This is a genomic window from Caballeronia sp. LZ029 (assembly GCF_031451275.1).
GTDB lineage: Bacteria > Pseudomonadota > Gammaproteobacteria > Burkholderiales > Burkholderiaceae > Caballeronia > Caballeronia jiangsuensis.
On sequence record NZ_JARUXO010000098.1, the window covers coordinates 1 to 41,402 of the forward strand.

Annotated in this window: 36 protein-coding genes, 5 pseudogenes and 1 other annotated feature; of the genes and pseudogenes, 14 read left to right on the forward strand and 27 right to left on the reverse strand. The window is 58.4% G+C overall.

Going from position 1 to position 41,402, the window contains the following annotated elements; genetic code table 11:
* Positions 1-100: 100 nt before the first annotated feature.
* From QCE73_RS37380 to QCE73_RS37390, 3 genes and pseudogenes are all read right to left on the reverse strand, one after another.
* Positions 101-601: pseudogene (locus QCE73_RS37380) on the reverse strand (CaiB/BaiF CoA transferase family protein); the annotation flags it as partial.
* Positions 602-972: 371 nt separating this feature from the next.
* Positions 973-1,806: an IS21-like element helper ATPase IstB gene (gene istB, locus QCE73_RS37385; protein ID WP_309885863.1), complete on the reverse strand. Its 834-nt coding sequence runs from the start codon at positions 1,804-1,806 to the stop codon at positions 973-975.
* Positions 1,803-2,045 (reverse strand): hypothetical protein, encoded by a 243-nt coding sequence (locus tag QCE73_RS37390; RefSeq protein WP_309885864.1) that lies wholly within the window; start codon positions 2,043-2,045, stop codon positions 1,803-1,805. The genes istB (QCE73_RS37385) and QCE73_RS37390 overlap by 4 nt, the downstream gene beginning before the upstream one ends.
* Positions 2,046-2,252: 207 nt before the next feature.
* On the opposite strand from QCE73_RS37390, the gene QCE73_RS37395 reads away from it, so the two are divergent.
* Together QCE73_RS37395 and QCE73_RS37400 are read left to right on the forward strand one after the other, a co-directional pair.
* Complete coding sequence (locus QCE73_RS37395; RefSeq protein ID WP_309885865.1) at positions 2,253-2,846, forward strand: LysR family transcriptional regulator; 594 nt, start codon at positions 2,253-2,255, stop codon at positions 2,844-2,846.
* Between the two features lie 344 nt (positions 2,847-3,190).
* Positions 3,191-4,137 (forward strand): annotated as a pseudogene (locus QCE73_RS37400) (IS3 family transposase); the annotation flags it as partial.
* Positions 3,493-3,609: a sequence feature (AL1L pseudoknot), on the forward strand. Its footprint overlaps the pseudogene before it by 117 nt.
* Before the next feature lie 7 nt (positions 4,138-4,144).
* Here the strand turns inward: QCE73_RS37400 and QCE73_RS37405 are convergent.
* On the reverse strand, positions 4,145-5,542 hold the full coding sequence (locus QCE73_RS37405; protein ID WP_309885866.1) for an IS30 family transposase: 1,398 nt from the start codon (positions 5,540-5,542) through the stop codon (positions 4,145-4,147).
* Between the two features lie 45 nt (positions 5,543-5,587).
* On the opposite strand from QCE73_RS37405, the pseudogene QCE73_RS37410 reads away from it, so the two are divergent.
* A pseudogene (locus QCE73_RS37410) lies at positions 5,588-5,887 on the forward strand (integrase core domain-containing protein); the annotation flags it as partial.
* Positions 5,888-5,982: 95 nt separating this feature from the next.
* Here QCE73_RS37410 and QCE73_RS37415 read toward each other — a convergent pair.
* Entirely contained in the window at positions 5,983-6,438 is a 456-nt protein-coding gene (locus tag QCE73_RS37415; protein ID WP_309885867.1) for an Lrp/AsnC family transcriptional regulator, read from the reverse strand.
* A 121-nt stretch (positions 6,439-6,559) separates the two neighbouring features.
* Between QCE73_RS37415 and QCE73_RS37420 the strand changes: the two genes are divergently transcribed.
* The gene (locus tag QCE73_RS37420) at positions 6,560-7,105 is read left to right on the forward strand and encodes an alpha/beta hydrolase (RefSeq protein WP_404989871.1); all 546 of its coding nucleotides are present in this window, start codon (positions 6,560-6,562) and stop codon (positions 7,103-7,105) included.
* Here QCE73_RS37420 and QCE73_RS37425 read toward each other — a convergent pair.
* The 5 genes from QCE73_RS37425 to QCE73_RS37445 form a co-directional block, all read right to left on the reverse strand.
* Complete coding sequence (locus QCE73_RS37425) at positions 7,102-7,317, reverse strand: transposase domain-containing protein (RefSeq protein WP_404989872.1); 216 nt, start codon at positions 7,315-7,317, stop codon at positions 7,102-7,104. The genes QCE73_RS37420 and QCE73_RS37425 overlap by 4 nt on opposite strands.
* 391 nt (positions 7,318-7,708) lie before the next feature.
* On the reverse strand, positions 7,709-8,914 hold the full coding sequence (locus QCE73_RS37430; RefSeq protein WP_309885868.1) for an IS91 family transposase: 1,206 nt from the start codon (positions 8,912-8,914) through the stop codon (positions 7,709-7,711).
* Positions 8,915-8,922: 8 nt separating this feature from the next.
* Positions 8,923-9,801 carry a site-specific integrase gene (locus QCE73_RS37435; protein WP_309885869.1) on the reverse strand — a complete coding sequence of 293 codons (879 nt, stop codon included), beginning with the start codon at positions 9,799-9,801 and terminating at the stop codon, positions 8,923-8,925.
* A 268-nt stretch (positions 9,802-10,069) separates the two neighbouring features.
* Positions 10,070-10,546: a tyrosine-type recombinase/integrase gene (locus QCE73_RS37440; protein WP_309885894.1), complete on the reverse strand. Its 477-nt coding sequence runs from the start codon at positions 10,544-10,546 to the stop codon at positions 10,070-10,072.
* Entirely contained in the window at positions 10,546-10,701 is a 156-nt protein-coding gene (locus QCE73_RS37445; protein WP_309885896.1) for a hypothetical protein, read from the reverse strand. The genes QCE73_RS37440 and QCE73_RS37445 overlap by 1 nt, the downstream gene beginning before the upstream one ends.
* On the opposite strand from QCE73_RS37445, the pseudogene QCE73_RS37450 reads away from it, so the two are divergent.
* A pseudogene (locus QCE73_RS37450) lies at positions 10,643-10,840 on the forward strand (transposase domain-containing protein); the annotation flags it as partial. The gene QCE73_RS37445 and the pseudogene QCE73_RS37450 sit on opposite strands and share 59 nt — an antisense overlap.
* A 21-nt stretch (positions 10,841-10,861) precedes the next feature.
* On the opposite strand, the pseudogene QCE73_RS37455 reads toward QCE73_RS37450, so the two are convergent.
* Positions 10,862-11,293: pseudogene (locus QCE73_RS37455) on the reverse strand (integrase); the annotation flags it as partial.
* Positions 11,294-11,515: 222 nt separating this feature from the next.
* Between QCE73_RS37455 and QCE73_RS37460 the strand changes: the two are divergent.
* Positions 11,516-12,280 carry an N-acyl homoserine lactonase family protein gene (locus tag QCE73_RS37460; protein ID WP_309885870.1) on the forward strand — a complete coding sequence of 255 codons (765 nt, stop codon included), beginning with the start codon at positions 11,516-11,518 and terminating at the stop codon, positions 12,278-12,280.
* Positions 12,281-12,334: 54 nt separating this feature from the next.
* On the opposite strand, the gene QCE73_RS37465 is transcribed toward QCE73_RS37460, so the two are convergent.
* Positions 12,335-13,138, reverse strand: coding sequence for an SDR family NAD(P)-dependent oxidoreductase (locus QCE73_RS37465; protein ID WP_309885871.1), 804 nt, complete (start codon positions 13,136-13,138; stop codon positions 12,335-12,337).
* A gap of 409 nt (positions 13,139-13,547) precedes the next feature.
* A complete protein-coding gene (locus QCE73_RS37470) occupies positions 13,548-14,777 on the reverse strand; it encodes an MFS transporter (protein WP_309885872.1) in 1,230 nt (409 codons plus the stop codon).
* An 879-nt stretch (positions 14,778-15,656) separates the two neighbouring features.
* Between QCE73_RS37470 and QCE73_RS37475 the strand changes: the two genes are divergently transcribed.
* The gene (locus QCE73_RS37475; protein WP_309885873.1) at positions 15,657-16,739 is read left to right on the forward strand and encodes a LysR family transcriptional regulator; all 1,083 of its coding nucleotides are present in this window, start codon (positions 15,657-15,659) and stop codon (positions 16,737-16,739) included.
* Positions 16,740-16,835: 96 nt separating this feature from the next.
* Here QCE73_RS37475 and QCE73_RS37480 read toward each other — a convergent pair whose 3' ends face one another.
* The 4 genes from QCE73_RS37480 to QCE73_RS37495 all read right to left on the reverse strand — a co-directional run bounded on the left by QCE73_RS37480 (position 16,836) and on the right by QCE73_RS37495 (position 22,461).
* Positions 16,836-18,290: an aldehyde dehydrogenase gene (locus QCE73_RS37480; RefSeq protein ID WP_309885895.1), complete on the reverse strand. Its 1,455-nt coding sequence runs from the start codon at positions 18,288-18,290 to the stop codon at positions 16,836-16,838.
* Positions 18,291-18,333: 43 nt separating this feature from the next.
* Positions 18,334-19,164 carry an SDR family NAD(P)-dependent oxidoreductase gene (locus QCE73_RS37485; protein WP_309885874.1) on the reverse strand — a complete coding sequence of 277 codons (831 nt, stop codon included), beginning with the start codon at positions 19,162-19,164 and terminating at the stop codon, positions 18,334-18,336.
* A 6-nt stretch (positions 19,165-19,170) separates the two neighbouring features.
* Positions 19,171-20,631 (reverse strand): MFS transporter, encoded by a 1,461-nt coding sequence (locus QCE73_RS37490; RefSeq protein WP_309885875.1) that lies wholly within the window; start codon positions 20,629-20,631, stop codon positions 19,171-19,173.
* 339 nt (positions 20,632-20,970) lie between these two features.
* Positions 20,971-22,461, reverse strand: coding sequence for a carotenoid oxygenase family protein (locus QCE73_RS37495; protein ID WP_309885876.1), 1,491 nt, complete (start codon positions 22,459-22,461; stop codon positions 20,971-20,973).
* 148 nt (positions 22,462-22,609) lie between these two features.
* Here QCE73_RS37495 and QCE73_RS37500 point away from each other — a divergent pair, with 148 nt between their 5' ends.
* The 5 genes from QCE73_RS37500 (at position 22,610) to QCE73_RS37520 (ending at position 29,328) form a co-directional block, all read left to right on the forward strand.
* On the forward strand, positions 22,610-23,491 hold the full coding sequence (locus tag QCE73_RS37500; protein ID WP_217092486.1) for a LysR family transcriptional regulator: 882 nt from the start codon (positions 22,610-22,612) through the stop codon (positions 23,489-23,491).
* A 118-nt stretch (positions 23,492-23,609) separates the two neighbouring features.
* The gene (locus tag QCE73_RS37505) at positions 23,610-25,388 is read left to right on the forward strand and encodes an acyclic terpene utilization AtuA family protein (protein ID WP_309885877.1); all 1,779 of its coding nucleotides are present in this window, start codon (positions 23,610-23,612) and stop codon (positions 25,386-25,388) included.
* A gap of 286 nt (positions 25,389-25,674) precedes the next feature.
* A complete protein-coding gene (gene istA, locus QCE73_RS37510) occupies positions 25,675-27,168 on the forward strand; it encodes an IS21 family transposase (protein ID WP_309885878.1) in 1,494 nt (497 codons plus the stop codon).
* Positions 27,165-27,983 carry an IS21-like element helper ATPase IstB gene (istB, locus tag QCE73_RS37515; protein ID WP_309885879.1) on the forward strand — a complete coding sequence of 273 codons (819 nt, stop codon included), beginning with the start codon at positions 27,165-27,167 and terminating at the stop codon, positions 27,981-27,983. Before istA (QCE73_RS37510) ends, istB (QCE73_RS37515) begins: the two co-directional genes overlap by 4 nt.
* Before the next feature lie 253 nt (positions 27,984-28,236).
* Complete coding sequence (locus QCE73_RS37520; RefSeq protein WP_309885880.1) at positions 28,237-29,328, forward strand: porin; 1,092 nt, start codon at positions 28,237-28,239, stop codon at positions 29,326-29,328.
* Positions 29,329-30,370: 1,042 nt separating this feature from the next.
* Here QCE73_RS37520 and QCE73_RS37525 read toward each other — a convergent pair.
* The 3 genes from QCE73_RS37525 to istA (QCE73_RS37535) are packed head-to-tail and all read right to left on the reverse strand — an operon-like array spanning position 30,371 to position 32,863.
* Positions 30,371-30,589, reverse strand: coding sequence for a hypothetical protein (locus tag QCE73_RS37525; protein ID WP_309885881.1), 219 nt, complete (start codon positions 30,587-30,589; stop codon positions 30,371-30,373).
* A complete protein-coding gene (gene istB, locus QCE73_RS37530; protein ID WP_309885882.1) occupies positions 30,589-31,374 on the reverse strand; it encodes an IS21-like element helper ATPase IstB in 786 nt (261 codons plus the stop codon). Before istB (QCE73_RS37530) ends, QCE73_RS37525 begins: the two co-directional genes overlap by 1 nt.
* Positions 31,355-32,863 carry an IS21 family transposase gene (gene istA / locus QCE73_RS37535; protein ID WP_309885883.1) on the reverse strand — a complete coding sequence of 503 codons (1,509 nt, stop codon included), beginning with the start codon at positions 32,861-32,863 and terminating at the stop codon, positions 31,355-31,357. The genes istB (QCE73_RS37530) and istA (QCE73_RS37535) overlap by 20 nt, the downstream gene beginning before the upstream one ends.
* A 229-nt stretch (positions 32,864-33,092) precedes the next feature.
* Between istA (QCE73_RS37535) and QCE73_RS37540 the strand changes: the two genes are divergently transcribed.
* The gene (locus QCE73_RS37540) at positions 33,093-33,311 is read left to right on the forward strand and encodes a hypothetical protein (protein ID WP_035970957.1); all 219 of its coding nucleotides are present in this window, start codon (positions 33,093-33,095) and stop codon (positions 33,309-33,311) included.
* 924 nt (positions 33,312-34,235) lie between these two features.
* On the opposite strand, the gene hpaI is transcribed toward QCE73_RS37540, so the two are convergent.
* Genes hpaI through QCE73_RS37580 form a run of 7 tightly spaced genes read right to left on the reverse strand, consistent with a single transcriptional unit; the run spans position 34,236 to position 40,184 of the window.
* Complete coding sequence (gene hpaI / locus QCE73_RS37550) at positions 34,236-35,039, reverse strand: 4-hydroxy-2-oxoheptanedioate aldolase (RefSeq protein WP_309885885.1); 804 nt, start codon at positions 35,037-35,039, stop codon at positions 34,236-34,238.
* Between the two features lie 6 nt (positions 35,040-35,045).
* Positions 35,046-35,849 carry a 2-oxo-hept-4-ene-1,7-dioate hydratase gene (hpaH, locus tag QCE73_RS37555; RefSeq protein ID WP_309885886.1) on the reverse strand — a complete coding sequence of 268 codons (804 nt, stop codon included), beginning with the start codon at positions 35,847-35,849 and terminating at the stop codon, positions 35,046-35,048.
* Between the two features lie 12 nt (positions 35,850-35,861).
* Complete coding sequence (locus QCE73_RS37560) at positions 35,862-36,269, reverse strand: 5-carboxymethyl-2-hydroxymuconate Delta-isomerase (protein ID WP_309885887.1); 408 nt, start codon at positions 36,267-36,269, stop codon at positions 35,862-35,864.
* A gap of 16 nt (positions 36,270-36,285) precedes the next feature.
* A complete protein-coding gene (hpaD, locus tag QCE73_RS37565; RefSeq protein ID WP_309885888.1) occupies positions 36,286-37,149 on the reverse strand; it encodes a 3,4-dihydroxyphenylacetate 2,3-dioxygenase in 864 nt (287 codons plus the stop codon).
* Positions 37,150-37,184: 35 nt separating this feature from the next.
* Positions 37,185-38,642, reverse strand: coding sequence for a 5-carboxymethyl-2-hydroxymuconate semialdehyde dehydrogenase (hpaE, locus tag QCE73_RS37570; RefSeq protein WP_309885889.1), 1,458 nt, complete (start codon positions 38,640-38,642; stop codon positions 37,185-37,187).
* 16 nt (positions 38,643-38,658) lie between these two features.
* A complete protein-coding gene (locus QCE73_RS37575; protein WP_309885890.1) occupies positions 38,659-39,417 on the reverse strand; it encodes a fumarylacetoacetate hydrolase family protein in 759 nt (252 codons plus the stop codon).
* Complete coding sequence (locus QCE73_RS37580; protein WP_309885891.1) at positions 39,414-40,184, reverse strand: fumarylacetoacetate hydrolase family protein; 771 nt, start codon at positions 40,182-40,184, stop codon at positions 39,414-39,416. The genes QCE73_RS37575 and QCE73_RS37580 overlap by 4 nt, the downstream gene beginning before the upstream one ends.
* 175 nt (positions 40,185-40,359) lie before the next feature.
* On the opposite strand from QCE73_RS37580, the gene hpaR reads away from it, so the two are divergent.
* Positions 40,360-40,779, forward strand: coding sequence for a homoprotocatechuate degradation operon regulator HpaR (gene hpaR, locus QCE73_RS37585; protein ID WP_309885892.1), 420 nt, complete (start codon positions 40,360-40,362; stop codon positions 40,777-40,779).
* Positions 40,780-41,402: the final 623 nt, after the last annotated feature.

Genomic DNA, 41,402 nt, shown 5'->3' on the forward strand with positions numbered 1-41,402 from the left:
TACCTGACACCCAACGAATTCAAGAAGCAGCACTGTTCAACTGAAGCAACCGAGGCCGTTCTTCAAGATTGAAACGGTCCGGAGAAATCAGGCAGGTCACTGGCTTATCATCAAGAACACCCGTAACGCTCATCAGTCCGCCCATTGCCTGAATTGCGAAGTCGTACCCAGCGCGATAGGCGTAAGGGCCAGACTGTCCGAATCCGGTGATGGAGCAGTAAATCAGACGGGGATTACGCTCATGCAAGCTTTCATAGTCGAGCCCATACTGCGAAAGTCCGCCAGTCTTGAAGTTTTCCACGAACACGTCACAACGTTCGCTCAGACTTTTGATGACCTCTTGTCCAGCGGCTGTAGCTATATCGATTGCGAGCGAACGGTTGTTGCGATTTGCCGCAAGGAAATATGCCGACTCAGAGGTGGAGTCCCCTTCTTGGTTCTTTAGGTAAGGCGGTCCCCAACAGCGCGTGTCGTCTCCAACGCCGGGACGCTCCACCTTAATGACATCGGCACCAAGGTCTCCGAGTATTTGCGTCGCAGATGGACCTGCCAGCACCTTGGAAGGGTCTAGCACCCGAATGTCAGATAATGCAGTGGGCATAGGATCACCGATATAGACGGGAATGGACGCGACCGCAGGGCCACGCCATCATAGGCAAGCTTGGAGTAAGCTCGAGTCGTCCGGCCGCTGTTCGTTCCAGTGAGAAGCCGCGTCGCCTCAGCACCTATCGTCAGCTCTAGCAGAATGCCTTCAACGATGTCGATGCCTTCGTCTGTGGCGCGACAATCTGGATGAGAGACGCGCGACAAACAAGATGAGAATGTCGCGGTGAGGTTGATGATGCCGATGTTGATTGACGCTGGCAAGGGTTTGTTGATTGACGCTGGAATGTGTCGCATGCCGCGCGTCAATCAAGATGAGAAAGCGCGTCAGTCGGTGAGGTTGACAACGACTTGCAGTCGAGTTGCTTGTCATTGCGGGTCCTCCGGGCGCGGTGGCACGCTGACGTTCTTTGGTGTCGCCATAGTTGCGGGTCGTCCCTTTCCCTGCTGCTTGCGCTCAAGGGCGGTACGTCGGCGGTAGCTTTCGACGTTGAGTTCAAGGATCGTCGAGTGATGGACCAGCCGGTCGACGGCGGCCAGCGTCATTGCCGGATCGGGGAAGACCTTATTCCAGTCGCCAAATGGCTGATTTGCCGTTATCAGAAGAGAACGGTTCTCATACCTGGCGCTGATGAGCTCGAACAGCACTGACGTCTCGGCCTGATCCTTACTGACGTACGCGAAGTCGTCTAAGATAAGTAGATCGAAGCGATGAAGCCTATTGATGGCGGACTCCAGAGCCAACTCGCGGCGCGCGACCTGCAACCGCTGTACGAGGTCGGTAGTTCGGGCGAAGAGGACCTTCCAGCCTGTCTCCAGTAGGCTCAGTCCGATGGCTGAGGATAAGTGCGACTTACCGCCCCCAGGCGGCCCGAGCAAAATCAAATTGGCGCCGTTGCGCAACCAGCCGTCGCCAGCGCATAACGCCGAGACGTGCGCCCTAGACACCATCGGCACCGCGTCGAAATCGAAATTCTCCAGCGTCTTGCCCGGCAGCAGCCTAGCCTCCCTGAGGTGGCGTTCGACGCGGCGTCGATCACGCTCGGCGATCTCGTGTTCGGCCAGCGTCATCAGCAGGCGCGCCGCTGGCCAGCCTTCAGTATCGGAGCGCTCGGCAAAGCTTGACCAGATCTGCTTAATGGCGGCCAGCCGCAAATCATTGAGCAGCAGCGACAGGCGGGTAGCGTCGAAATCGTGACTCATGCTGCCACCTCCGTTTCCAGGTCGAGCAGAGCTTCGTAGTCGCGCAGCGAAGCCAGTTGGACGTTTGCCTGCGGCATGCTCGCGGACTTCGCTTCGAAACGCGAACGCAGTGCGTCCAGATCAGGCAGTTGCCCGTCGGCCAGGCATTGCTCGAGCGCCTGCGCCAGCTGCGCCTCGCAGTTTCGCTCGTCTCCATCTATCCGTACCCCACATCTTCTTAGGTTGGTTAATCGCTGCACAGCTTCAAGGCGGCACAGTCGCGGCGGATCTTAGAATCGGTCGCGGGCATCCGTGCTGTGCAGCGGCTTGCTGCGATTCGGCGACCGCCTGTAATCTCTTACCGACCAACGTGATGTCCCATGGTATGGACGCATTCCACAACGACAAATAGATATCAAAAAAACATAGTTTAGAATTTTATGAACTAACCTGTCGTGGGATTCCGCATGTCATACGGTCCGTCGGAGATCAAGCTTATAAGGGTTTTTGCCGGGGTCGTGCAAAACCGAGGATTCGCTGCGGCACAGGAAAAATTGAACCTGTCTGTTTCTGCGATTAGCACGTATATGAGCCAACTCGAGGAACTTGTAGGCGTGACGCTTTGCCACCGTGGGAGAGGTGGGTTCCGTTTGACGGAAAAAGGGCGACTATTCTACGCTGAGGTCGAAGCGTTACTGGATCGGCTTGATTCATTCGAGACCTACACCCTGTCGCTAAGGAGCGATCTTGGCGGATCACTCGACGTCGGTTTGACCGACAGCATCGCAAGTGACCCTACGCTGCCGCTGGCAAGAGTCATCCGCGAATTCGTCAGCCTGCACCCAAAGGTACGCCTGTCACTTTACGTTGCGAACCCGTATGAGTTGCAGAACGCCGTGATCGAGCGGCGTATCGATCTCGCGATAGGTACCCTCGGCGATGAACCTTGCGAGGCTGCTTTTGATTTTGTCGGGCAGCTTCATCGGGTACCTGCCCGAGCACTTCGCAGGACTATGGCAATGTCGCTCACAGCTGCGCGCGCTTGCCCCCGATTGTTTTAGCTATCAGGCGGAGTTTTCGCTCTGCTCAAGGCGCGATCGTCAGCGCGACCGACACGTTGCTGCTTTGTGCGACGTTCTGTTGGCACAGTTCAAGGGCAACATAGCCTTAGGTCGAGGATAGATCTGCACCACCACTTAGTTTCATCTACCCAGCGACATAGGCGACACAGTTTCGCGCGACGCACCGGATCGAGCAAAAGGTGGATGTTCGCGTGATTCAGGAGCTGCTTGGTCACCAAAAAGCAGAGATTTTTTTTTTGGCGATCGCGGCTCCGGACGCGTAACTGAACCGCCCCGGAAATGTAGGAGACTTCGGATCTTGGCTGTAACGGGAGATTTGAAGCATGGAAAGCGAAGGCAAGGCAAGGAAGCCCACCGGGACGCGATATTCAGACGAGGTCCGTGAGCGAGCGATCCGGATGGTGTTTGAGCACCAACACGAGTATCAAACGCAGGGGGCGGCGATCCGCTCGATCGCCTCGAAGATGGGGATGTCGCGCGAGACGCTTCGCAACTGGATCGTTCAGGCTGAGCGTGACGGTGGCCAACGAGCGGGCGCGACAACTTCGGAGCTGGCGCGTTTGAAGGAACTGGAGCGCGAAAATCGTGAACTACGCACGGCCAACGAGATCCTGCGTAAGGCCTCCGCATATTTCGCGCAGGCGGAGCTCGACCGCCGATCGAAGCCATGATCGCGTTCATCGACGAGCATCGCGACGTCTACGGTATCGAGCCGATCTGCCGCCTGCTGCCGATCGCGCCGTCGACGTATTACCGGCACGCTGGGCGGCGCAGCGATCCGGAGCAATGGCCAGCACGAGCGCGTCGCGATATTGAACTGAAGGCCCTCATCCGGGCGGTCTGGGAGGAGAACTTCGGCGTGTATGGAGTGCGCAAGGTCTGGCGCCAGTTGTTGCGCGATGGCGTGAAGGTCGCGCGCTGCACGGTTGCGCGCCTGATGAAGGTGATGGGCCTCGAAGGTGTGCGGCGTGGGCGCCGGATCAAGACGACGCAGCGCGACGATGCGGTGCCGTGCCCGCTGGACCGGGTCAAACGTCAATTCCGGGCCGAACGGCCTAACGCGCTGTGGGTCGCAGATTTTACCTATTGCTGGACATGGTCGGGCTTTGTCTACGTGGCCTTCATGACCGATGTGTTTGCGCGCCGTATCGTCGGTTGGCGCGTGTCGGCATCGATGCGAACGGACTTCGTGCTGGATGCACTGAACCAGGCGTTACACGATCGCCAGCCACCGCCCGGGCTCATTCACCATAGCGACCACGGGTCGCAAGGCGGATTCAACCGGTCGTCGCAACACTGGATTGTTGAACAGATTTCAGGTACTCGTCTAGGGCTTCCGCAGGCGTCTTCCATCCGAGAGTCTTCCGCGGCCTTGAGTTCAACGTATTAGCAACGGCTTGAATCTCTCGAGCACTCCACCGGGACAGGTCTGTACCTTTTGGGAAATACTGTCGTAGAAGGCCATTCGTGTTTTCGTTCGTACCGCGCTGCCATGGGCTTTGCGGGTCCGCGAAGAATACCTTCACGCCGGACTCAATAGTGAAACGGGCGTGATCGGACAGTTCCTTTCCCCGATCCCAGGTCAATGATCGCCACAGCTCAGCAGGCAAGTCAGTTACAGTCTTTTTGAGTGCGTTGGCCATCGTGACAGCCCCGTAGCCGGCTAGCGCGGGCCCGTTTTTCGTGCGCGGAATTGACCCATAGCCTTTCTCGCGGGGCAAATGCACGAGCATTGTGAAACGGCTTGATCTTTCCACCAGCGTACCGATGGCAGATCGGTTCAGGCCAATGAGCAGGTCGCCTTCCCAATGGCCCGGCACGGCACGATCTTCCGCCTCTGCAGGCCGACTGGAAATCATCACCTCCTCGCTGACGTGCGCCCACGCCTTGGCACGCGCTCTCGCTCGCGGAACGCGCAAGGCTCGCCCGGTGCGCAGGCAGCCCACCAACTCACGCTTGAGCGCGCCGCGCCCCTGAATATAAAGCGCTTGATAGATCGCTTCGTGAGAGATGCGCATGGATTCATCATCCGGGAAATCTACCTGCAACCGATTAGCAATTTGTTCAGGTGACCAACCATTGACCCACTTTCGGTCCCCGCGATGTGGTTTATTTCGCCCCTTGAACGGCGTCTGCTTGGGCCCGTCAATTTTACGACCGTCAGCGTCATGTACCTTGCCCTCCAAGCGCTCCTGTACATATTGACGCAGTTCTACATTAGTCGCCAGTTTCGCGGGCTTGGGTCGTTTAGCGAACCGTTCTGCCTTCCACTGCGCAACCGAAGCACGATACTCGAGACACCCACCTCGAGTCGCAGCATTGCGCGTAAGTTCTCGTGACACAGTTGATGGACTGCGTGCGATACGCCGAGCGATCTCGCGCACTCCGAGACCCTGTGCAGAAAGCAATGCAATCTCCTCTCGCTCAGCGAACGACAAGTATCGACCAGCAATAGGTTTGGACATGAATAGTGGCATGCCGCCACGATAGCGGAACCAGCGCGAGCCTACCGCTTGTGATGCGCCTACCGCCTGCGCCGCTTTCTCGCTTGTAATGCCGGTCGCGATCTGTTGCCAAAACCGACGCTCAATCTCATGTCCAAGTGATGGGGCGCCCGGCGAGTACATCGCTGCTCGACCCGTCAACCGATACACCTGCTTTGCACTTCGCACCATGCAACCCCTCCTCGATTAAAGGTGTTGCGACGACCGGTTGAATCCGCCCAATATCTCAGCATTCGGTACACCGAACGTTTGGTGGACGCTGGCGTTGAGCCATCAGTCCGAACCGTCGGCGACTCGTACGACAATGCACTGGCCGAAACGATCAACGGCTTGTATAAGGCTGAAGTCGTGCATCGGCGTTCATGGCGTACGCTCCAAGACGTCGAGCTCGCCACGCTCGAATGGGTTCACTGGTATAACCACCATCGGTTGCTCGGCCCGCTCGGGTACGTATCGCCTGCGGAAGCAGAGGAAGTCTACAATCGGAATCTGGTGCGCTCCGCTCGTGCGGCGTAGCGCCAAACTCGGCGGTCTCCGACAAAGTCGGGGCGGTTCAGGAATGTGGGGTCGTGAGATCGCGCGAACACTGTAAGCGGTCCGTTATCCACGCCTCACTTAATTTCACCAATCGCCTTTGGTGGATAGCTCGCGAGGACGATCGAGGTGGTCACCGGTCCGAATCTGGCCAGCGCGTCAATGGTTTTCTCTAGCTGGCTCATTTTTTGAACCACCACACGGACGACGAAGCAGTCATCGCCCGTGATGCGATGTGCTTCGATGATCTCCGGCATCGTTGCGAAGGCTTTCAGGCATTTTGTAATCTGCGCGTGAGTCGTCTGTATCCGGATGAGTGCGGATATATCACGGCCTACGAGTCCGGCATTGACCCTCGCCGAGTAACCCTCGATCACACCGCGCTCTTCCAGCCGCTTGATGCGGGCGGTGACCGCTGGCTGCGAGAGTCCAATCTGCTTACCTAGCTCGGTGTTGGTTACACGCGCATTAACTTGCAACGTCTCAATAATGCGCCAATCGAGTCGATCCAGTTCCACCTGCTTAGGTTTCATTCGTACATGCCTCTAAATTCCACCAGTTTCAATCCGTATCACGACGATTTCATCGGTTTGGCTATTCTGGCAGAAGCCGTTGGCTCCTACACTGAGTATTCATATCTGGAGGAACCTACACATGAGTCGACGCGTGCTGATCGTGCCTGGTCACGGCAATTCTGGGGCAACCCACTGGCAAAGTATCTGGGAAACTTCGAAGCCAGGATGCTGGCGCCGCGTGAAGATCGAGGATTGGGATCACGCCGTCTGCGACGAGTGGGTGGCAGCAATTGCTCGCGATGTGGAAGCACTCGGCCCTGATACGATCGTCGTCGCCCACAGTCTCGGCTGCCTCGCGGTTGTACATTGGGCCGCGCGAAACACAGCCGCCATAGGAGGGGTACTTCTCGTGGCCGTTCCAGATCCGTCGGCGCCGGCCTTTCCTCGCGCCGATAGCATCGGATTTTCACCCATACCGTCGGCAAGGCTTCCATTTCCGAGCATCGTGGTCGCAAGTGATGACGATCCCTACGCAGCAATCAGTTATGCACAGTCTTGTGCAAACATCTGGGGCAGCGAATTCGTCGATGTCGGGGCACGGGGACATCTGAACGCCGCTAGTCATCTGGACGACTGGGCAGAGGGATATCGGCTCCTCCAGCGTTTCGACCCGAGCAATCTCTAGCACGCAGGCCAGAAGTATGAACGATCAGCGGAGATCGACTGGCATCTTCCAGGGAGCAACGCGTCGTAGTCTTCGGCGGCCCTCGCCAGTGGGAGTCGCAGGAACAGCCAGGTCAGGCAACGATAGGGGTCGATGCCGTTGGCCTTCGCCGACTCGACGAGCGTATAGAGGTTAGCGCTCGCGTTTGCGCCGTTGACAGTGTCACTGAACAGCCAGCCGCGGCGGTTATCGAAGCATTTCTATAAGGCAGAGGATTTTTTGGTTAGCGATCGCGGCCACAGAGGCATAACGGAGCCGATCGAGATCAGTCCGCGAGCGGTAACTAAAAAACCATTTGTGCTAAGCCGCTCCGCAGGCGGTGACCGCTATGGGCGTTGAATGACCACCGCGGTAATTTCTGATGTCGGGCACGGGCGGGTGCAAACAGATTTCCAGCGATCAGGAGAAGCCTCGCAGGCGAAAGACTCAGGAAAGCAGGCGTCGGCAGGCCAGTGACCCGCAGTTTTGGCATATTCTGACGCGATCGCGGATCGATGGCACGAGTCCGGCTGCGTTAGCCTCGTCGAGAAAGGTGAACGTGTGCGGAAACTGGTGCAGTGGCAACTAGCGCGCATGGGCAGGACCAGGCGGGGCTCGTGGGAGGCTGCCGGGCATATCTTCAATGCGAAGCATGTGGCCCTTGCCGCACACGGGGCAGTCCCGCAGTGATTTGCCGGTCAGGCGTTGGTAGCGTTCACGGTAGTCTTCGCCGGGTTCGGCCGACGCAGCGGCGGGGGGCTCGACGCCGAGCAGTTGCCGGCAGGTGGCCAGGCGCTGCGTCCGGTGGCAGTTGGCGAGCCAGCCGTAGCTGCGGATGCGCTTGAACCCATCGGGCAGCACATGCAGGAGGAAGCGGCGCATGAACTCGTCGGCCGTGAGCGTCATGGTGCTGTGCCGGGCGTCGTGCCGGTAGTCCTTCCAGCGGAACTGCACGGCGTGTCCGTCGAAGCTCAGCAGCCGGTTATTGGAGATGGCGACGCGATGGGTATAGCGGCCCAGGTAATCGAGCACCTGGGCGGCACCGCCAAACGGTGGCTTCGCGTAGACGACCCACTCCGTGTGAGCGGCGGGCGCGAGCCAGGCGGCGAATGCGCGGGCATCACGCAGCGGCTTGAGCTGGCCATGGAAACGCAGCACGCCGTCATCGAATGCGCGGCGCAGTTGCTCGACGAACAGGCGGCGAAACAGGCGCGAGAGCACCCGCACCGGCAGGAAGAAGCCCGGCCGGCAGGCGATCCAGCGTTCGCCGTCCGGGGCGATGCCGCCGCCCGGCACGACGCAGTGCACGTGCGGATGGTGCAGCAGATTCTGCCCCCACGTGTGCAGAACCGAGAGGAATCCGATCTCCGCGCCAAGGTGTTTCGGATCGGCGGCGATCGCGCGCAACGTCGCGGCGCTGGTGCGGAACAGCATGTCGTAGAGCACGCGCTTGTTCTGGTACGCGAGTGCCGCAACGGGTTCGGGCAGCGTGAAGACGACATGGAAGTACTCCACTTCGGGCAGCAGCTCTGCGCGTCGGCGTTCCAGCCACTGCGCGCGGGCAAGCGACTGGCACTTCGGACAGCAGCGATGGCGGCACGAGTCGTAGGCAATGCGCTGATGGCCGCAGGCATTGCAATGCTCGACATGACCGCCGAGCGCGGCGGTGCGGCACAGCTCGATGGCGCTCATCGCGCGGCGCTGGGCACGACTGAGGGCGTCGGCATGGGTCTGCCGGTAGTTAAGGCCGCAGCGGCGGAAGATGTCCGCCACCTCGAGCGCCGGACGCATGGTTGCGCTCAGAAGTACTCGGGCGCAGCAGGCGGAGATGGAATGGGTTCGGGATGCGGGAGCAGGTCGAAGGGACTGGTGGTGGCGCACACGGTGCTGGTCGCGATTCGTAAGTAGCGCGAGGTGGTCGAAAGGGACCTATGGCCCATCAGCAGCTGGATCCTGCGTACATCGGTGCCGGTCTCCAGCAGGTGCGTGGCGAACGCGTGCCTCAAGGAATGCGGCGTTATTGGCTTCTTGATGCCGCTGCGCTCCCGTGCCATGTTGCATGCCAGCCGGATCGCGGAAGGGGTGATCGGGCGTCCGGGAATGTCGCCGGGGAAAAGCCAGTCGCGAGGGTGAGCGTCGTGCCAGTACGCTCGCAGAATCTCGAGCAGGCGTGGGGATAGCATTACATAGCGGTCCTTACGGTTCTTGCCCTGGTTTACGCGGATGACCATGCGCTGACTGTCGATGTCGATGGCCTTCAGGTGCGCAACTTCTGAAATTCGCAGACCGGCGGCATACGCGGTCATCAGCATGGCCCGGTGCTTCAGGCTGGGAATGGCATCGAAGAAGGCTGTAACCTCGTCGAAGCTCAGGATGACGGGCAGCCTCACTGGTTTCTTCGGCAAGGGAAAGTCCTCGTCGCTCCAGTCGCGCTTGAGCGTCACGCGGTAGAGAAATCGCAGAGCGCCGATCGTTGGTCCGAGGCTGCTGGGCGCGAGCCTGCGCTCTTCCCGGAGATAGATGAGCCACGCCCGAACCTCGTCGGGGCTCAGAAGCTCGGGCGAGCGACGGAAGTGCCGGGCGAAGCTGGATACCTGCTGCAGATACGATTTCTGGGTGTTCTCGGCGAGATTACGGATCTGCATGTCGTGCAACATGCGTTGACGCAGTGGTGTCATGGGAAACCTCCTGGAAACAGCGGTGAAGCCCGGTTGGGCATCCACATACTGCTCCCGGAGATGTCTGCGTCTCGTCGCCCGGATCCTGCGTCAGCTCCCCACTGCCGGTGAACGCCAGCCATGGGCTCTCGCTATCCTCCCCCTACCGCGTCAGCGGTTTAGTACAAGGCGTCTAATGCGAACAGCGTTTTTATGTAGATTCGACCTAGACAAGTGCTTTGCCGCGCTCGGACGGGAGCGCGGCGTGTACTCCATATGGTTCACATAATCACAGCGACTTCAGAAATCGCAGAAGCGTCTGGGGCGGCTGGTACCGAGCTCGCTTCACATCTGGCGGATTCAACCGAGCGAGGGCGCGCTCCTTCATCTTAAGGTCCGCCTCGACGTACATGTGCGTCGTCGTCGGGCTCTCGTGACCAAGCCATAACGCAATCTCCGTATGCCATACACCGGACTGAAGCATCGCCATTGCAGTCGAATGCCTGATGCGGTGCGGCGATACCTTGACGTCAGCGAGTTCGGGATGTTGATCCGACGCTGCTCTGGTCGCCAGCTTCAATCGCTGAGAGACGGTGGCCCGGTTCATTTCCTTTCCCTGACGTGTTGGCAGCAGCGGCGATCGCTCGGTTAGTTGTGGGTTACGGCCAAGCCATTCGCGAATGCCTCGGGCTGTGCTCCTCCAAAGTGGCAGCGACCGCTGCTTGCATTCATGGAAATATTTGCATGAGGCAGAGATTTTTTTGATTACCGGTCGCGGATCAGGTCCGACGACATGGCGATGCGCTGGTTGCCGCGACCGCCAACCAAAAAAATCTCTGCCTTATGTCGATCTCGGCATAACAGGGCGAACTGGTTGTTCGCAGGATCCCTGCGTGCCGGAAAACGCGCGGCCGCGATCATGACATTGATCCGCTCTGCACAGCTGAACGGGCACGATCCGCTGGCTTACCTGAAGGACGTGTTGACGCGATTGCCGACACACCGTGCCGCCGACATCGCGCAACTGCTTCCTCATCGCTGGACGCGGACCGCTGCTTGATCGTTTCAGCGATTGCCCCCGTCAAGATGCCTTCCCCGGGTGCTTACCCTCCTTCAGAGTGAAACTCTCGAACTTCGAGCCCACCATCGACATTAGTTCCGACGTTCCGCTGAGGTACCAATAAGTGTCCGAGATGCTGGCATGGCCAAGATAGGTGCATAACCAGAGCACGGCATGATCGACGGTCTGTCCGGTTTCATACCATCGCTGCAATCGAGCCACGGCGAAGCTGTGCCGAAGGTCCTGAATGCGCGGATGCGGGTAGTTCCCGCGTGCCTGCCAATTCAATTGCCGACGCAGTTGCACGAAGACGTCTTGAACCGTCCTCTTCGGCACGCGGCATCCCGACTGCGACACGAAGAATGGCATGTCTTCGCGGGTTTCGATACATCGATCACGAACTTGTCGATAATCATTTAGCACTTGTACGACAGTGCTGTGCAACGGTAGGCACCGCGACTTACCGCTATGCCGCTAGCGGCATAGCGGTAAGTCGCGTCCAGTTCCCTGTCACGCTGACTATACGAACGGATATCGACAGATTCGCATCAAACGCTGAGCGTCAAATCGGACCGAAACCATCCCTTTTTGGTCTTTCTCTATTGCGAAACAGTGTTTGCATTCACGTCAATGCCACTGCAACATAGGAGTTCATATTATAGATATAGAAAGACCATGACACTTAATGTTTATGCCCTGCAAACGGGATCGATCAACATGCCTCTCGATGCATTGCTGGCCGGTGAGGAAGGTCGGATAACGGTCCCGGTTCCTTGCTATCTGATCGAGCATCCCAAGGGAAGTCTACTTTTTGACAGCGGCATGCATGTGGAAATGCAGACCGACCCTCGTTCGCGCATCGGCAAACTGACCGATGAGTTTAACATCGAGTTCAAGCAGGGCGAAGAAGTCGCGGCACAGCTCGCGCTGCTTAATGTCGATGCCGAAAAGATCGACATCCTTGTGAACTCCCATCTGCATTATGATCACGCTGGCGGAAACGAGGCGATTCCTAATGCACGCCTCATTGTACAGAAGCGCGAATGGGATGCTGGCCGCGAACCCGACCTTATTGCGAGCAATGGCTACCAGCAGCATGACTACAACCACGGCCATGACCTGGAGTTAATTGATGGCGAACATGACCTGTTCGGCGACGGCAGCGTGGTTTGCATACCGACCTATGGACATACGCCGGGGCATCAATCACTGAAGCTAACGTTGGGATCGGGACGTATAGTCTGCCTCTGTGGCGATGCGTGCTACCTGCGCCGCAACCTTGATGAAATGCGCTTGCCTAGCGTGGTGCATGACAAGGTGCAAATGCGCGAATCGTTGGAGCGGCTAAGCGGGTTAAGGAAGCTGGGGGCCCAGATCTTCTATGGCCACGACCCTGAGTTCTGGGCAACACTTCCCGCCTGGCCCCGTCGGATCGCCTGATGCATCGCGCGTCCAGTGACGGACGCGCGTCAGTTCCTGTGCGTCCCGGTACGATCAACGCGCCGAAAACCCTCCGTCCACACTGAGTTCGATCCCTGTGATCCAACTTGAAAGGTCAGATGCCAGAAAGGCTGCAGCCTTAGCCACGTCGACCGGAGCCCCGAGACGACCAAGCGGGTGCTCAAGGAGCACATTTTCCTTTGCTTCATCGACGGACGTGGCGAAACCAAGATCGACGAACGTTTCGAGCATTTTATGGCTCATCTCCGTTTCGATAAAACCAGGATGGATCGCATTTACGCGGATGTTGTGTCCAAACGTTCCGCATTCGATCGCTGCCGCCCGGCTCATCGCTCGGATTGCACCCTTGGATGCGCTATAGGCGGCAAGTGCCGGGGTACCGACTAGTCCGGCAACGGACGACAGGTTGATGATACTAGCGCCGCCGACACACGCTCCTGAACCGCGTCGCATCGCTCGCACTGCGTGTTTGATACCCAGCAACGTCCCCTTCACGTTGACATCGAGCAGCGTTTGAACATCCTGTATATTGACGGCATCGACGGGCCCATACAACTCGACAGCCGCGTTATTCACGAGCACGTCAAAACTGCCGAACTTGTCGACTATGTCGTCCACCGCCGCCTCCCAGTCCCCCTCTTGAACGACATCAAGATGTCTATAGAAGGCCTTTCCGCCCGAATTGCGGATACGCACTGCTACTTCATCCCCTGAACCGTCTGAAACGTCCGTAATCAAGACACGTGCACCATGCGCGGCAAAAAACTCGGCGGTCGCGGCACCGATGCCGTTCGCTCCACCAGTAATTAATGCACTTTTCGATGACAAATTAACCATTCTATCGGTTTCCTTAACTTTTTGGTCTGAGCGTAAAACAACGAGGGTATATATGCTTCGCGTAAATCGTTGGTGTGCGCCACCGCAACCCCCTATTGCGTGATTGGCTCCTCCTAAAGAGTGCGATGTGCACATCGGTATTGCAAGTTCATCGACGGAGGCCCGCTCGGCCTTGCATTCAACACTGGTCGGCGCTATACATTGTCGAACATCTAATCCGCGCAGCCTCGCGCAAACAGGCCGTCGACCGCGCATGTCGATATGTGCCCAGCCGGTTATTCCAGAGAGCTAACGCCGAAAGACAAGCATAGCCATGGACAATGCGTGAGTTCTTTGGATGGCCTTTTTTTCCTTTCCTCTCGAAGAATCCCATCGTCCTACTTCTGGAGAACTTGTAATTCTCGCAATATCATTGGCGAGTTGACCGGTCGATATGTTTCTCGTATCCTGCGCGAGAACGACCCGGCACCCCAGCCAACAACACAACGGCGGCAAGAAACAGCAACCCGATCATGCAATAGAACGCTATGTTTAAATTACCGCTTGTGCTGTTGACGACTCCCATGAACCATGGGCTGACGAGACCGCCAAAAGAGCCCATCGTGTTAATGAATGCGAGTCCTGCCGCCAACGCGGCCCCGGAAAGATACTGCGATGGCATGGCCCACAGGATCGGAAAGACCGACATTGTCCCAACCTCAACCAGCGTAACCGCCACTACGGAAAGGGCGAAATTGACATTATGCATCGACAGGATGGCAAGCCCCGCGGCGGCCAATCCCATGATAAAAACGATATGCCAACGACGTTCGCGGTAAGCATCGGAGTGACGCCCGAAAGCCACCATTGCCACCGCAGCGGCCGCGTACGGAATGACGGAATACCAGCCGATATGCAGCAGACTGGAGGCGCCCCCCTTCTTCAGGATTACCGGCATCCAGAATATGACCGCGTAGTTTGCGCACAGCACTGAAAAATTAACGAACAGAAGAACATAGACCCTGAGATCGGAAAACGCTTCCTTGAACGCGCGTGGTCGATCGACATAGTGACTGTCGTCGGCATTTAGCGCATTGACCAGCAACGTCTTTTCGGCCTCGGCTAGCCATCTTGCCTGCGCGGGACGATCGGTCAGATAGAAGTAAGCGACGATACCTAGCACCGACGCCGGTAGTCCCTCCAGCAGAAACATGAACTGCCAACCGCCCAAACCATACAGACCATCCATGTATATCATGATGTTTGTCGAAAGCGGACCGACGAACATCCCCGCGATTGCCGTCGCGCTGAAAAGCATCGCGCTGACGCGAGCGCGCCGGTCAGACGTAAACCAGTATGTGAAATAGAGCATCACCCCCGGAATCAGCCCGGCCTCGCAAGCGCCAAGAAGTGCGCGAAGTGCGATGAACTGTGCCGGCGTTTTAACCAGGAAGGTGGCGGCGGAGGCGAGCCCCCAGAAAAACATGATGCGCGAGATCGTTTTACGTGCTCCCAGCCGGTACAACAACATATTGCTGGGCACTTCAAACAGGCTATAGCCGATGAAAAATGCTCCTGCTCCGAGTCCGAATGCCGCATCACTGAGCTCGATGGCGCCCTGCATCTGCAGGTGTGCGTAGCCCACGTTGATGCGCTCCACATGATACGGCCTAGCACAAAACCAGAAACGGTATGAGACGCCATGTGACCTTACGGAAGAGAGCGTCAGTCTCGGGGCTACTTGCGACGGGTAGCTCATTAAGCGGCCAGGATTTGGCTTGCATGGTAACTGTCTCCATATTATGTTATTGAGTTCTTTACCCGGGTTCGAGCGCGGCTGTAGTGGCGCCGTCGCGCTCCTCCCGATGCTGCATGTCCATTTGCGGAGCAGGTTTGCGTTGACACCGTGCTCTGGTGCCTGGCTCGCAAGTTCAGCCGTGTGGCGCGCTACGCCGGCTTGATACAGATAGCTGGCGACGAAGTAGTCGAGCCGCCCGCGATTAGCCATCTATGGCCATGCAAGAGGCGTGTTGGCAGAACGGCCGGCACCAATTCCATAGTTTGGACATCGCTTCGAAGAATGATGATGTGAGGCCTTGATGCTCTCAATTGACACCTGGACTGGCAAACACCAATTTGGCAGATAGGCAGACCGATATGGCAATCCATGTCGAGCATCAACGATCTTGACCGCAAGCGATACACAAACACGAGATGGCCCCTCGGCGGCCTTGTCATATCCAGGAGTGGGAAGGCGAGAAACTTTAAACCGATGCAGGTGAATCGTCGAGTAGCCGGTACATCGACAGAATGGGGTTTCGGCGCCAATAATTCTCAAAGCCGAACGGCACGAATCCGAGCGCGCATTGGGTCGCAATCCGTCCAGTCAGGGTAAAGCACCATTGCTGGACTACGGACAAAACCGGAAAATTCTGCGCAGTTTCGCACCGTGTCGTAGCCGATTCCGCCTGGAACGCCCAGTGGCCTCGACAGGCGACACGTGGTTCGGGCGGTCGACAACACACCTGTGGACGATAGAATGTCTTTACCTCCGAAATACATCGACCTGCCGTTTGCCGCCGCAGCGATGGAATCAGACTCTGCGGGTTATCCGGAGCGACAATTTTCGGATCCAGACAATCCGAAAATCCGTCCCGAAGATCCACACCAGGAACGCGCAGCGATTTCGCAATTGCGCAATGTTAATCTCAACCTCTTACCTGTGTTGCAGTCGCTGTTGCGTACACGTAGCGTCAGCAAGACGGCGGTCGGACTTGAATTGACGACCCCAGCAGTCAGCCAGGGCCTGAGACAGCTACGCGCGACGCTTGACGATGAAATCCTGGTTCGGGTCGGTCGCGCTGTCCACCTGACCGAGCGCGCGGAGCAACTGATTGGCCCTCTGTCCCGACTGATGGTCGAGCTAGGCGGCTTGCTACAGCCTCCGAAACCATTCGACCCCAGCCGGGAAAAGGCGCAGTTCAAAATCATCACAGTGGACTTTATCTGCCAGCTGCTCGCTCCGAGCCTCGTCCGAATCTGCAGTGAACTGGCTCCGGGCGTTGGTGTGCATTTCGATCAGGCAGAGATCCATGGTGCGGAAGATCTGGCCCACATCGATTTTCTGATCGCACCAAGGGAGAGCTGGATCACAATCGGCAAACAAGCCGCGTCGATGGAACTGTGGAAGGACGACATCGTTTGCATAGTCGGCCAGAAAGGTCCCAAGCTCGGGCAAGAAATCACGCCCGACGAATACCGCGGTCACCGGCACGTGAGCTTCGAGTTGCCGTGGACTTCTGCCCAGGAGCGCCGTCAACTTCAGCCTACCTATCCGCTTGAATCCGCGAGCGTCTGCACCAGTTCGAGCTTTCTTGTGCTCGGTTCCATCGTCGAGCAAACCGACTCGCTTTCGCTCGTGCCGCGCAAGCTTGCAACAGTTCTAGCAACCCGTCATAACATCCGTCTGGTGGAATTTGATCATCCCGAAACCGGGATGATTATCGATGCTTACTGGAACCGGGCCATTGGAGACAAACGTGGGCACCGCTGGTTCCGCGAATTGTTGAAATCCGCTGTAGAGCAACTCGCGCTCGGTAGTGAAATGCCCCCCACGGCGTAGCGATCGCCATACGTGCGTAGCGCGGAATATCTACACCAGAGAATCGACGGAAGGAAGCTTTCTGGGAAGGCCTCCGACCGGACTTTTCATAACTGGTCAGAATGGATAATGTCGACCGCTGGTCTGCACGGTAATCCAACGCAACTCAGTAAATTCGTCGACGCCCGCCTGGCCGCCAAAGCGCCCGTAACCCGAATTCTTCACGCCGCCGAAGGGCATCTGCGCTTCGTCATGAACGGTGGGTCCGTTGATGTGACAGATGCCCGACTCGATGCGTTTCGCCACCCTGATGCCGCGCGCAGCATCCCTTGTGAACACGGCTGAAGACAAGCCAAATTCATTGTCATTGGCCGTAGCGATAGCCGCCTCCTCACCATCGACCCGTACCACGGCAACGATCGGACCGAAACTCTCCTCGCGGTAAATATCCATCGCTGGTGTGACGTAATCCAGGACCGTAGCCGCCATCAGCGTGGTGTCTGCCCTTTCTCCTGCAACGATTTGCGCTCCCTTCGCCACTGCATCGTCAATGAGCGCGTTGCAACGTTCGATCGTCGCCATGTTGACAACCGAGCCGAGCACGGCTGGTCCGGCCTCTCGCGGATCACCCGCACGCAGGCTGCGGGCCTTTCGACTGAACAACGCCATAAAGTCGTCTGCAACCTTATTGTCGACAACGACACGCTCAGTCGACATGCAGATCTGCCCCTGATTCAGAAAGGCACCGAAAGCGGCCGCATCCACAGCCGCCTCAAGATCTGCATCGTCGAGAACCAACAGAGGCGCCTTCCCGCCAAGCTCAAGCACCACCGGCTTAAGGTACTTCGCGCAGGTGGTGGCGATGATCTTCCCAACACGGGTCGATCCCGTGAAATTGACTCTCTTGAGCGCCGGGTGCCCAATCATTGCTTCCACGACTGCACCGGCGTCCTCAGGCGCGTTGGTCACGTAATTGACCACTCCGGGCGGAAGACCGCCCTCTATCAAAGCCTCCACGATCAGGGAATGGGTCCGCGGGCACAGTTCGGAGCCTTTCAGGATCACCGTATTACCACAGGCGAGAGGTGTGGAAAGCGCACGCACACCCAGAATCACCGGGGCGTTCCACGGTGCAATGCCCAGTACCACACCGGCGGCCTGACGCACCGCTAAAGCCAGGTTACCCGGTACGTTCGAAGGTATGACCTCGCCCCGGATTTGTGTGGTCAACACAGCCGCTTCCTTGAGCATATCGGTGCCCAAGGTTACATTAAAGTCTGCCCACGCGCTCGTAGACCCGGTCTCGGCCATCATTGCATCGACAAATGCGGCCTTGCGAGCTTCCAGCGCGTCTGCTGCGCGCAACAGCAGTTCCCGTCGCCGACCGGGGGGCAATTCAGCCCACACGGGAAACGCACGTGCGGCGGCGTCAACCGCCGCACGTGCTTCGGCAACGCCAGCCGCCGACGCACGCGTTGCAATCCGTGTGCTGATCGGATTGCGAGTGTCGAAGGTCTTGCCGTCGGTCGCCCCAACCCTTTCGTTGTTGATAATCAGACTAACATCAAACATGCATTCCCCATCAACAGACGGTACGGTCGAAGTCGCAGCCGAATCAGACGACATAGCCGCCTCCTGTCGAAAGTCCGGCCCATCGCTCAAGCTCGGTCGATTGAGCTCGCAATGCGTCGCGAGCCATGCCCAATGCTTGAGTGCCGACTGGCAGGCGCAGCGGCGGCGTAGCCAAACTTGCCACCTGAACTATGGCATCCACCACTGCCTGCGGGTCGTCGAATATCATGCCGGCATAACTGGCATTTGCACGCTCGGTGAGCTTGACGTAAGCGTCACTGGACGCAATCGGATCCAGCGAACGCGAGGCGAAGTCCGTGGCGTACGGGCCCGGTTCGATCAATGTCACGCGAATACCAAAGTCCGTCAATTCACCAGCCAGCGCCTCGGACAATCCCTCGACCGCGAATTTGGTGGCGCTGTAATAGGCGAGTAATGGCCCGCTCAGTCGCCCGACTATCGACGACAGATTGATGATGTGTCCACTACCCTGAGTTCGCATCCCTGACACTACGGCCCGCGTGAGATCCATCAGGCCAAACACGTTCGTTTCGAAGACGCGCCGGATCTGGGCATCAGTTGCGTCCTCAAAGACGCCTTGCAGCGCGTAGCCGGCGTTGTTGACCAATACGTCGATCCGGCCGAAAGCCTCGATCGCCTGCGCGACCGCACGGCGAACTGACGATGAATCGGTCACATCGAGCTGAATTGCACGTGCTCGCGCGGCGTGCTTGTCAACAAGATCTGATACTGCATCCAGGTTGCGTGCCGTTACCGCAACGCAATCGCCTCGCTCGAGAGCGGCCCGAGCCAAGCCCCGACCGAATCCCGAACTGCATCCACTAATAAACCAGACTCTCTGTTTTTTCATCATAACCTCTCATTTAAGTGGGAAAGCGCGGTGCAACGTTCCTGTTGCCATCTCGCTGGATTGCGGGAAGTCGAGAGCCAGATCCCGTCGGACGGAACGCGTCGCGCGGAGATAGAAAATCATTCCGAGCATCAGAAAGCAGGCGCAGCCCGCCATCGCTTGCTGCAAGCCGACGGCAGAGGCATGCTGGCATGCTTGGGCAAGACCGGATGCCGAACCTGCCGGTGCCAGGCCGCCTGGGCACATTTCGATATAATTGCCGGACGGAAATGCGCGGCGCGCCAACACGTCGCTGAAAAAGCCGATCGACACGGGTCCGATGCCCATACCGACCAGATTCGAAATGAAGAAGAAAAGAAATGCTGCTGTCGCACGCATGCGCGAACCGACCATGTTTTGCAGAACGGCAATCGTCGGACCGAAATGCATGAACACAAACATGCCGCCCAGCGTCAATGCCACGAGCGATACAGTAACGTCGTTCCCAATAAACGCGACCAGATAGAGAGGCGCGGCAAGTGAGAGTCCAATCGCAGGTACCCATCCGTACCATCGCCCATCTCGGCGGCTAATCCAGTCGACACCGAAGCCTCCGAACATCATGCCGAATCCCATTGCCATTCCGCCGATCGTACCGAACATAAGTCCCGCTTCAGCCAGAGGAAGGTGAAGCACTCTAACAAAATATGGGAACATGAACGCGCCTATCCCTTGCGCTCCGATCGAAGTCAATCCCAACGCCAGCATGAAATTGCGACAAGAAGAACGGGACGTCATCACCCGCAACACCTGCATAACCGACGGCGGTTGATCTGTAGTCTCGCGGCTCTGGGGCGAATCGAACTGCCCACGCACCGGCTCCCGCAAAGTCAACCACGTCACAAATGCAAGCACGACACCAGGGCCACCGACGATGAAGAAGGCCATGCGCCAACTAAGCGCCTGAGCCATCCATCCACCGGCTGTAGACCCGATAATCAGACCCAGGGGCATACCCAGAGAGATTACGGTCAGTGCGCCGCCTCGACGACTCGGTGGGTATTGGTCGGCAACCAGCGACATCGCGGCCGGTTGCACACCGGCTTCGCCGATGCTGCCACCAATACGGCACAGCAGTAACTGCACCATGCTGCCTGTCGCTCCGCATAGCGTCGTCATCAACGACCACAACGCTACCGAGGCAGCAATCAGTCGGACCCGACTAGTACGCTCCGCGAGCCGCGCGATCGGAAATCCGACGAACGAGTAGAAGATGGCGAAAGATACTCCTCCGAGGATGCCAAGCTGCAAATCAGTCAGCCCGAGATCCTGTTTGATCGGCTGCCCGAGTGTCAGAAAGACGATGCGATCAATGAAGTTGAAGGTAGTGATCACGAACAACATGAACATGAGCCAACGTCGGCGGACCGCGGAGCCTGCCTGAACGGTCACGTCTTTCGGGCGGTATTCCATACCGTCGCTTGTTTTCATAGGGACGCCGCCACTGTCTTGACGGCTAGCCTGAGCTTTAACTGTTGCCGCTGGAGAGGCTTCATCGAGCGCCACGGACCGCTCGCGGAAACCGGGCCCGCTGCCTCTATGCCCGCAGCGTCACCTTCCACCACGGGCGCAGTAGTCTGGCCGGTGCCGGGGCCTCTGACTGCGCGTGTGGCTCCGCTACGCGCCGCCAACCACGGGTCGCCGACAAGCAGACGGTGTTGGCGGCAAAGAAAGGCAGCAACCTCCGGCCTCAGGGTAGACCGAGGCAGAAACTGATTCATGATGACGTCTCCGGATTAGTATTGATTTATGGTGGTGAATCGAGTGATGTCAGCTCGCTGGGACCCAATTTCCATGGATGGCGGGGCGGATGTGAAACGGGACACGAATACGCGCAACCGGTCCCTTTTCGAGTTCGGTGGCGTCGACGATGATGAATTCAGATCCCGACCCGCTGTCCTTGATCAGATGCATTAAGAGCCAACCATCGCCCTCCGGAGATGTCGGCGAACGCGGGATGAACACAGGTTCAGCCGGAGCCGCCTCGGGACCCACGCATAGCGTGCTCACCGTCCCAGTTTGAAAGTCATATCGGTCGACGCAGTTGTAATCCACGATGACCCATTCGGCCCCAAGCGTTGGACGTGACGGGTCGCGGCTGAGTGCCCACCCGATCCCCGGTTCACGCGTTCCGACGCGATCGTCGACCCGCGGCGCTTCCATGAAGATATCCTTGCGAAGAACCTTCTCGTCGAAAGTAGCCGACTGCCCTGCCGGATCAATGATCCAGTCAGTGAGCCAGGTCAGAGGCGGCGGCGGCCCATTTGCGATGTCCATCCGCTGGCCCCAATGCGCCTCCGAACCAGCGACGAGGTCATCAGTTCCGAGGACCGGGAAAGCAGGCGGCATCGCCGGATCGTTCATGCAGCCGTATATATGAATACGGCCATCCTTCTCATGTGCGTTAAAGAAATGAAAGCCAAAGCGGGGCGGCCCCTTGAACCATCGGATGTCGCTCGCCCTGCCGCGACGGGGCAGCACACCGAGCATGGTGGGGGCCGTTGGATCCCACCAGTAATATGGCAGTCCTGCCTTGACTTTCTCGAGCACAGTCGTGATCGGAAACAAAGGAAAGACCACATAATTTTCGGTAACTGCGAAGTCGTGCATGAACGGCGCCCACGGCGTCTCAAGCCATACTTCATGAACTACCGCCCCTTTCCGGTCAATAACGTAGTACGCGAGATCGCGCGTGCCGATGCCTTTGGCCTGGAAGCCGAAGGTCAGCATTTCCCCATTGACTGGATCGAACTTTGGATGAGCTGACATATGGGGACTCGTGATGATCCCCCCTGCGGTCCACGGACCCCACGTTTCCAGCGTATCGGGATCCACTTCGGTCATGTAGGAGTCTTCCTTTAGCGCGAGAAGCCTGCCACCGTGCATGACCAGATTGGTGTTGGCCGTACCTCGATTTACGCCCTCCGCTTCCGGCAGATCCGTATAGGGATTTCGATAGTCTCCGAACAGGGAACGCCCCGCCCTTTCCTCTGCGAGGAAGCGCGGCGTCCGCGCGTAGCGGCTTTTGTAGCTAGCGCGACCATTGGCAATGCGCAGCATGCCGAGCATACCGTCACCGTGGACGTAGAGATCGTCTCCGCGGTGGGGGGGGAATTTTGGATCGGGACCAGTCCGATAGAAAGTGCCTCGGATCTCAGGGGGAATTTCGCCTTCGACCTCGAGATCGGTTACATCCGCTTCAAGACGGCTTGGACGGCAGACACCGCGAAAGCTCACGGTGTCGGGGAACAGAAAGGACATGTTGTCTCCTGGCACGTTTGGTTTGCTAGATTCTTGATCGCGGTTCTCGTTTGCGTAAGTCCGTTAACGCTTAACCTGCGGTTAAGCACGGCTTATGTACGAAAGCGGCATAGTGTCTTCCTCATCGACTTGTCGAGCCGGACCGGATATGGAACTGCGTCATCTGCGTTATTTTGTTGCCGTCGCTGAAGAACTCAGCTTCACGCGTGCCGCTGAACGGCTGCACATATCCCAGTCGCCGTTGAGCCGGCGAGTGCAGGATCTGGAAGCGGAAATCGGCGCGGCGCTACTCGACCGCAGCGGGCCGCGGCTCGAACTGACTCCCGCAGGACACGAATTCCTGCGGCGAACCGCGTCGATCCTCGAGCAGGTTGATCAGGCAACCGAGGAGGCCCGCACGCTGGCTCAAGGCCTCGCAGGAACCGTGCGGGTGGGCTACATGGCCGCGGCGCTCTATACTGCGGCAGCACTTGAGATGTTCCGCCGCTTCCAGCGCGACTATCCGATGGTGCGCATAAGCTTTGAGCTAATGACACACGCTCAGCAGTTCGAAGCGCTGCAGGACGGCCGCATCGACCTGGGTGTGGTCTATGAGGGCGTCACGCCCCCTGGCCCTCTCGCTCGCGAGCTGCTCGCACGTGAGCCGCTCGAATTCATGTTCCCGAAGGGGCACGCTCTTGTGCAACAGCCCCGGCTGCGCCTCGCCGACATGGCAGCCGAGCCATTCATCATGCCAATCCGCTCACATGTACCGGCTTTGACGGAACGGCTATACGCGGCATGGTCCGAATATGGCTTCTGCCCACACGTTGTGATGGAAAGCGACAGCTTCCCGACCACTGTCATGCTGGTGGCCGCTGGTGCAGGCATCGCTTTCGCCGGACGACAACCAGCACTTCGCTTCGCTGGCGAAGTCGATATCCGTTCAGCCGAGGACTTCGAGTTTGGATGGGGTGCAGAACTGAGCTGGCTACCCGGACGCGAATCACCATTGCTCTCTCGTCTGCTTGAATATCTTCGACAACCGTGACTTGACGTCGACAGTTTCACGTATGTCGTTTTGATCTCGACACATGCTGAAATGGTGTTGGTCCCAAACCTCGGGACTTGAGATTATCGAATCTGTTCTCACAAATTTCGAAGATGCGATGTCCAAACAAATGATTCGAATTGGTGCCGGCTGCTCTGTCGACACGACGCTTGCATGGCCGCAGATGGCCAATCACGGGCAGCTCGACTACTTCGTTGCCGACTACCTGTACGAAGCTGGCGTAGCGGGTTACGCCGCTGAACTCACTAGCAACCCCGAAGCGGGCTATTCCACTGAGTTTGTTGGGCCAGAACTGGAACCCTGGCTGCGCAGTCTGGTAGAACAGGGCGTCAGGATCGTCACGAATGCGGGCGGCCTGAATCCACTCGGCTGTGCCTCGGCATTGCAAGCGGTGACTGATCGCCTGGGTTTGAAGGTGAAGATTGCCGTGGTGCATGGCGACAACGTCCTTGATATCCTGGGCACCGGGCGCAAGGACATGTTTTCCGGGGAACCACTGCCGGCGAACCTCAACAGTGCCAATGCGTACCTCGGGGCGCGACCGGTTGCGCAGGCGCTCGCGATGGGAGCAGATATCGTGATCACTGGTCGGGTGGTTGACTCTGCACTGATCGTCGGACCGCTGATGTACGAATTTGGTTGGTCTTGGGAGGACTACGAACGACTCGGCGCAGCGACCGTGATTGGCCACCTGCTCGAATGCGGCCCGCAGCCGTCGGGCGGCATCTGCACAGACTGGCGCGATGTCGATTTCTCGAATATGAGCTTTCCGATCGCTGAATGTTTCGCGGACGGCAGTGCAATCCTTACGAAGGTTCCCGGTACCGGCGGCCAGGTTTCGATTGGAACGACAGCCGAACAGATTCTCTACGAGACCACCGACCCGCAGCGTTACCTGATGCCCGAAGTGACGTGCGATCTGAGCCAGGTCAAACTAGAACTGCTGGCCCCAGACCGGGTGCGGGTCACCGGCGGTACCGGGGTGGCACCGACCGGTACGTACAAGGTCTGCTGCATGAAGCAGCAAGGGTGGCGTAGCGTCGTCAGCGGCTGTCTGTCGGGTCCCGATGCGCATGAAAAGGCACAGCGCACCGCCGAGGCAATTGTCAAGCGGTTGCAGCGCCTTGCACATGCCGCCGGCCATGGCGATTTCATTGGCACATCGATCGAGCTCATCGGCAGCGGTGCGAGCCAGGGCGCACGCGCGTCGGCTTATGACGCTCGCGAGATGGTCTACCGCATCGTCGTCGACCATGTCGATCGGCGCGCGGTCGAACCGCTGGTGCGCGTCGCCCGTGCGGCCGGTGTATCGATGGCGCCTGGCACCGCGGGTCTGCTGGGCGCCTCCGTCTCTCCGCTGATGCGCATGTATTCCACGCTGCTGGACAAGGCCCGCGTACCGGTCTACGTGACGCTGAACGGCGAGACCGTGCAGGTCGATGTCGCAACCACCGGCGCACAGGAACCGCCGGTCCGTGAGCGACCAGCGCCTCTACCCAAAGCCAAGCCCCGAGCCGATGACGCGGTGTCCGTTCCGCTTGTGCGCCTCGCGTGGACGCGCTCCGGTGACAAGGGCAATCTGTCCAACATCGGCGTGATCGCGCGCAGGCCTGAGTATGTTCCTTACATCAATGCTGCGCTGACCACGGACGCCATTCGTGACTGGTTTGCACACCTGTATGCCAGTCCGGAAAAAGCGCGCGTCGAATGCTACGAATTCCCGGGACTGCATGCTCTGAACTTCCTGCTACACAACGCGCTGGCCGGTGGCGCCGTGTCATCCCGCAACTTCGACACGATGGGCAAGGGCTTAGGGCAGCAATTAATCGAATTCCCCGTGGCTATACCACATTCAATGGCGGAGGTCCTTCAATAATCCGTCTAATGGTGACAAATAGAGTCTTACTGACGCCAGGGTAACGGTCAGCGCGCCCGGCCAGTAGCTGCCAAACCTGATACCGAGCCTGCGCGATGCGCTAGTCCGTACAAAACAGCACAGCTACTTAGACAGCGACAATTATCTTGGCCGGTCGTTGACGATAGTGCTGGCCGGTGGTGAGAAGTCGGAGGCGGCGTAGCCGCCGTAGACGACGATCCACCGGCACGGCCGCGTTGGCGGGGCTTTAGGATGGCTGATCGAAGCTCGTAGAGACGGTTAGCTCATGTCTGGAACCCGTATCACCGACCAACAGGTTCGTCTCTACATGTCCAAGCGCAAACACCACTCCCAGGAAGTCGCTGCCGCCAAGGCCGGTATCAGCGTTCGCACGGCGCGCCGCATTGAGTGCGATGCCAGCTTGCCCTCCCAGAAACCACGGCAGTCATGGCGGACCCGAACTGATCCTTTCGTTGACGTATGGGACAGCGAAGTCGTGCCGCTGTTACGCAATGCACCGCATCTGATGGGCATCACGATTCTGCGCAAACTGCAGGATGATCACCCGGATCGTTATCCCGATAGCATGCGACGCACGCTAGAGCGGCGGATTCGCCAGTGGCGGGCATTGGAGGGACCTACCCGGGAAGTGTTCTTCCCCCAGGAACACCAGCCTGGAGTACGCGCATTGTCGGACTTTACCGATATGAGCAAATTGTGCGTGACGATCGGCGGTGCCCCGTTTGCCCACCGGCTTTATCACTTTGTGCTGGCGTTCTCACGCTGGGAATATGCGAATGTCGTGGAGGGAGGCGAGAGTTTCGAGGCGCTCGCGGCGGGTCTGCAAAACGCGTTATGGCAGGCAGGCGGTTGTCCACTCGAACACCGCTCCGACAGTCTGTCCGCCGCTTTTAAAAACCTGCGGGAACAGGAGGACTTCACGACGCGTTACGCCGCACTGCTTGATCATTACGGCATGCAGGGTACACGCAACAATCGCGGCATGGGTCACGAGAACGGCAGTGTGGAATCGTCGCATCGGTATCTGAAGGAAGCGATCGATCAGGCGTTGATGCTTCGCGGTCACCGCGACTTCGCTGAGCGGGGCGCCTACGATGAATTCATACGGGAAGTAGTGATGCGTCGCAATCGCCGCAATGCCGCGGCCTTCCGTATCGAGCGTGAGCGTCTGCAGGTTCTGCCAGAGCGAAGGACCACTGACTTCGTCGAGGAAGAAGCGCTTGTGACCCGGTGCAGCACGTTCAATGTGCGCGGCATCCTGTACAGCGCACCGTCACGCCTGATTGGGCACCGGCTGAAGGTACGACTCTACGCTGATCGGCTCGACTGCTTTCTGTCCAGCGCTCTGGTACACAGTACCGCACGCGCTTCGCGTGCCGCCGACAATCGCCACGCACTGGATTACCGGCACTTTATTGAATCCCTTAAACGAAAGCCACAAGCGTTCAGAGGGCTCGCGATTCGCGACGCGCTGTTTCCGCGCGATGCCTATCGCCGGACATGGGAGAGCCTGGAAGCACAACTGACGCAGCGTCAGGCATGCAAGATCATCGTGGGGTTGCTCGAACTCGCCGGACATCACGGCGTTGAAGCGGTACTGGCCCAGCGGCTCGATGTATTGCTTGATGCCGGCCAGCTACCTGAGTTGAAGCAGTTGCGTGAGGAATTCGCGCCGCGCGAGACCGTGTGTCCTGAAGTGATTGTCGAGATGCCACCGGTAGCGGTGTACGATGCACTGCTCGGCAAGGTGGCAGCATGAACGCCCCCGCGCACGACAACGGGCGCCTGGCCCTGATGCTCAACGAGCTACGTCTGCCGACCATTGGCAGGTTGTGGCCAGAGTTCGCCGAACGCTCGGACAAAGAAGGCTGGCAGGCTTCGCGACTGCTCGGCGCATTGTTCGAGCATGAACTGGCCGAGCGTGCAAAACGGCGCATCGAGCGACACCGCAACGAGTCACATCTGGATCCCTCTAAGACGCTTGCCACGTTAGAGTTCGGTTTGCTGCCGATGGTCTCCAAAGCGCATGTGATGGCTCTGGCCAGCGGAGAGTCCTGGCTGGAGAAAGGCGCCACCATTCTCATGTTCGGGCCACCCGGGACCGGCAAGAGCCATTTGGGCTCGGCGATCGGTCACGCGCTGATCGATGTCGGCTATCGGGTGTTGTTCACCCGTACCAGCGAACTCGTACAGAAGCTACAGGCTGCGCGCAAGAGCTTGCAGCTTCCCTCTGCACTCGCCAAGCTCGATCGTTTCGACCTCATCATTCTGGACGACCTGTCGTACGCGCGAAAGGACCAGGCTGAAACCAGCGTGCTATTTGAATTAATTGCCGAGAGATACGAGCGCAAAAGCCTTCTGATCACAGCCAATCAGCCATTCTCCGGCTGGAATGACGTGTTCCCTGACCCGGGCATGACAGTGGCCGCCATTGACCGGCTTGTACATCATTCGACGATCTTCGAGCTCAACGTCGAAAGTTATCGTCGTCGTAAAGCCAGCGACAAACAAAGCGCTCGCCAGCGACAATTACCCGAAAAGAATCAGGAAGGAGGCACGACAATTATGAGTTAGCCAGCGACAATTAACCCCCGCTGACCGGCCAAGATAATTGTCGCTGGGCGGCCGTGCTGCTTGACGTTGTCCAGCTACTGGAACCTCGATGTATTCGCAACACCGATATAAGCACCGTACCCATGAGGAAGAGTACGGTGCCAGCGCCGCACGAAAAAATCAGTCGCAAGCATAAACCTTGCGGTACTTACAAACATGCCCGGCCCGCTGTCTTCTGATCATAGTCAGCGATACCTTGGGCAATGGAGACAGCATGAAAAAAGCAATTACACTAATCACGGGCATATTGCTCGCCGGTGCAGCAAATGCCCAGACAAGTGTGACGTTGTATGGTTTGGTCGACGCGGGCTTTCTATTCCAGAACAGAAACGGTGGGTCCGGAGCAATAGCCACTACAACCCATCCTTTGTACCTTTTCAATTCTGGTGGTGACGCCACGAGCGCTATCGGATTACGAGGAATAGAAGATCTCGGCGGTGGCTACAATGTCGGGTTTCAGCTCGAAGGGCAATTTCAGATTGGCTCCGGCGCTTTGACGGTTCCGGGCACGCTGTTTAACGAGTACTCGAACGTTTTTTTAGGTACCCCATACGGACGAATGACCGTCGGAAAACAGATTGACCCGGCGTATATCGCCCTCGCCCAGGTTGATCCGCGCGGCCTTTCCAACGCTTTCAGCGCGGCAGGATGGTGGAACTTCCTGCAAGGCAACAGCGCCAATCCCAGCGGCACGGTGTATGAGCAAAACGCTGTTTCCTATTCGACCAAGGCAGGCGACTTTCTATTCGGTGCGCTTTACGGGTTCGGAAACACGCCAGGAAGCATATCTCAAGGCCAGACGATCTCGACAGGCCTCACCTACGACAATGGCCACGCCATCCTCTCCGCGGCGTATCTCCAAAAGAACAACGCAACTGGAGCACGGGACCTACGCACATGGATGCTAGGGGGCGGTTACCGCGTTGGGTCGCTGACCGTTAAAGGCGGTTATACCGACTATCGACTACCGCTCGGCAACAATGTCGCTCCTATCGGTAATACGCCGCCCTCTCATGTCATCGTCGCTCATGGCGGCTTGAACTGGTCAATCAGTCCCGCCCAGACGATGACCATCGCCTATTACTTCTCGGAAGATCGTTTGAACGCAGAAAACGGCACAAGCACCTATGTCATAAGCGAAGATTATTTTCTGAGCAAGCGAACCAAAATTTATGGATTCGCGGGATTGATGAAAGCAAAGAAAGAAACGAACGGCCTTACGAGTCTGATGACGGCCTCACTGACCACCGGCTATCCGGGGTCTTATACGACGGGTATCGGAATTGGGATCCAGCATCGATTCTAGCCAAGGGTGCCCGCCCGGGTCTCAGAAACGCCCGATGCAGCGCCTCGGACATTTTGGAACGAAGCGCGGCTTGTAGGCACAGTGTACCAACGGGCCGGTCGTCGGCAGCTGGTTGATGTCAGGCGACCGAGACCTCTGCGGCATCGTCATGCATGAACCGGCCCGGTTTTGTGTAATTCGGATTACAGCAGCAGCAGTGATGGCTGTGGTGGTCTTGAGATAGTCCCGATGCGGCATCACGAGCAAGCGCGCCGTGCGCCCAAGTCGAACCAACGGTCCTTGAGGCCCCGCCAGGCCAGTGTCGGCCCCGACCAACGTGCGGTGCCGGACTCGCAGACGGGAAGTCGCACGTCATACACCAGCGAGAGCACCGTTGACTCCTACCGATAACAGGCGCAAAAAACTTGCTCTGCATCAGAACTCCGCAGCACGGGAATTGTTTCCTTCTCAGAAGTTAATGAATGTACTGGCCATGCAGACTCTCCAAGATCTGAAGGTAGTTACACAGCTTATCCCGGGTTTTTCTGTCGTTCTCATTTTGCTGATTGGATTGGGCACGTTTTTTCTGCACGAGCTGAGTGACGAAATCGCTCACGTCGCTGGCGTACGGGACAAATGGTTGCCGAGCGTACGTTGTAGACCAAGTTCGCCAACTATGCCGCATCGTAAACTATGTTCGCGGTGTGCACGCCGAGTGTAGCAGTTCCAGCGGATGACGTCCCAGCGTCAGGCCGACAGCCCGGTTGTCCGCGACGATACTCTCCGCTTCAGACGGTGTGCCGAGCGCCGGTGTGCCATCATGAATCGCGGCCGCCGCCAGCATGTCCCTGTCGGGCACCGCAGCGACGGTCAACGCGAACTGCACAGGAGCTCAGCGAGCATTTGGGTTGGGCTGAGATCCGCCATCCTTTTCATCCGCTCAAGGGCCAACGCTTGTTGACGGCGCTGCAAAACCGCGCTTTTTGGGCGGCGCAAGTCAGAGTGATGTGTTCGAGCACGAGGGGCTTCGCAGGTCCCTTCGTTTCGATGCACTGTATTTACGTCAGAACGGCGGGTCGCGTCGGTGAGTACTCGTGCGCGCCTCGGAAGAGCGCTGCTCACGCAGCAGTTCATTAAGCTGAACGCCATAGAAGTCAGTCACGACGGCGAGCAGATCATCGAGGACTTCGGACACGGCACGTGCCTGCTCAGGCGTCCAGTCGTCGGGAACGGTGAACGGCAATCTGCGACGGCGCCCCGATCGCAACAAGGGGCGGCTCATCACGCGGTCTCCGTCTTAGTGGGAGGCTTGCGGGTTTTGCGCTGCCTAGCCCGGGCTTCGTTGCGCTCGCGCGCTTCCTTGAGTCGATACGATTCGCCCTCGATTGAGATCACTTCGGCGCGATGCACGAGGCGGTCGACCAGCGACACCACGCAGGCCGCGTTCGGGAACACGTCCGACCATTCTTTAAACGGCTTGTTGGTCGTTATGATGGTCGAATGTGCCTCATACCGGCGGCTGACGAGTTCGAACAGCAAGTCGGCATGCCGGTTCGAGTACGAGAGGTAGCCGACCTCATCAATCACCAGGATGTCCGGCGTCGCGTAGTGGTGCAGACGCCGCCGTAACGCCGAATCGCTGTCGAGCGCGGCGAGCTCGCCAAGCATCTCACTAGCTGACTTGAACAGCACCGTGTGGCCCTGGATGAGTGCGTGGTGCGCCATGTTCTGCGCAAGCGTCGACTTACCCACGCCGTTCGGGCCGACGAACACGACGTTGGTTGCGTCGGTGAGGAATGTGAGTGACATCAGGTCTTCCACCGCCGCGCGGTCGATTCTCGCGGGCCAGCTCCAGTCGAAGTCGGCCATCGCCTTGAACTTGCCCAGCTTCGCCGCCCGGATGCGTCGCTGCAACGAGCGATGCGCGCGCTCGTCTTCTTCCCACTGCAGCAGCGGCGCGAGCCATGTGGCGCCGTCGATTTCGCTCCAGTGTTCGACGAGACCGTTCAGGCGCAGCGCCTTGGCGCGTAGACGCAGGACTTCATTGTTAATCGTGGTCGAGGTCATCGTCTTCCTCCCTTGCCAGTTGATCGTAGGTATCGAGCCGGTGCGGCTGCACGGGCGCATCCTTACGGCGCACGTGCTCCGGCAGATTGATGACGACGGGCGGTGGTGCCCCTCGCGCCGCGCGACGACGTTCGAGCGCCGCCCGCACGGTGTTCGTATGCGCCGATCCCGCGCGCAGCGCGTCCTCGACGGCCGCCTGCAATTCGACAGCGCCGTAGCGATCGAGCAGGCGCAGCAGCGAGGTCGTGATCCCGCCGATATTCGCGCCACGCTCAGCCGCGCGCATCAGCAAGAGCTGGCAGGAAGGCACTGCGCGAGTCAGGCTGTTAATGCCGCGGTGTTGACGCGCTTCACGCTTGAACTCGACGAGCGTCTTCAGGTGCTGTGGGTCTTCAATCTGTTCAGCTCGATCGTAGCTGCGCCGATGGCTGGCGATCATCTCGGCGCCGTCGAACACGCGAACCTGGTTGAGGTCAGCACGAACGCTCAGCGTGCGACGCACGTGCGTGTGGGGTACCGTGTAGTCGTTCAGATCGAAGCGCACGTAGGGCGTCTTGCCGACCTTCACGGCCACTTGCTCTTCGACCGGAAACGGATTGGCAGGTAGCGGGAGTAACAACGACTGCTCCTGAACAAATGCCTCACGCACGGTCATCGCGCGATCCTCGGGACACGGACGGTCGGCCGCCTGCGTGCGGCACCATTGCTCGGCCTGCGCGTTCAGGTCGTCAAGGTCATTGAATTTGCGCGCGGCGAAGAAGGCTTCGCGCACATGTCGTATTGCGCGTTCCACGCGTCCCTTCTCATTGCCGCGCGCGACGGCAACGGGGCGCGGTTCATAGCGGTAATGGCCGGCGAACGCGAGCAGCGTTGGATGGAAGCGGATCGCGTCGCCGAGCCGTTCAAGCACCGCCGACTTCAGGTTGTCGTAGAGCAGAACTCTCGGCAGTCCACACCACGTGTTGAACGCACCGATGTGACCGCGCAAAAAGTTCTCCATCCGCGCATCGAGGAAGAAGCGCAGATAGATGTCGCGCGAGTACGAGAGCACCATCACGAAGGCCATCAATGGCCGACGCGCGCGACCGATCTCGACAAATCCGAAGTGACCCCAGTCAACTTGAGCCTGCTCGCCTGGCAAGGTGCGCAACCGTAGGAAGGCCTCGGCGGGCTTGCGTGGGCGATGCAGCGCGAGCATGTGCCGGAAGTGATCTCGCGCCCCCTTGTAGCCGCGCTCGCGCACCATCACGTAGAGACGACTGCCCGTGAGCGTCGGATACTTCGCCAGCGTCTGCCGGATGAAAGGCAGGTACGGCTCAATCATCGAGGGCTTCGGCGTCGGGCCGTATCGCGGTAGTCCGGCGCCGGCGAGCACGCGCAGCACCGTCTCACGGTGCACGTGCAACTGCTTCGCGATGGTGCCGCAGGGCCACTTCTCGACGTGGTAGAGACGCAGGATCTGCGTCTCAAGCTCAACCGGAATCGTCATCGGGGCCTCCGCGATCAGAACGACGGTCGAAGGCAACGCCTTCGGGGCGAACATGATGGAGACCACGACGACGCACAAAGCCGGTTCGTACCAGCGGTGAGAGCAAGGTGCCGCAGAAACGACAGTTCAACTGAGGCGGCGCCGCCGGGCGAACGGCGGCGTTGGCGAGTGCAACGGCGTCGTCGCGGTCCGGTTGCAGTACACCATCGGCGGGGGAGTCAGGTGAACCATGATGCGTCACGAATTGCCGCCGGACCCGATAGCGCCGGGCGCGTGCGGCGTGTGCGAAGCGTCCGCGGCGGGAACGCTGATAGCGTTGCCCGGCTTCGCGCACGCTGTCGCGGCGTGCATGGGCGGCGCAGTCGCGGCAGTATCGATTGCCACGGTCACACTGGCGGCAGACGAAGACCTGCGCCCGACAACGGGCGCACAGATACAGGCGACCTGAAGGCGGCTGCATTGGCGGTTCCCCTGGAACGCCAAAGAGACGGGTTCACTGAAGTCGACGGGCCGCGCGAGCAATGCGATACTGGCAGCTCACACGGCTCCCCGGCCGGCCAGAAGGCCTGCCACATGGAAACCCTGTGGAGGCGCGGTGCCGGACTGGACCTGGCAGTTGAGGCCGGCGTCGCGCCTGTTGTTCTTCCTTGGCAAACGCCTTTCTACCATGTCGCTGCCGCGACGCGATGCGGGCCGCGTCTCCCGTCGCCCTACGGGCTCTCTACGCCGCGGCCCGCATCGTCGTCATATCACTCAAAGCGCAATCACTCCTTCCGCTAGCTGGATTGTCCGCCCCATGCTGCGACGCCGACATACGATGCCGCCCGAAAAGCGCGGAACCTGACCGCCATCGACAGCCTGAGCATGTTTGTCGGTGAAAGTGCCGTGGACCTTGTCGTGGATGAAGAAACGGTTCCTGCAAACGCATGTCTGACCGCTATCATGATATTTGGACGCAATAGACCTCGCGCCGGCTGCACCTAGGTCGTGGAACCCAGGGAGGAGTAACGCAACGCCCATCGATCAACTCGGCCGCAGTTAGGAAGGCACCGGGGCGCGCGCGGCGTAGCGCCAACTCGGCGGTCTCCGACAAAGTCGGGGCGGTTCATAAACTGAGAACATATGAGTATGCAGATTACCGTGCCCAAATCCGCCACAGTTGCGACAATGAAACTGCCAACTCGCGACCTACTAGAGAGAACCTCGATGCCGGCTCCGGGATTGCGCAACAAGGGCTGCGCATGCGAAATAATGTTTCAGTGCGCCGGGCGACTAGCAGGGAGTGTGTGCAAATCTTTTACACTCTTCCTTCGCCGGAAGCGTCATTGCAATCTACTGTCTGGAGTCGCACCAGGGCATCGCTGCGTCCGGTTCAGTAACCGCCGCTCTCGGCGTTCGGAGTTGACGGGGCGTGTTTGAACTTCGACGCGAGTCGTGCTGCGGCGGTGCTTAATAGGCCGGTGTCCGTCCCGACTGCAACAAAGACAGCGCCCGCTTCGACGTACTCGCGAGCAAGATCTGGGGCCGGGGCAAGTACTCCCGCCGCCTTCCCAGCGGCGCGCACTGTCCGAATGCCTTCACGGATCGCTTCACGAACCTCGGGCGCACCCGGTTTGCCAAGAATGCCCATAGACGCGCTGAGGTCTGACGGCCCGAAGAACACGCCGTCAACGCCTTCCACGTCCGCAATTGCCTTCAGATTCGAGAGGCTCGCAACTGTTTCAGCTTGCACCAGCACGCAGATTTCATTCGCCGCTGTCGCAAGGTAATCTGTTACCCGATTCCAGCGCGACGCACGTGCCAAGGCACTGCCGACCCCCCGTACACCTTGCGGAGGATAGCGGGTCGCCGCGACTGCCTCCCGTGCCTGCTCTTCCGTATCGATCATCGGCAGCAGGAGCGTCTGGGCACCGATGTCAAGGTACTGCTTAATCAGTGCGGTGTCGCTCTTGACCGGGCGTACCACCGGATGCGAGGCATATGCTGCTAGCGCCTGCAGTTGCTCCAGTGTGCTGCGCACGTCATTAGGCGCGTGTTCATTGTCGATGAGCAGCCAGTCGAAGCCCGCAGTTGCTAGCAGCTCGGTTATGTAGGAATCTGCAAGGGCCGCCCACATTCCATATTGAGGCGTATCGGCGGCGATAGCTCGCTTGAATCTGTTCTCGATCGAGTTCATCGTTTCCTACACAAAATTGAGAGCAATCCCGCCAAGGGGACCGTAGTCGACGTGGAATGTGTCCCCCGCCGTGGCTGCGATCGGAGCGGTGAATGAGCCACAGAGGATTACGTCGTTGGCGTTGAGCCCTTCGTCGTACGGCGCGATTTTGTTGGCAAGCCACGCAACGCCGGTTGCAGGATGATTCAGAACCGCTGCGGCAAGACCGCTTTCTTCGATCACCCCGTTCTTATACAAGAGGGCACCGACCCAACGCAAATCAACGTCCGTTGGGTGAACGGGCCGACCGCCCATGACAATGCCCGCGTTCGCGGCGAAATCGGAAATAGTGTCAAAGACTTTCCGAGGAACCTTAGTTTCTCTGTCAAACTGCTCGATGCGCGCGTCGATGATCTCGACTGCCGGCGTGACATATGCCGTTGCATCGAGAACATCAAACAGCGTGATCCCCGGGCCCTTCAAAGAGTGCTTTAGCACGAAGGCAAGTTCAACTTCGACCCGCGGCGCAATGAAACGGCTCGCGGGAATGTCAGTCCCGTTTTCGATGAACATGCTGTCGAAAAGCGGCGCATAGTCCGGTTCGTTGATTTGAGACGAGCGCTGCATCGCCCTTGAGGTCAAGCCGATCTTACGCCCTTTGATTACCTGCCCTTCTGCCTGCTTGATCTTCACCCACTCGCGCTGGATGGCGTATCCGTCTTCAATTGTCATCTGCGGATACTGCCCGGAGAAGTGGCGCACCTGAATACGCGACTTTTCGGCCTGGTCGAGTCTCTCCGCGAGCTCGCGGATTGTCTGCTTGTCTAACATGTTGCCTACCTTCTAAAGCGCGGCCTTAAGCCTTGCATGTAAGTTGTTATGCTTCCAGGTCCCAACCTCGCTGAATTCACCTAATTCAAGCGAAAGGGCGAGGCCCCGGACCTGGAAAGCATTCGCGAAGTGCTCTTTTATCAAGCTAAACAACGCGTCACCTGTTGCTTTCTTCGCAGCTTCCGACCTGCCAGCGCCAATCTTCAATGTTCCGTGCAAGAACGCGGCATTTTCGATCTGCCCGTCCGCAATGCAATACTCGTGGCAGCGCAGGGCGCGAACACGAATACCGCCTAGGGGGAAGATGATTGTGCCGTTTTCACACTGATGTTCGAGGCACCGCGCAAGCTTACTGCAGAGCAAGCCGATGCTATCCTCGTCAGCGAGGTTTTCGCTGTACTCGATCGTCATATGAGGCACGTTGCTTTCTCCGGTCTCAGTTCGGAAGCGGTGTAACTGGCAAAATGGCGTTGATCTGTCCCGTGCCAGAGCTACCGAAGTACGGCGTGACGATCTCTGCCTTCCCCTCGTACTTGTTCCAGCCAAGCGCACCGAGAAGCATCGCCGTGTCGTGCATACCGCCCTCACCCCAACACTTCTCGTTGTACAACGGCAGCATCTCGACGAACGTCTTCCAGTCGCCCTTTTCCCAAAGGGCGATAACGGCCCGATCCGTCTGCTCAAGGAACGGGTCCCAAACCTTATGCATGAATCTGTCTGCAGTTCCATTCTCAGCAAAGTGATGGCTGAGAGAACCGCTCGCAAGGATTGCGACAGTCCCGTTGTAGTGTTCTTCGATTGCTTTTCGAACCGCTAGTCCGAAACGAGCACTCGTAGCCAGATCGTGCCACATGCACCAACCCGCAACGGAAACCGTTTTGAAGTGCTGATCTGCGTTCATGTACCGCATCGGAACCAGCGTGCCATATTCGAGGTCGAGTGAAGTCCTGCTATGCGCGCGTGTCTTGATCCCCATGCTATTCGCTACTTCTGCGATCCGATCGCCGAGTTCAGTATTGCCTGGATACGCGTACTCCATATTGTTGATGAAGTGCGGCAACTCGTTACTCGTATAGATTCCCTCGAATTTCGGGGCGCAATTGATGTGGTATTCGCTATTGACCAGCCAGTGCACGTCAAAGACGACGATCGTGTCGACGCCGAGTTCGCGACATCGCCTACCAATTTCGTGATGTCCATCGATCGCGGGTTGACGGCATCCTTTATGCGGCCCGTCGAGTTCAGACAGATACAACGATGGTACGTGCGTCACCTTCGCTGCCAGCGCAAGCTTGCCCATTTCTTCCTCCTGATCTAGTTCGCTCGGGTGGACAATCAGACGCCCCAATGCGGGATGTGGTGCGACCCCAACGATACGGATACATTCTTTGGCTCCAGGAACACCTCGTAACTCCAGGTTCCGCCTTCACGACCGACTCCAGATGCCTTTGTGCCACCAAAAGGCTGACGCAGATCACGGACGTTTTGACTATTCACGAAGCACATGCCCGCTTGAACAGCGGCCGCAACGCGAAGTGCACGGCCGGTGTTCTCCGTCCATACGTAACTGGACAAGCCGTACGGAATGTCGTTCGCCAAGCGGATCGCTTCGGCCTCGTCTTCGAACGATATCAAACATGCGACCGGTCCAAAAATCTCCTCCTGGGCGATCTTCATGCGGTTGTCGACATCGACAAAAACGGTCGGGGCTACGAAGTTTCCTTTCCTCAAATGCTCGGGCAAAGACGGCGCATCGAGGCCGCCGCACGCGAGGGTTGCGCCCTCCTTTGGACCCAGCTCAATGTAGCTCCGAACTTTTGCGAGATGTCCTTGGCTGATCATAGGCCCGATAATCGTGCTTTCCAACATCGGATCGCCGACCGTAATCCGCTTCGCACGCTCGACGAAGCGCTCGGCGAACTTTGCGTAAATTGACTTCTGAACCAAGATTCGCGAACCGGCTGTGCAGCGTTCGCCATTGTTGGAGAAGATCATGAACAGAGCGGCGTCGAGGGCACGGTCGAGGTCAGCATCATCAAACACGATAAAGGGCGACTTTCCACCTAGTTCCATCGAAAACTTCTTCAGTCCTGCCGCTTGGATAATGCGGTTCCCCGTCGCAGTCGAACCCGTGAACGAGATCGCATGAACGTCCGGATGTGCGACCAAAGGCTCTCCGGTTTCTTTGCCGTAACCGTGTACGACGTTAAGGACCCCGGCAGGTATTCCCGCTTCCAGCGCCAGTTGGCCAAGCATTGACGCCGTGAGCGGAGACAGTTCGCTCATTTTCAGCACGGCCGTATTTCCGAAGGCGAGACAAGGAGCAACCTTCCAAGTTGCCGTCATGAACGGCACGTTCCAAGGGGAGATCAGCGCGCAAACACCGACCGGATGGAACAGCGTGTAATTCAGATGCGTGTCGGTCGGATACGTGTGCCCGTCGACCCGGGTGCACATTTCAGCGAAATACGTAAAATTGTTCGCCGCGCGCGGCACCAGCGCCGTCCCCGTCTGAGAGATAGTCTGTCCGGTATCGCTTGTTTCCGTCTTCGCAAGCTCAGGCACATTCTTGGTAATCAGTTCGCCAAGCTTACGTACCAGTTTCGCTCGTTCCGTCGCCGGCTTGTTCGCCCATGCAGGAAACGCATGCTTGGCGGCACGCACTGCGGCATCAACGTCCTCTGCGGTGCCGCTGGCGACTTCCGCTAAAACCTCTTGAGTTGCCGGATTCACAGTCTCGAAGTAATCGTGCCCGGAGGTATTCTTACCGTTAATCAAATGATCGATTCGCATTACATGTCCTGGTCAGTTACTCGCGGTTGAAAGCCGCGTCGGATCCAATAACGTTCACGAGCCGGCCAAGGCCGTCGATTTCACAGACGACCTCGTCGTTAGCACGCACGTTCACTATTCCATCCGGCGTTCCCGTGAGAATGATGTCGCCCGGAGCAAGCGTCATAAAGCTACTCAAGTACTCGATGAGAATTGGAAGATCGATCACCAGATCGCGCGTATTTCCTCGTTGATGCAGTGTGCCGTTCACATAGGTGCGAAGCTCGAGTTGGTTCACGTCATCGATATCGCTTGCGTCAACGAACCAGGGACCCAGCACAGTACCTCCGTCGCGATTCTTCACGCGAAGATTGGGCCGATAGTAGTTTTCGAGATAATCACGAATCGCGTAGTCGTTGGCGATCATGTAACCGGCGACATACTGCATCGCTTCGTTGCGCATGACGTTTTTGGCGGGCTTTCCGATAACGACAGCGAGCTCACACTCATAGTGCATGAACGTGACATCATCTGGACGACGCGTTACGCCACGGTGACCAAGCACCGAACCCGGGCCTTTGAGAAATACCAGAGGCTCCTCTTGCTTGGAGAACTGTAGCTCCTTCGCATGCTCTGCGTAGTTCAAGCCCAGTGCGAAAATCGTTCCCGGCTCGATGGGACTGAGCCAAACGACCTCGTTCTCTTTGCAAACCCGTCCATCGGCAAGGCGGACTCCAATTTGATGGGGATACGCCTCGTGAATCGCTCCCGCATAAGCAACGCGACCTCGCATCATCGTGCATCTCCGATTGCTTCTTCGTTCTCCAGTGAGAACCGCAACGACGCCCAACCGTCGATCGTTACCGTCACCTCGTCTCCCGCTCTAGCGATCGGAGACCCTTGAGGGACGCCAAGGGTCAATACATCCCCCGGGTTCAGCGTCATGAACTCGGTGACATCAGCGATGAGTCGGGCGGCCTTCCGCACGCACGTCGCAGTAGAGGCGGAGAAGGACTTTCCGCCGGTCACGTGGACCTTGATGCTTAGCTCGTCTTGGCTTTTCACGTGGCGTCGACCGACAACAGAGGGGCCGATTACGCAGAAGTTGTCGCGGGCGCGGAAACGTACGGAAGGCCTGTATACGCTAGCGTGCGGAATGCAAATGTCGGCGAGCGCGACATAGCCACCTACGAAATCGAGTGCCTCTTCGACGCGAACGCGACATGCTGTACGTCCAATCACAATCCCGACCGAGCCGCCGATCTCGACACCGTCGATCCCTTCGGGAACCGCCACGGTTGAACCGTGGCCGGCGAGCGCGTTGCGAGGTCTGACATAGAGAATCGGTGCTTTGGGTGGCGCCTTGTAGGGCGCCGCGTTGACCGCGTCGCCGAGCGCATCCAGCGCGCCTCGGTCATTCAACAGCGTCCCGTAGACAGTGCCCACCTGCGGGGGGCGGCATTTTTTTCCGCTCGACAAAAGTTGTCGTAGAGTGTCTGCGTCCACATCGCGCGGCAGGCTTTCGCCGTCAAGATGCACTAGGTAATCGACTGGAGGAAACATCGTATCCGCCTCTTCATAAATTCACTCACATGTGAGTATTATTCCGCTTGCTATGATTTCACGTCAAGCTAAAGCTTTGATACGGGGCTTCTACCCGGTTGCAGACCCAGATTGAGAATAATTCGAGCGTATGAGCGTCAAATCAAGTCGGAGCTTGGTCCACCGAAACCTGCCAATGCTGCTCTTGCAGGCTCGAGAGAAGATGATGGAGCGATTCCGACCGCTCATCTCGGCTCGTGGACTGACCGAACAGCAGTGGCGAATCATTCGCGCGCTCCACGAGCACGGCCCCGTAGAGCCGAGAACTCTTTCCGACATATGCACGATCTCAAGTTCCAGTATGGCCGGCGTGCTTGCTCGCATGGAGGCGCTTGAACTTGTCACGAAGGAACGCTTTGTGAAAGATCAGCGGCGCGTCCTGGTGTCAATGACGAAACTCAGCGTCGAGCTGGTCGACGCGATCACGCGTGACCTAGAAGCCGAATACGAGGCGCTTGAACAGAAGGTCGGCCGAGACGTCGTAGGTCGCGTATATGCTGCAGTGGACGACTTGCTCGCCGGACTCGAAACGAACGACCCGACAAGATCGGCGTAGCCCGGTCAGTCGCCGTTGCGTCAGCGTGCCGATGCGCTTTCCACGGGCGTCTCCACCGGCCATTCGGTCTAGGATTCGACGAAGTCAGGTTCTAAACGTTGACAAGACGTGACCTCGCTGGCCTGGTCGTTCGAAGGACAGCGTTTCACCAGAAGACTTGACCTGCGACGCGCCGGAACCCCAGCGCACGACAGCCCACCTTCGGATGTGAACGCTCAACACGAACGACCCACGTAGTATTTTTAACTTTCGTAATCACGATCAACAATAGCGTAGACAGTCGAATTTCGGTTCGTCATTCTTCACACTGCCGCCTAGGCGCAGAGGCTCGTCACGCAATGACAGGCGCTTTCTCAGTCGATTGCGAGCGCAGATAGCGAACCCAGTATCCCGAAGCACAGTCGGCAATATCGTCGCTGTACCGCACCGGGAATCGTGGAGGCCGGTTGGGTTGAGTTAATGCGGGCATGTCAACGACACTTATGAGTTGCCTGCAGTAGTGTGCCTCAGCCTCAGCGAGGGGTTGACCTGCCTGATTTCTCCGGACCGTTTCAATCTTGAAGAACGGCCTCGGTTGCTTCAGTTGAACAGTGCTGCTTCTTGAATTCGTTGGGTGTCAGGTA

Coding starts and splice junctions, on each gene's coding strand:
- QCE73_RS37465 (WP_309885871.1), bottom strand. CDS start 13,138: ATGGTTAATTTGTCATCGAAAAGTGCATTAATTACTGGTGGAGCGAAC.
- QCE73_RS37485 (WP_309885874.1), bottom strand. CDS start 19,164: ATGATGAAAAAACAGAGAGTCTGGTTTATTAGTGGATGCAGTTCGGGA.
- QCE73_RS37495 (WP_309885876.1), bottom strand. CDS start 22,461: ATGTCCTTTCTGTTCCCCGACACCGTGAGCTTTCGCGGTGTCTGCCGT.
- istB (WP_309885863.1), bottom strand. CDS start 1,806: ATGAGTCACGATTTCGACGCTACCCGCCTGTCGCTGCTGCTCAATGAT.
- QCE73_RS37420 (WP_404989871.1), top strand. CDS start 6,560: ATGAGTCGACGCGTGCTGATCGTGCCTGGTCACGGCAATTCTGGGGCA.
- QCE73_RS37480 (WP_309885895.1), bottom strand. CDS start 18,290: ATGTTTGATGTTAGTCTGATTATCAACAACGAAAGGGTTGGGGCGACC.
- istA (WP_309885883.1), bottom strand. CDS start 32,863: ATGACGATTCCGGTTGAGCTTGAGACGCAGATCCTGCGTCTCTACCAC.
- istB (WP_309885882.1), bottom strand. CDS start 31,374: ATGACCTCGACCACGATTAACAATGAAGTCCTGCGTCTACGCGCCAAG.
- istA (WP_309885878.1), top strand. CDS start 25,675: ATGTCTGGAACCCGTATCACCGACCAACAGGTTCGTCTCTACATGTCC.
- hpaE (WP_309885889.1), bottom strand. CDS start 38,642: ATGCGAATCGATCATTTGATTAACGGTAAGAATACCTCCGGGCACGAT.
- QCE73_RS37445 (WP_309885896.1), bottom strand. CDS start 10,701: ATGATCGCGGCCGCGCGTTTTCCGGCACGCAGGGATCCTGCGAACAAC.
- QCE73_RS37435 (WP_309885869.1), bottom strand. CDS start 9,801: ATGACACCACTGCGTCAACGCATGTTGCACGACATGCAGATCCGTAAT.
- QCE73_RS37490 (WP_309885875.1), bottom strand. CDS start 20,631: ATGAAAACAAGCGACGGTATGGAATACCGCCCGAAAGACGTGACCGTT.
- QCE73_RS37475 (WP_309885873.1), top strand. CDS start 15,657: ATGTCTTTACCTCCGAAATACATCGACCTGCCGTTTGCCGCCGCAGCG.
- QCE73_RS37520 (WP_309885880.1), top strand. CDS start 28,237: ATGAAAAAAGCAATTACACTAATCACGGGCATATTGCTCGCCGGTGCA.
- hpaI (WP_309885885.1), bottom strand. CDS start 35,039: ATGAACTCGATCGAGAACAGATTCAAGCGAGCTATCGCCGCCGATACG.
- QCE73_RS37415 (WP_309885867.1), bottom strand. CDS start 6,438: ATGAAACCTAAGCAGGTGGAACTGGATCGACTCGATTGGCGCATTATT.
- hpaR (WP_309885892.1), top strand. CDS start 40,360: ATGCTGCTCTTGCAGGCTCGAGAGAAGATGATGGAGCGATTCCGACCG.
- QCE73_RS37430 (WP_309885868.1), bottom strand. CDS start 8,914: ATGCGTCCGGCGCTCGAGGTGGCGGACATCTTCCGCCGCTGCGGCCTT.
- QCE73_RS37575 (WP_309885890.1), bottom strand. CDS start 39,417: ATGATGCGAGGTCGCGTTGCTTATGCGGGAGCGATTCACGAGGCGTAT.
- QCE73_RS37395 (WP_309885865.1), top strand. CDS start 2,253: ATGTCATACGGTCCGTCGGAGATCAAGCTTATAAGGGTTTTTGCCGGG.
- hpaH (WP_309885886.1), bottom strand. CDS start 35,849: ATGTTAGACAAGCAGACAATCCGCGAGCTCGCGGAGAGACTCGACCAG.
- QCE73_RS37405 (WP_309885866.1), bottom strand. CDS start 5,542: ATGGTGCGAAGTGCAAAGCAGGTGTATCGGTTGACGGGTCGAGCAGCG.
- hpaD (WP_309885888.1), bottom strand. CDS start 37,149: ATGGGCAAGCTTGCGCTGGCAGCGAAGGTGACGCACGTACCATCGTTG.
- QCE73_RS37580 (WP_309885891.1), bottom strand. CDS start 40,184: ATGTTTCCTCCAGTCGATTACCTAGTGCATCTTGACGGCGAAAGCCTG.
- QCE73_RS37505 (WP_309885877.1), top strand. CDS start 23,610: ATGTCCAAACAAATGATTCGAATTGGTGCCGGCTGCTCTGTCGACACG.
- QCE73_RS37460 (WP_309885870.1), top strand. CDS start 11,516: ATGACACTTAATGTTTATGCCCTGCAAACGGGATCGATCAACATGCCT.
- QCE73_RS37500 (WP_217092486.1), top strand. CDS start 22,610: ATGGAACTGCGTCATCTGCGTTATTTTGTTGCCGTCGCTGAAGAACTC.
- QCE73_RS37525 (WP_309885881.1), bottom strand. CDS start 30,589: ATGAGCCGCCCCTTGTTGCGATCGGGGCGCCGTCGCAGATTGCCGTTC.
- QCE73_RS37540 (WP_035970957.1), top strand. CDS start 33,093: ATGATGCGTCACGAATTGCCGCCGGACCCGATAGCGCCGGGCGCGTGC.
- istB (WP_309885879.1), top strand. CDS start 27,165: ATGAACGCCCCCGCGCACGACAACGGGCGCCTGGCCCTGATGCTCAAC.